General features: G+C 70.0%; 54 protein-coding genes, 1 other RNA gene and 1 riboswitch (2 of these 56 only partly in view). Of the genes, 40 read left to right on the forward strand and 15 right to left on the reverse strand.

The genetic code is table 11. The features are described from left to right. Together panB and rpsU are read right to left on the reverse strand one after the other, a co-directional pair. Positions 1-263 carry the 5' end (the start) of a 3-methyl-2-oxobutanoate hydroxymethyltransferase gene (panB, locus tag ABVN73_RS03655; RefSeq protein WP_353858975.1) on the reverse strand. The gene continues 562 nt to the left of window position 1, outside the view, so the window shows 263 of its 825 coding nt (coding positions 1-263); its start codon is at positions 261-263; the stop codon falls past the left edge of the window. A 194-nt stretch (positions 264-457) separates the two neighbouring features. Continuing rightward, a complete protein-coding gene (gene rpsU, locus ABVN73_RS03660; RefSeq protein WP_012974546.1) occupies positions 458-661 on the reverse strand; it encodes a 30S ribosomal protein S21 in 204 nt (67 codons plus the stop codon). A gap of 216 nt (positions 662-877) precedes the next feature. On the opposite strand from rpsU, the gene def reads away from it, so the two are divergent. Both def and ABVN73_RS03670 read left to right on the forward strand, forming a co-directional pair. Then, positions 878-1,420 (forward strand): peptide deformylase, encoded by a 543-nt coding sequence (gene def / locus ABVN73_RS03665; protein ID WP_353858976.1) that lies wholly within the window; start codon positions 878-880, stop codon positions 1,418-1,420. Between the two features lies 1 nt (position 1,421). Beyond that, positions 1,422-2,129, forward strand: a complete 708-nt coding sequence (locus tag ABVN73_RS03670; protein WP_353858977.1) for a COQ9 family protein — start codon at positions 1,422-1,424, stop codon at positions 2,127-2,129. 12 nt (positions 2,130-2,141) lie between these two features. Here the strand turns inward: ABVN73_RS03670 and ABVN73_RS03675 are convergent, their stop codons facing one another. From ABVN73_RS03675 to ssrA, 3 genes are all read right to left on the reverse strand, one after another. After that, on the reverse strand, positions 2,142-2,510 hold the full coding sequence (locus tag ABVN73_RS03675; protein ID WP_353858978.1) for a TfoX/Sxy family protein: 369 nt from the start codon (positions 2,508-2,510) through the stop codon (positions 2,142-2,144). 10 nt (positions 2,511-2,520) lie between these two features. Next, on the reverse strand, positions 2,521-3,096 hold the full coding sequence (locus tag ABVN73_RS03680) for a ClpXP protease specificity-enhancing factor SspB (protein ID WP_353858979.1): 576 nt from the start codon (positions 3,094-3,096) through the stop codon (positions 2,521-2,523). A 31-nt stretch (positions 3,097-3,127) separates the two neighbouring features. Further along, positions 3,128-3,504: a transfer-messenger RNA gene (gene ssrA, locus ABVN73_RS03685) on the reverse strand. Between the two features lie 95 nt (positions 3,505-3,599). Here ssrA and thyX point away from each other — a divergent pair. After that, entirely contained in the window at positions 3,600-4,538 is a 939-nt protein-coding gene (gene thyX / locus ABVN73_RS03690) for an FAD-dependent thymidylate synthase (RefSeq protein WP_137140274.1), read from the forward strand. Positions 4,539-4,570: 32 nt separating this feature from the next. Continuing rightward, positions 4,571-6,481, forward strand: coding sequence for a tetratricopeptide repeat protein (locus ABVN73_RS03695; RefSeq protein WP_353858980.1), 1,911 nt, complete (start codon positions 4,571-4,573; stop codon positions 6,479-6,481). Between the two features lie 18 nt (positions 6,482-6,499). Here ABVN73_RS03695 and ABVN73_RS03700 read toward each other — a convergent pair whose 3' ends face one another. Both ABVN73_RS03700 and ABVN73_RS03705 read right to left on the reverse strand, forming a co-directional pair. After that, positions 6,500-6,901 carry a DUF983 domain-containing protein gene (locus tag ABVN73_RS03700; RefSeq protein WP_353858981.1) on the reverse strand — a complete coding sequence of 134 codons (402 nt, stop codon included), beginning with the start codon at positions 6,899-6,901 and terminating at the stop codon, positions 6,500-6,502. 60 nt (positions 6,902-6,961) lie between these two features. Next, the gene (locus ABVN73_RS03705) at positions 6,962-7,165 is read right to left on the reverse strand and encodes a hypothetical protein (protein WP_353858982.1); all 204 of its coding nucleotides are present in this window, start codon (positions 7,163-7,165) and stop codon (positions 6,962-6,964) included. A gap of 80 nt (positions 7,166-7,245) precedes the next feature. Between ABVN73_RS03705 and ABVN73_RS03710 the strand changes: the two genes are divergently transcribed. The 3 genes from ABVN73_RS03710 (at position 7,246) to ABVN73_RS03720 (ending at position 10,049) form a co-directional block, all read left to right on the forward strand. Beyond that, positions 7,246-8,214, forward strand: a complete 969-nt coding sequence (locus ABVN73_RS03710) for an ABC transporter substrate-binding protein (protein WP_353858983.1) — start codon at positions 7,246-7,248, stop codon at positions 8,212-8,214. A gap of 141 nt (positions 8,215-8,355) precedes the next feature. Further along, on the forward strand, positions 8,356-9,255 hold the full coding sequence (locus tag ABVN73_RS03715) for an ABC transporter permease (RefSeq protein ID WP_353858984.1): 900 nt from the start codon (positions 8,356-8,358) through the stop codon (positions 9,253-9,255). Then, entirely contained in the window at positions 9,252-10,049 is a 798-nt protein-coding gene (locus ABVN73_RS03720; protein ID WP_353858985.1) for an ABC transporter ATP-binding protein, read from the forward strand. Before ABVN73_RS03715 ends, ABVN73_RS03720 begins: the two co-directional genes overlap by 4 nt. A gap of 31 nt (positions 10,050-10,080) precedes the next feature. Here the strand turns inward: ABVN73_RS03720 and ABVN73_RS03725 are convergent, their stop codons facing one another. Together ABVN73_RS03725 and apbC are read right to left on the reverse strand one after the other, a co-directional pair. Continuing rightward, on the reverse strand, positions 10,081-11,889 hold the full coding sequence (locus ABVN73_RS03725) for a monovalent cation:proton antiporter-2 (CPA2) family protein (protein ID WP_353858986.1): 1,809 nt from the start codon (positions 11,887-11,889) through the stop codon (positions 10,081-10,083). Positions 11,890-12,145: 256 nt separating this feature from the next. Continuing rightward, complete coding sequence (gene apbC, locus ABVN73_RS03730; protein WP_353858987.1) at positions 12,146-13,306, reverse strand: iron-sulfur cluster carrier protein ApbC; 1,161 nt, start codon at positions 13,304-13,306, stop codon at positions 12,146-12,148. Positions 13,307-13,490: 184 nt separating this feature from the next. Between apbC and hflK the strand changes: the two genes are divergently transcribed. From hflK to ABVN73_RS03750, 4 genes are all read left to right on the forward strand, one after another. Beyond that, positions 13,491-14,681, forward strand: coding sequence for an FtsH protease activity modulator HflK (gene hflK, locus ABVN73_RS03735; protein WP_353858988.1), 1,191 nt, complete (start codon positions 13,491-13,493; stop codon positions 14,679-14,681). An 11-nt stretch (positions 14,682-14,692) separates the two neighbouring features. Continuing rightward, positions 14,693-15,640, forward strand: coding sequence for a protease modulator HflC (gene hflC, locus ABVN73_RS03740; RefSeq protein WP_353858989.1), 948 nt, complete (start codon positions 14,693-14,695; stop codon positions 15,638-15,640). A gap of 127 nt (positions 15,641-15,767) precedes the next feature. Continuing rightward, positions 15,768-15,956, forward strand: coding sequence for a DUF2065 domain-containing protein (locus ABVN73_RS03745; RefSeq protein WP_353858990.1), 189 nt, complete (start codon positions 15,768-15,770; stop codon positions 15,954-15,956). Positions 15,957-16,210: 254 nt separating this feature from the next. Further along, positions 16,211-17,740, forward strand: coding sequence for a DegQ family serine endoprotease (locus ABVN73_RS03750; protein ID WP_353858991.1), 1,530 nt, complete (start codon positions 16,211-16,213; stop codon positions 17,738-17,740). Positions 17,741-17,823: 83 nt separating this feature from the next. Here the strand turns inward: ABVN73_RS03750 and serB are convergent, their stop codons facing one another. After that, positions 17,824-18,720 (reverse strand): phosphoserine phosphatase SerB, encoded by an 897-nt coding sequence (gene serB, locus ABVN73_RS03755; protein ID WP_353858992.1) that lies wholly within the window; start codon positions 18,718-18,720, stop codon positions 17,824-17,826. A gap of 160 nt (positions 18,721-18,880) precedes the next feature. Between serB and ABVN73_RS03760 the strand changes: the two genes are divergently transcribed. The 6 genes from ABVN73_RS03760 (at position 18,881) to ilvC (ending at position 25,484) form a co-directional block, all read left to right on the forward strand. Continuing rightward, positions 18,881-19,369 carry a cupredoxin domain-containing protein gene (locus ABVN73_RS03760; protein WP_353858993.1) on the forward strand — a complete coding sequence of 163 codons (489 nt, stop codon included), beginning with the start codon at positions 18,881-18,883 and terminating at the stop codon, positions 19,367-19,369. A gap of 79 nt (positions 19,370-19,448) precedes the next feature. Continuing rightward, complete coding sequence (gene miaA / locus ABVN73_RS03765) at positions 19,449-20,441, forward strand: tRNA (adenosine(37)-N6)-dimethylallyltransferase MiaA (RefSeq protein WP_353858994.1); 993 nt, start codon at positions 19,449-19,451, stop codon at positions 20,439-20,441. An 18-nt stretch (positions 20,442-20,459) separates the two neighbouring features. After that, the gene (locus ABVN73_RS03770; RefSeq protein WP_353858995.1) at positions 20,460-21,674 is read left to right on the forward strand and encodes a PLP-dependent aminotransferase family protein; all 1,215 of its coding nucleotides are present in this window, start codon (positions 20,460-20,462) and stop codon (positions 21,672-21,674) included. A gap of 306 nt (positions 21,675-21,980) precedes the next feature. Further along, positions 21,981-23,744, forward strand: a complete 1,764-nt coding sequence (locus ABVN73_RS03775; protein WP_014239994.1) for an acetolactate synthase 3 large subunit — start codon at positions 21,981-21,983, stop codon at positions 23,742-23,744. Positions 23,745-23,794: 50 nt separating this feature from the next. Next, positions 23,795-24,301, forward strand: a complete 507-nt coding sequence (gene ilvN / locus ABVN73_RS03780) for an acetolactate synthase small subunit (protein ID WP_174440724.1) — start codon at positions 23,795-23,797, stop codon at positions 24,299-24,301. A 163-nt stretch (positions 24,302-24,464) separates the two neighbouring features. Then, the gene (ilvC, locus tag ABVN73_RS03785; protein ID WP_035672698.1) at positions 24,465-25,484 is read left to right on the forward strand and encodes a ketol-acid reductoisomerase; all 1,020 of its coding nucleotides are present in this window, start codon (positions 24,465-24,467) and stop codon (positions 25,482-25,484) included. A 182-nt stretch (positions 25,485-25,666) separates the two neighbouring features. On the opposite strand, the gene phoU is transcribed toward ilvC, so the two are convergent. After that, on the reverse strand, positions 25,667-26,371 hold the full coding sequence (phoU, locus tag ABVN73_RS03790; protein WP_014239997.1) for a phosphate signaling complex protein PhoU: 705 nt from the start codon (positions 26,369-26,371) through the stop codon (positions 25,667-25,669). Between the two features lie 186 nt (positions 26,372-26,557). On the opposite strand from phoU, the gene ABVN73_RS03795 reads away from it, so the two are divergent. From ABVN73_RS03795 to mrdA, 5 genes are all read left to right on the forward strand, one after another. After that, positions 26,558-27,097 carry a TIGR00645 family protein gene (locus ABVN73_RS03795; protein WP_353859456.1) on the forward strand — a complete coding sequence of 180 codons (540 nt, stop codon included), beginning with the start codon at positions 26,558-26,560 and terminating at the stop codon, positions 27,095-27,097. Between the two features lie 465 nt (positions 27,098-27,562). Then, positions 27,563-28,603, forward strand: coding sequence for a rod shape-determining protein (locus ABVN73_RS03800; protein ID WP_014240000.1), 1,041 nt, complete (start codon positions 27,563-27,565; stop codon positions 28,601-28,603). A gap of 90 nt (positions 28,604-28,693) precedes the next feature. After that, positions 28,694-29,563 (forward strand): rod shape-determining protein MreC, encoded by an 870-nt coding sequence (gene mreC, locus ABVN73_RS03805; protein WP_353858996.1) that lies wholly within the window; start codon positions 28,694-28,696, stop codon positions 29,561-29,563. Next, positions 29,560-30,072, forward strand: a complete 513-nt coding sequence (gene mreD, locus ABVN73_RS03810; RefSeq protein WP_353858997.1) for a rod shape-determining protein MreD — start codon at positions 29,560-29,562, stop codon at positions 30,070-30,072. Before mreC ends, mreD begins: the two co-directional genes overlap by 4 nt. A gap of 56 nt (positions 30,073-30,128) precedes the next feature. Further along, positions 30,129-32,006: a penicillin-binding protein 2 gene (mrdA, locus tag ABVN73_RS03815; RefSeq protein WP_353858998.1), complete on the forward strand. Its 1,878-nt coding sequence runs from the start codon at positions 30,129-30,131 to the stop codon at positions 32,004-32,006. A gap of 135 nt (positions 32,007-32,141) precedes the next feature. On the opposite strand, the gene ABVN73_RS03820 is transcribed toward mrdA, so the two are convergent. Next, positions 32,142-33,842, reverse strand: a complete 1,701-nt coding sequence (locus tag ABVN73_RS03820) for a methyl-accepting chemotaxis protein (protein WP_353858999.1) — start codon at positions 33,840-33,842, stop codon at positions 32,142-32,144. A gap of 222 nt (positions 33,843-34,064) precedes the next feature. Between ABVN73_RS03820 and ABVN73_RS03825 the strand changes: the two genes are divergently transcribed. Beyond that, entirely contained in the window at positions 34,065-34,733 is a 669-nt protein-coding gene (locus tag ABVN73_RS03825; RefSeq protein ID WP_353859000.1) for a DedA family protein, read from the forward strand. Positions 34,734-34,788: 55 nt separating this feature from the next. On the opposite strand, the gene ABVN73_RS03830 is transcribed toward ABVN73_RS03825, so the two are convergent. Then, positions 34,789-35,451, reverse strand: a complete 663-nt coding sequence (locus ABVN73_RS03830; protein ID WP_247883303.1) for a LysE family transporter — start codon at positions 35,449-35,451, stop codon at positions 34,789-34,791. Between the two features lie 230 nt (positions 35,452-35,681). Here ABVN73_RS03830 and ABVN73_RS03835 point away from each other — a divergent pair, with 230 nt between their 5' ends. The 8 genes from ABVN73_RS03835 to deoA all read left to right on the forward strand — a co-directional run bounded on the left by ABVN73_RS03835 (position 35,682) and on the right by deoA (position 44,143). Continuing rightward, positions 35,682-36,680, forward strand: coding sequence for a BMP family ABC transporter substrate-binding protein (locus ABVN73_RS03835; protein WP_353859001.1), 999 nt, complete (start codon positions 35,682-35,684; stop codon positions 36,678-36,680). 160 nt (positions 36,681-36,840) lie between these two features. Beyond that, positions 36,841-38,376 (forward strand): ABC transporter ATP-binding protein, encoded by a 1,536-nt coding sequence (locus ABVN73_RS03840; protein WP_353859002.1) that lies wholly within the window; start codon positions 36,841-36,843, stop codon positions 38,374-38,376. Positions 38,377-38,491: 115 nt separating this feature from the next. Then, positions 38,492-39,652, forward strand: a complete 1,161-nt coding sequence (locus ABVN73_RS03845; protein ID WP_353859003.1) for an ABC transporter permease — start codon at positions 38,492-38,494, stop codon at positions 39,650-39,652. After that, entirely contained in the window at positions 39,645-40,619 is a 975-nt protein-coding gene (locus ABVN73_RS03850) for an ABC transporter permease (RefSeq protein ID WP_353859004.1), read from the forward strand. The genes ABVN73_RS03845 and ABVN73_RS03850 overlap by 8 nt, the downstream gene beginning before the upstream one ends. Beyond that, the gene (cdd, locus tag ABVN73_RS03855) at positions 40,619-41,047 is read left to right on the forward strand and encodes a cytidine deaminase (protein ID WP_353859005.1); all 429 of its coding nucleotides are present in this window, start codon (positions 40,619-40,621) and stop codon (positions 41,045-41,047) included. Before ABVN73_RS03850 ends, cdd begins: the two co-directional genes overlap by 1 nt. A gap of 15 nt (positions 41,048-41,062) precedes the next feature. After that, a complete protein-coding gene (locus tag ABVN73_RS03860; RefSeq protein WP_353859006.1) occupies positions 41,063-41,896 on the forward strand; it encodes a purine-nucleoside phosphorylase in 834 nt (277 codons plus the stop codon). After that, positions 41,893-42,783 (forward strand): deoxyribose-phosphate aldolase, encoded by an 891-nt coding sequence (deoC, locus tag ABVN73_RS03865; protein ID WP_353859007.1) that lies wholly within the window; start codon positions 41,893-41,895, stop codon positions 42,781-42,783. Before ABVN73_RS03860 ends, deoC begins: the two co-directional genes overlap by 4 nt. 37 nt (positions 42,784-42,820) lie before the next feature. Further along, positions 42,821-44,143, forward strand: coding sequence for a thymidine phosphorylase (deoA, locus tag ABVN73_RS03870; protein ID WP_353859008.1), 1,323 nt, complete (start codon positions 42,821-42,823; stop codon positions 44,141-44,143). 12 nt (positions 44,144-44,155) lie between these two features. On the opposite strand, the gene ABVN73_RS03875 is transcribed toward deoA, so the two are convergent. Beyond that, a complete protein-coding gene (locus ABVN73_RS03875) occupies positions 44,156-46,219 on the reverse strand; it encodes an NAD(P)/FAD-dependent oxidoreductase (RefSeq protein ID WP_353859009.1) in 2,064 nt (687 codons plus the stop codon). 124 nt (positions 46,220-46,343) lie between these two features. Here ABVN73_RS03875 and ABVN73_RS03880 point away from each other — a divergent pair, with 124 nt between their 5' ends. From ABVN73_RS03880 to ABVN73_RS03890, 3 genes are all read left to right on the forward strand, one after another. Then, positions 46,344-46,703, forward strand: coding sequence for an IS630 transposase-related protein (locus ABVN73_RS03880; protein ID WP_353857512.1), 360 nt, complete (start codon positions 46,344-46,346; stop codon positions 46,701-46,703). Next, complete coding sequence (locus ABVN73_RS03885; RefSeq protein WP_353857768.1) at positions 46,655-47,308, forward strand: IS630 family transposase; 654 nt, start codon at positions 46,655-46,657, stop codon at positions 47,306-47,308. Before ABVN73_RS03880 ends, ABVN73_RS03885 begins: the two co-directional genes overlap by 49 nt. Positions 47,309-47,498: 190 nt before the next feature. After that, a complete protein-coding gene (locus tag ABVN73_RS03890; protein ID WP_353859010.1) occupies positions 47,499-48,392 on the forward strand; it encodes a DMT family transporter in 894 nt (297 codons plus the stop codon). 4 nt (positions 48,393-48,396) lie between these two features. Here the strand turns inward: ABVN73_RS03890 and ABVN73_RS03895 are convergent, their stop codons facing one another. Continuing rightward, a complete protein-coding gene (locus ABVN73_RS03895; RefSeq protein ID WP_353859011.1) occupies positions 48,397-48,774 on the reverse strand; it encodes an STAS domain-containing protein in 378 nt (125 codons plus the stop codon). Positions 48,775-48,935: 161 nt separating this feature from the next. Further along, positions 48,936-49,033: riboswitch (TPP riboswitch) on the forward strand. A gap of 69 nt (positions 49,034-49,102) precedes the next feature. On the opposite strand from ABVN73_RS03895, the gene ABVN73_RS03900 reads away from it, so the two are divergent. From ABVN73_RS03900 to ABVN73_RS03925, 6 genes are all read left to right on the forward strand, one after another. Then, complete coding sequence (locus ABVN73_RS03900; protein WP_353859012.1) at positions 49,103-50,257, forward strand: ABC transporter substrate-binding protein; 1,155 nt, start codon at positions 49,103-49,105, stop codon at positions 50,255-50,257. Positions 50,258-50,264: 7 nt separating this feature from the next. Then, positions 50,265-51,149 carry a branched-chain amino acid ABC transporter permease gene (locus ABVN73_RS03905; protein ID WP_353859013.1) on the forward strand — a complete coding sequence of 295 codons (885 nt, stop codon included), beginning with the start codon at positions 50,265-50,267 and terminating at the stop codon, positions 51,147-51,149. Between the two features lie 61 nt (positions 51,150-51,210). Next, positions 51,211-52,878, forward strand: a complete 1,668-nt coding sequence (locus tag ABVN73_RS03910; protein ID WP_353859014.1) for an ATP-binding cassette domain-containing protein — start codon at positions 51,211-51,213, stop codon at positions 52,876-52,878. Continuing rightward, positions 52,875-53,585, forward strand: coding sequence for an ABC transporter ATP-binding protein (locus ABVN73_RS03915; RefSeq protein ID WP_353859015.1), 711 nt, complete (start codon positions 52,875-52,877; stop codon positions 53,583-53,585). The genes ABVN73_RS03910 and ABVN73_RS03915 overlap by 4 nt, the downstream gene beginning before the upstream one ends. Before the next feature lie 148 nt (positions 53,586-53,733). Then, on the forward strand, positions 53,734-54,924 hold the full coding sequence (locus ABVN73_RS03920; protein WP_353859016.1) for a hypothetical protein: 1,191 nt from the start codon (positions 53,734-53,736) through the stop codon (positions 54,922-54,924). A gap of 70 nt (positions 54,925-54,994) precedes the next feature. Next, positions 54,995-55,612, forward strand: the 5' portion of a protein-coding gene (locus tag ABVN73_RS03925) for a chloride channel protein (protein ID WP_353859017.1). The gene runs 1,212 nt beyond the window's last position; the window shows 618 of its 1,830 coding nt (coding positions 1-618); it begins with the start codon at positions 54,995-54,997; the stop codon falls past the right edge of the window.

A 55,612-nucleotide genomic window follows, 5' to 3' on the forward strand; every position in this document is an offset into this window, starting at 1 on the left:
TCGACGACCACGCAGGCGTGACGCGAGCCGCGCACCACGGCGGCGCCGTGGGCGATCATCATGTCGAGCGTGACGGGAAGCGTGCTGTCGAAGCCGTAGACCACCATGCCCAGCGAGTCGCCGACCAGCAGCAGGTCGACATGCGGGTCGAGCAGCCGGGCGACCGGAGTCGTGTAGGCGGTCAGGCAGACGATCGGCTCCCCGCTCTTGCGCGCGCGCAGCGCCGGCACGGAGACGCGCGGAGTGTCCTTGGATGCGCTCATTGGCGACCCTCCCTATTCTTTTCTTGGCAGATCTTCCTTTGTGCGGCGAAGCGGACCGCAGATGCACCAAAACCGCCCACGCGCAGACGCGGGGCGGCAGGTGCAAGACACAAGAGGGGCAAGCGCGCGAACGCGCATGGATGCCCGGCGCGCCGGAGCGCGCCTGTCAATCCGGCGCGAAACGCGCCTGAGGATTAATAGCCCTCGCGCTCCATGCGCTTGCGGAGCAGCTTGCGGGTGCGACGCACCGCTTCAGCCTTCTCACGCGCGCGCTTCTCCGAGGGCTTCTCGTAGTTCCGGCGCAGCTTCATTTCCCGGAAAATGCCCTCGCGCTGCATCTTCTTCTTCAGCGCGCGGAGGGCCTGATCGACGTTGTTGTCTCGGACCAGAACTTGCACGTTAACCGTCACCTTTATCAAGTGAGCCGAGTTGCCATGAGGCAACAAACAGGCATGCGACAGGCATGCGCTTTCGGGCGCACCCCTTGTGTGGACCTTTATGTAGCACGGACGGGGCCGCCTGTGAAGCGGAGTCTTCCAACCCTGGGGGCCCCAAGGCGACAATGCGTGGGCAAAACGGTTGTCCGGCGCCCCGCGGCGCCCAGATAATAGGGCATGGCCCTGTTGAAGATTGCCCGCATGGGGCACCCGGTGCTGCGCAAGGTCGCAGACCCCGTGCCCGACCCGACGGCCCCGGAGATCCGGCGGCTGGCGTCCGACATGATCGACACCATGCTGGACGCGCCCGGAGTCGGGCTGGCGGCCCCGCAGGTGCACGAATCGCTGCGCATGATCGTGTTCCGTGTTCCCGCCCTGCGCTCCGGCGGCGAATCGGTGGAGCCGACGGTGCTCATCAACCCGGTGATCGAGCCGCTGGACGGCGGACTGGAACACGGGATGGAGGGTTGCCTGTCGATTCCCGAGCTGCGCGGCGTCGTTCCGCGATTCGCCCGCATCCGCTACCGCGGCGTCGGGCTGGACGGCGAACCCTTTGAGCGCGAGGCGTCGGGGTTCCACGCCCGGGTCATCCAGCACGAGTGCGATCATCTGGACGGCGTGCTTTACATCGACCGGATGACCGATCTGCGCTATCTGGCCTTCACCGACGAGGCGCATCACATCACCGAGGCGCTGGAACAGCAGGAGGGGAGAGACTGACATGGACGCTGCGCTGGACATGGACGCGGTGCGGGACGACATCCTGCTCTCCACGCTTCCCAACATCGTGTTCGACGGCTGGAGCCAGCAGGCGCTGCGCGACGGCGCGCAGATGGCCGGCTACGACACGGCGACCATGCACCGCGCCTTCCCCGGCGGCGTGCCGGAGCTGGTCGAGCATTTCGGCGCCTGGACCGACCGCCGCATGCTGGCCGAGATGGACAAGCATCCGCTCGACGAGATGAAGGTGCGCGAGAAGATCGCGCTCGCCATCCGCACCCATTTCGAGGTGCTGGAACCGCATATGGAGGCGAAGCGCCGCCTGCTCGCCTACCTCGCCATGCCGCAGAATCTCGGCATGGGGCTGACCATGCTCTACCGCACGGTGGACGCCATGTGGTTCGCGGCGGGCGACACCGCCACCGACTTCAACCATTACACCAAGCGCGCCACGCTGGCCGCGGTGCTCAGCTCCGCCACCTTCTACTGGCTGGATGACCGGTCGGAGGGCCATGCGGAGACCTGGGCCTTCGTGGACCGCCGTCTCGGCGACGTGATGAGCATGGGCAAGGCGATGTCCGCCATGGGCCGCGCCGGGCGCCTCCTCAGCCATCTGCCGAGCCCGGCGCGCTTCGCCCGTCAGGTCCGCCAGCGCGCCGGAAACGCCCCGGTGGACACCGCCTCCGCCCACATGGCGGAAAACATCTGAGGGCTCAGGCCTTCACTTGCCCGCGGGCACTTTTCTGCGGGCGGGCTTTTTGGCGGCGGCGGTGCGGATCGCCGCCGCCAGGGCCGGGCGGGCCCAGAACAGAAGCTCGTCGGGATCGTCCAGCGCCGAGTCGGGCGGCGGGAAGTAGGGCAGCACCGTCGGCTTGTCGTCGAACGGCTTGAAGGGGCGCAGGCCCAGCGCCTCGTAGTCCGGGCGGTTGCCGTCGTCGGCCTTGAAATACAGGATGTTGCGGGCGACCAGGGCGAACACGACGCCGTCGCAATAGACCGCGTAGCCACCGAACATGCGGCGGGCGGTGATGGCCCCCAGGGGCGTCAGCGACTCGCACAGGAAACGGACGAGTTCGCTGACCGTGGCCATGGCGGAAAACTTATTTTTTGCGGAAGGCGTCGAGCGCCACGACCTCGCCGCGCTTCGGCTCCTCGCCGGAGCGGTCGGAGTCGGGCTTGCCGGCGTCGGCCCTGGCCGAATCGGGTTTGGCCGAGTCGGATTTGGCGAGCTTCGCGATGGACGGCTTCGTGCCGTCCGAAGCCTTCCGCTCGGGCGCCTCGCGTCCGGGGATGGTAGCGACGTCCGCCGATTCGGCGGGCTCCACCGGCTGGAACTGCAGGGCGAAATTCTCCGACGGATCGGCGAAGGTGGTGATGGCGGCATAGGGAATGACCAGCCGCTCATGCACGTTGTTGAAGCTCAGCGTCACCTCGAAATGATCGTCGAGCGCCTCCAGCCCATAGAACTGGTACTGGATCACGATGGTCATTTCGTTGGGATACTGGGACGACAGATATTCTGGGATGTCGACGCCCGGGTAGCCCGTCCGGAAGGTCAGGTAGAAGTGATGATCGCCGGGGAGCCCGCGGTCCGTCACCTGGCGGAGCGCGTCACGGACGACACCGCGCAGGGCGGCCTCGACCATGCGGTCATAACGCAACTGCTCTCTCGGCATTCTTGGGCGGGTCCTTAACGCCAGACGGGTAAGTGTGGGCCTTCTGTTGCTAGGCGGCCCACGGCCCCACCCTCAGGTGCTACCCATCGGGGATTGATTTCGGTCAGTTACCGCTGTTAGGCGGCAACGGCGACCGGAGCAACGTTGTCGTTGGCAACTATTGCAATGGCCCGATAACGGCGGAACCATGCCGGGCGAAGACCATGCCTTTACCACGCGTGTCGATCCTATTTCGCCCCCAACGAACCCGCTCCCCACGGCAACGCCCGGGAGACCGGTGGTTTGTTTGGTGGAGGCGCCGGGTACCGCCCCCGGGTCCACAACGCTTATTCCGCAAGGCGTTTATCGCCATAGTCGGCTGCTGCCGACGGACCCAATATAGGCCCTTCGTCCGGAGATGGAAAGGGGGTGCCGCGGATTCTGACCGGAGGCCGCCGCGAAGGGGGTGACTGGCCGGGTCCGGGGACGTAGAGTGCCGCCCGAATTCAGTCCCCGGAGTACCCATGCCGATCACGCCCGAGCAGCGCGCCGAGATCGACCGCCTGCGCGCCGTCACCGCCACCACCCGCCGCGCCACCGTTCCGGCCCTGGAGGAGATCCTCTACGAGCCGCTGGAGGTCCTGGACCACGGCTTCGTGCGCGTCGTCGACTACATGGGCGACGATTCGGCCGTCGTCCAGGCGGCGCGCGTGTCCTACGGCAAGGGCACCAAGAAGGTCACCGAGGACGCCGGCCTCATCAAGTATCTGATGCGCCATCGCCACTCGACCCCGTTCGAGATGTGCGAGATCAAGTTCCACGTCAAGCTGCCGATCTTCGTCGCCCGCCAGTGGATCCGTCACCGCACGGCGAACGTGAACGAATACTCCGCGCGCTACTCCATCCTCGACCGTGAGTTCTACATCCCGACGCCCGAGAATCTGGGCGCCCAGGCCGTCGTCAACCGGCAGGGCCGCGGCGATGTCCTGCAGGGCGACGAGGCGGCGGCGGTGATGAAGCTGCTGCGCGACGATTCGGAGACGGTCTACGCCCACTACGAGGAGATGCTGAACCAGCGCGAGGACGGCACCACCATCGAGGAGGGCCGCCAGGGTCTGGCGCGTGAGCTGGCGCGCATGAACCTGACGCTGAATTACTACACCCAGTGGTACTGGAAGGTCGATCTCCACAATCTCCTGCATTTCCTCAGCCTGCGCGCCGACCCGCACGCCCAGTACGAGATCCGCGTCTACGCCGAGGCCATGCTGGACGTGGTGAAGCGCTGGGTCCCCGCCGTGTTCGACGCCTTCAGCGAGTACCGGCTGGGCGGCACCCACATGTCGAGGACCGGGCTGGAGGTCGTGAAGCGCCTGCTGTCCGGCGAGGCGGTGACCCAGGAGGCCAGCGGCCTGTCCAAGCGCGAGTGGCGGGAGCTGATGGACCAGCTCGGCCGCGCCGAGTAACGCCCGCTTCACCTGTGTAAGGACCAGCCGCCATGACACCGCCCCCGATGACTCCGCACGAGGCCGATGGACTTCACCGCCAAGGCCTCGTCGCGGCGCAGGCCGGGCGGTTCGACGAGGCGCTGGACCGGATCGGGCGGGCCATCGCCGCCTATCCCTCGGTCCCCATCTGGTGGGCGAATTACGGGCTGGTGATGGAAAGCCTGGGCGACGTCGCCGGGGCGGCCAACGCCTACGCCGGGGCGCTGAACCTCGACCCGTCGCTGGAGATGGCGATGGACGGGCTGCTCACCATGGCGGAGGCGGTGCGCCGGGCCGGCGATTCGGCGCGCGCGGAGGCCTTCTTCCGCCGCGCCATCGCCCTGAACCCGAAGACGCTGGCCGCCGTCGCCAATCTGGGCGTGCTGCTGCGCGCCCAGGCCCGGCGGGCGGAGGCGGTGACGCTCTACGGGCGCGCCGGACAGCTCGACCCGGCCAACTGGGCGCACCCCTACAACCTCGGCAACGCGCTGGCCGAGATGAACCGGCTGGGCGAGGCCGACGACGCCTATGGGGCGGCGCTCGCCCTCGCGCCGGGCCGGGCGGAGGTGCGGGCCAACCGCGCCACCCGCGTGCTCGCCATGCAGGGGCGGGCGGACGAGGCCCTCGCAGAGATCGAGGCCGTGGTGGCGCAGCACGGCGGCGTCGATTCGCTGCACGCCTCGCGCCTCTATCTGATGCAGTTCGTGCCGGGGCTGACCATGCCGGCCATCGCCCAGGCCCACGCGGACTGGGGCGCCCGCTACCCCGACCGTCCGGTGCCCGCGGTGGCCGCTCCGGTGCCGAAGATGCGCATCGGCTATGTCTCGCCGGACTTCCGCGCCCATCCCGTGGGCTTTTTCCTGGAACCGGTGCTGGCGAATCACGACCGCTCGGCCTTCGAGGTCGTCTGCTACGCCAACACCGCCAACCCGGACTGGAAGACGGAGCGGCTGATGGCCCAGGCCGACCACTGGGTCTGGACCACCGGCCTGGACGACGCGGCCCTGGCCCAGCGCATCCAGGCGGACGGCATCCACATCCTGGTCGATCTGGCGGGCCACACCTTCGGCAACCGCCTGCCGGTCTTCGCGCGGCGCGCGGCGCCGGTGCAGGCGACCTGGGCGGGCTATGTCGGCACCACCGGCCTGCCGGCCATGGATTACCTGATTTCCGATTCGCGGCAGAGCCCGCCGGGATCGGACGGCTGGTGCATCGAGGGCGTGGTGCGCATGCCCGACGCCTACGTCCCCTGGGCGCCGCCCGAGGACGCGCCGCCGGTCGGGCCGCTGCCGCTGGCGGCGCGCGGTCACGCCACCTTCGGCTCCTTCAACGCGCTGCCCAAGCTGAACGCCGAGGTCGCGGCGCTGTGGGCGCGCGTGCTGGATGCCGTGCCCGGCTCCCGCCTGCTGCTGCGCACGCCGGGGCTGGACGACGCCGGCACCGCCGCGCGCACGCTGGCCCTGTTCGAGCGGGCCGGGCTGGACCCGGCGCGTGTGGACCTGCGGGGCGGGGCGCCGCACCGGGAGTTCCTGGCCGGTTACGGCGAGGTCGACGTTGCGCTCGATCCCTTCCCCTATTCGGGCGGGCTGACGACGCTGGAGGCGCTGTGGATGGGCGTGCCGGTGGTGACGCTGGGCGGCGATCGCTTCTGCGCCCGCCATTCGGTAACGCACCTCGCCTCGGCGGGGTTGTCCGATCTGGTGGCCGACGGGCCGGACGGCTACGTCGCCAAGGCGGCGGCGCTGGCGGCCGACCCGGCGGGGCTGGCGGCCATGCGCGGCGGCCTGCGGGACCGGTTGGCGGCGTCCCCGGCGCTGGACGGCGTGCGCTTCACCCGCGCGCTGGAGGCCGCCTTCGGCGTGATGTGGCAGCGCTTCCAGGCCGGGCAGGGGCGGGCGAGCTTCGCCCTCAGTTTCGATTGAGCCAGTTTCGATTGAGGCTCAGGCGCGCTCCGACCCCGGCGCGCCGGTGCTCCACAGCAGCCCCAGCACCACGCCCTTGCAGCGCGGCAGCAGCAGGCCGGTCAGCAACAGGGTCAGCAGCGGCCAGATGGTGAGATGCACCCAGGTCGCCGGCTCGTAGCTCTGCTCGACCGACAGGACCGCCGGGATGATGATGTGGCCGACGATCAGGATGGTCATCCAGGGCGGAGCATCGTCGGCGCGCAGATGGCCGAACGCCTCGCCGCAATGGGAGCAGTGGTCCACCGGCTTCAGGTAGTTCCGCAGCAGGCGCCCGCGTCCGCAGGCCGGGCATTGCCCCATCAGCCCGCGCAGCGCCGCCGTCGTCTTCGACCGCGTCCCGTCTTCCGCTCCGACCGCCGCCCTGTCTTCCGCCGTCATGACCGTACCCCTGCGTTCCGCTCCCCGAAGGGCCTCATATGGGGAGGGAGCGACCGATCGTCACGCCGTTCCGTCGCCCGCACCCCGGGGTTGCGCCGCGCGCAGGGCCTCCACGCGGCGGGCGATGTTCTCCAGCCGCATCTGAAGCTCATGGGCGCACAGGGCGTGGGCGGCGGCGCGGGCCTCCGCCTCGATGTCGGCGATGGCGGATTCCAGGGCGTGGAGTCGGGCATTGAGTCGGGCGTCGCGCGGGTCTTCGCTCATCGGATTCATTCTCCGGCAGTTGACGGACCGGCCCCTGGGCGTCTACGGGATGCACAAACCCCCTCCGGGAGCCTGGAGCCATGATGATCACCCGCCTGTTCCTCGCCGCAGCCACGGCCGCCGTCGCGCTGTCCGGTCCGGCCGCGTTCGCGCAGACCAAGACCGTCGCCATCACCGCCATCGTCGAGCATCCGGCGCTGGACGCCACGCGCGACGGCGTGGTCGAGGCGTTGAAGGCCGCGGGCTACACGCCGGGTGACACCCTGAAGGTCGAGTATCAGAGCGCCCAGGGCAACCCCGCCACCGCCGCTCAGATCGCGCGCCAGTTCGCCGGCGCCCGTCCGGACGTGATCGTTCCGATCTCCACCCCCTCCGCCCAGGCCGTCGTCGCCTCGACCCGCGACATCCCGGTGGTCTTCACCGCCGTGACCGACCCGGTCGGCGCGCAGCTCGTCCGCAGCCTGGACAAGCCGGGCGCCAACGTCACCGGCGTGTCGGATATGGCCCCGGTGGCCGAGCATGTCGCGCTGATCCGCGAGATCGTGCCGTCGGTCAAGCGTCTGGGCGTCCTCTACAACGCCGGCGAGCCGAACTCCGTCTCGCTGGTCAAGGCGCTGAAGGACGAGGCGCAGAAGGCCGGGCTGACCGTGGTCGAGGCGACCGCCACCAAGTCCGCCGACGCCCAGCCCGCCGCCCGCAGCCTCGTCGGCAAGGTCGACGCGCTCTACGTGCCGCTGGACAACACGGTCGTCTCGGCGCTGGAGAGCGTCGTGGCGGTGGGCCAGCAGGCCAAGCTGCCGGTCTTCTCCGCCGACACCGACAGCGTGGCGCGCGGCACGGTGGCCTCCATCGGCTTCGATTACCGGCAGGTCGGCCGCCAGACCGGCGAGGCGGTCGTGCGCATCCTCAAGGGCGAGAAGCCGGGCGACGTTCCGGTGACCTTCGCCAAGGGCACCGACCTGTTCGTGAATCCGAAATCCGCGGCGGCGATGGGCGTGACCATTCCCGAGGCGGTGACCAAGCGCGCGACCAAGGTGGTCGGGCAGTAAGTTGTTTTGTTGAGGGGGAGTGGTTGCGGAGGGCCCCCTCCCGACCTCCCCCCGCTTCTCAGGGGGAGGAGAAAGCCCTCCCCTGCGGAGCGGGGGAGGGTTTGGGAGGGGGCCCGCCTCGACACGCCCCAAGGACCGATCATGAGTGAAATCGCCTTCTTCGGGGCCGTCGAGATCGGGCTGGTGTACGCGCTGGTCGCCCTCGGCGTGTACCTGTCCTTCCGCGTGCTCGATTTTCCGGACCTGACGGTGGACGGCAGCTTCCCGTTGGGGGCGGCGGTCTGCGCCACGCTGCTGGTCGCCGGGGTCAATCCGTGGATCGCCAGCCTCGTCGCGGCGCTGGCCGGGTCGATGGCCGGGCTGGTCACGGCGACGCTGAACGTCCGCTTCAAGATCCTGCACCTGCTGGCCAGCATCCTGACCATGATCGCGCTGTTCTCGATCAATCTGCGCGTGATGGGCCGCCCCAACGTGGCGCTGCTGATGCAGGACACGGTGCTGACGCCCTTCTACGGGTTGGGGCTGCCCGACCATGTGGTGCGGCCGCTGGTCGTGCTGGTCGTGGTGGCCGCGGTCGTCCTGCTGCTGGCCCGCTTCCTGAACAGCGAGTTCGGCCTCGCCATGCGGGCGACCGGCGTCAACGCCCGGATGGCCCGCGCTCAGGGCGTGCAGACGGACTTCCACATCTACGCCGGCATGGCGCTGTCGAACGGACTGTGCGCCCTGGCCGGCGCGCTGTTCGCCCAGACCAACGGCTTCGCCGACGTGACCACCGGCATCGGCACCATCGTGGTCGGGCTGGCCGCGGTGATCGTCGGCGAGACGGTGCTGCCCGCCCGCGCGATGCTGTGGGCGTTGGTCGGCTGCGTCGTCGGCTCCATCCTCTATCGTCTGGCGGTCCAGCTGGCCCTGTCGGCGGACGCCATCGGGCTCCAGGCCTCCGACCTCAACCTCGTCACCGCCGTCCTGGTCGCGGTGGCGCTGATCCTGCCGCGAATGCGGCTGAAAGCCGCGTCGAAGAAGAGGGAGGCCGCCCGATGATCACGGTCAACGGCATCCACGTCACCTTCGGGCGCGGCACCCCGCTGGAGAAGCACGCCCTGCGCGGCGTCGACCTGACGATCCCGGAAGGGCAGTTCGTCACCGTCATCGGCTCCAACGGCGCCGGCAAGTCCACCTTCCTGGGCGCGCTGGCCGGCGACGTCATCGCCGAGGAGGGCAGCATCGCCATCGACGGGGTGGACGTCACCCGCTGGGCGACGCCGAAGCGCGCCGCGCTGGTCGCCCGCGTCTTCCAGGACCCGATGGTCGGCAGCTGCACCGCGCTGACCATCGAGGAGAACATGGCGCTGGCCGCCGCCCGCGGGCGCCGCCGCGGCCTGGGCTTGGCCCTGCGCGGCGACCGCCGCCGGCATTTCCGCGAACGCATCGCGGAGCTGGGGCTGGGGCTGGAGAACCGGCTGCACGACCGCATGGGCCTGCTGTCCGGCGGGCAGCGGCAGGCGGTCAGCCTGCTGATGGCGACGCTCGCCGGGTCGAAGATCCTGTTGCTCGACGAGCACACGGCGGCGCTCGACCCGGGAACGGCGGAGTTCGTGCTCGGCCTGACCCGCCGCATCGTCGAGGAGAACCGGCTGACCACGCTGATGGTCACCCACTCCATGCGGCAGGCGCTGGATTACGGCGACCGCACGGTGATGCTGCACGAGGGCCGGATCGTGCTCGACGTGTCGGGCGAGCAGCGCGCCGGGCTGGACGTGCCGCATCTGCTGGCGCTGTTCGCCAAGCAGCGCGGCGGCGAGGACATCACCGACGACAGCCTGCTGATCGGGTGAGGTCTGATCGGCTGAGGCGGGGGAAGGAGCGTCAGACGGTCTTGCGGTCGCGCTCCTTCTCCGGGTCCTCGCGGTCGGCCTCGAAGAGTGCCTGAAGCTCGGCGGCGGCCTGCCGGGAGGTCTGGATCAGGCGGTTCTCGTCGTGGTGCACGGCGTGCTGGCGGATCAGCGTGCGCTCGTCATGCTCGCGGAAGGTCTCCAGCGTGCGGCGGGTCTCCTCGGGCGGCAGGCCCAGCGACTCCAGCACGCCGCCGGTCAGCCGCAGGCTCGAATCGTAGGTCTCGCGCACGAAATGCGTGACCCCGCGGTCCATCAGGAAATGGGCGTGGCGGCGGTTGCGGGCGCGGGCGTGGATGACGAGGTGGGGAAAGTGGCGCGTCGCCATCTCCACCACGCGCAGCGACTGTTCCATGTCCTCCAGCGCCACCACCAGCACCTTGGCCTTGTCGGCCCCGGCGGCGCGCAGCAGGTCGAGCCGCGACGGGTCGCCGTAATAGACCTTGTTGCCGAACCGGCGCACGACGTCGACCTGCTCGGCGCTCTGCTCCAGCGCGGTGAAGGGGATGCCGCGCAGCCGCAGCACGCGGCCGACGATCTGCCCGACCCGGCCGAAGCCGCAGATCAGCACCGGAGGCTCTCCGTCCGGCGCGATGGTGTCGTAGGGGCGGAGCGGCTTCACGATCAGCCGCGGCGCCAGCCAGCGCTCCTCCGCCGCGAAGACGAAGGGGGTGGCGATCATCGACAGCGTGACCACCAGCATGGCCGTCGCCGCCTGCCCCCCGGTCATCGCCCCGACGCCGACGGCCAGCCCGAACAGCACGAAGCCGAACTCGCCGCCCTGGCTCAGGACGGTGGACAGCCGCGTCGAACCGCCGGGGCGCAGCCCGGACAGGCGGGCCAGCCCGAACAGCGCCGCCGCCTTCAGCGCCATCAGCCCGAGCGCCAGCGAGAGGTAGCGCACCGGCTCGGCCATCAGCGCCGCCACGTCGGCGCCCATGCCCACCGACACGAAGAACAGGCCGAGCAGCAATCCCTCGAACGGCGCGATGTCGGCCTGCACCTCGTGCCGGTACTCCGAATCGGACAGCAGCACCCCGGCCATGAAGGCGCCGAGCGACATGGACAGGCCGGCCCAGGCGGCGAACAGGGCGCTGCCCAGAACGATCAGCAGGGCGGTGGCGGTGAAGATCTCCGGCGTCCGGGCGCCGTCCACGATGCGCAGCACCGGGCGCAGCAGGTAGCGCCCGCCGGCCAGGATCACCGCGATCGCTCCGCCGGCCTTCAGCACGGCCAGCCACGCCGTTCCGGCGTCCGGCACCTCCCCGGCGCCATGGCCGAGCAGGGGCAGCAGCGCCACCGCCGGGATGATGGCGAGGTCCTGGAAGAGCAGGATCGAGAAGGCGCTGCGCCCGGCGTTGGTGGTCAGCAACTCCCGCTCCGCCAGCATCGGCAGCACCATGGCGGTGGAGGACAGCGACAGGCCGAATCCGGTCACCGCGGCGGCGGCGGGGGTGAAGCCCAGCAGGAGGATGGTGGCGGCGGCGATCAGGACGGCGGTCACCGCGACCTGGGCGCCGCCGAGCCCTAGGACCGATCGCCGCATCACCCAGAGGCGGGCGGGGCGCAGCTCCAGCCCGATCAGGAACAGCAGCATGATGACGCCGAGTTCCGAGACGTGCCGGATCGCCTCGACGTCCGTCACCAGCCCGAGCCCGCCCGGCCCGATGGCCAGCCCCGCGGCGAGGTAGCCGAGCGGCCCGCCGAAGCCGATCCGCTTGGCCACCGGAACCGCCAGGACCACGGCGGCCAGCAGCACCACCAACGTCACGAAATCCGGCATCGGGCCCGTCCGCGCTGTGTCGAGGGACGGAATATGGGGGGCGTGGGGCGGGGTGCCTATGTGGCAGCCGTTGCCCCCCTCCCTGACCCTCCCCCGCTCTCGGCGGACCAAAGGTCCGCCTGCCGCGTCAGCGCAAACCTTTGGTTTGCGCGAGAGCTTCGCAGGGGAGGGGACAAAACTCCCTCTTCTGCGTCAGCGGGGGAGGGAAGGGGCCCGCGGCGCAAGCCGTGGGAAGGGTGGGGCAAGCAAGCCCTCCTTACGACACCACGATCCGCGGCGCCGCCCGCGCCGGGCCCTGCTCGCCGGCAATCTTCTCCCACAGGCGCTTGGCGATTCCGCGGTAGACCTTCGCGTGTTCCGACTCGGGCTGGGACACCACGATGGGCTGGCCCTGGTCGGAGGTCTCGCGGATGTCGAGGTGCAGCGGGACCTCGCCCAGGAACTCCATGCCCAGGTCGGAGGCCTCCTTGCGGGCGCCGCCGTGGCTGAAGATGTCCGTGCGGTGGCCGCAGTTCGGGCAGCAGAAGTAGCTCATGTTCTCGATGATGCCGAGGACGGGCACGTCCACGCGGCGGAACATGTTCAACCCCTTGCGGGCGTCCAGCAGGGCGATGTCCTGCGGGGTCGAGACGATGACCGCCCCGGCCAGCGGCACCTGCTGCGCCATGGTGAGCTGGGCGTCGCCGGTGCCCGGCGGCATGTCCACCACCAGAACGTCGAGGGTGCCCCAGTTCACGTCGCGCAGCATCTGCTGCAGGGCGCTCATCACCATCGGGCCGCGCCAGATCATCGGCGTGTCCTCGGCGACGAGGAAGCCCATCGACATCACCTTGATGCCGTAGTTCTCCATCGGCTCCAGGATGCGGCCGTCGCGGCTAGTCGGACGGCCGGAGATGCCCAGCATGCGCGGCATGGACGGGCCGTAGATGTCGGCGTCCAGCAGCCCGACCTTCAACCCGTTCGCCGCCATGGCGAGGGCGAGGTTGCTGGCCGTGGTGGACTTGCCGACGCCGCCCTTGCCCGACGCAACGGCGACGATGGCCTTCACGCCCGGCACCAGCGGCTTCTGCTCCGACGGCTGCCCATGGGAGTGGCCGCCATGGGAATGGCCCTGGCCGCCGTGGGAATGCCCGTGGCCCTGCTGAGGGGCGGCGCCCTGGCCGGCCGGGCGGTGAGCCGTCAGCACCGCGGTGACCGACAGGACGCCCGGCAGGGCCTCCACCGCCTTCTCGGCGGCGTGGCGCACCGGCTCGGCTTGGGCGCCGCGCTTGGGGTCCACTTCGATGGAAAAGGCGACGTGCCCGTCACGCACGACAAGGCCGGAAAGCATGCCGAGGCTGACGACGTCCTTGCCCCGTTCCGGATCGACAACCGTCCTCAGAGCTTCAAGGACTTGAGCTTCGCTGACCTGCGCCATGGTTGAAAACTCCGCTTCCTTCCCGATATTGGCGGATATCCGTCGGTGAAATCCTTCCCCGAATGGGATGGGCACTATAGGGCCGGCGGACAATAATGGTAAAGGGATCGGACGGTCCGGAAACGATTTGTTTTCCGGAATTTCCGTCCCAAGAATTGAGAGAGCGCGAAGGGGAACGAACGGAATGCCGTGGAGCAATCAGGGAGGGGGCGGCGGTGGCGGCCCCTGGGGTCCTCCGCCGGGTGGCGGCGGTCAGAATCCGTGGGGCCGTCCGCCGGGTGGCGGTGGCGGCGGTGGTGGCGGCGGCGGAGGGCCGCAGCCGCCGGACCTGGAGGATCTGCTGCGCCGCGGCCAGGACCGCCTGAAGCGGGTGATGCCGGGCGGCGTCGGCAGCGGCCGGGGCATCGCGCTCGTCGTCGGCCTGCTGGCCGTGGTCTGGCTGGCCAGCGGCATCTACCGCGTCGAGGCGGACGAGCAGGGCGTCGTGCTGCGCTTCGGCCAGTGGGTGCGCACCGAACAGCCCGGCCTGCGCTACCACCTGCCGTCGCCCATCGAAACGGTGCTGATGCCCAAGGTGACGCGCGTCAACCGGATCGAGGTCGGCTACCGCTCGGCCGGCGACGGCCGCCGCGGCGACCGCGATGTTCCCGACGAGTCGCTGATGCTGACCGGCGACGAGAACATCATCGACATCGACTTCACCGTCTTCTGGGTCATCAAGGACGCGGGCGAGTATCTGTTCAAGATCCGCGACCCCGAGGCCACCGTGAAGAAGGCGGCCGAAAGCGCGATGCGCGAGGTCATCGGCCGCACCGACCTGCAGCCGGCCCTGACCGAGGCCCGCCAGCAGATCGAAACCTCCACCCGCCAGCTCCTCCAGGCCATGCTGGACGACTATGAGGCGGGCATCGAGGTGACGCAGGTGCAGCTGCAGAAGGCCGACCCGCCGGCTCCCGTCATCGACGCCTTCAACGACGTGCAGCGCGCCCGCGCCGACCGCGAACGCGCCCGCAACGAGGCCGAGGCCTACCGGAACGACGTGATCCCGCGCGCCCGAGGCGATGCGGAACGGCTGATCCAGGAAGCCTCCGCCTACCGCGAGCAGGTCGTGAACCTGGCCCAGGGTGACGCCGACCGCTTCCGCAAGGTCTTCGACGCCTACTCGACCGCCAAGGACGTGACCGCCAAGCGCATGTATCTGGAGACCATGGAAGAGATCCTGCGCGGCGCGAACAAGGTCATCATCGACGGCAACGCGCAGGGCGCGCAGGGCGTGGTTCCCTATCTGCCGCTCAACCAGCTTCAGCCGGCCCCGGCTGGCGCGCAGTCGCCGAACGGCGCGGCGCGGCCCGCCGGCCAGCCGCCGGCCCGTTGAGGAGGGATGCCATGAACCGCACTTTGTTGGTCGCCGGCATCGGCATCCTCGCCGCGGGCGTGCTCGCCTCGGCCTCGCTGTTCACGGTGAACGAGGCGCAGCAGGCGCTCGTCCTCCAGTTCGGCGAGCCGATGCGCGTCATCCGCGAACCCGGCCTGAAGGCCAAGGTCCCCTTCATCCAGGAAGTCCGCATCCTCGACCGCCGCGTGCTCGACCTCGATCCGCCGGTGGAGCAGGTCATCCTGGCCGACCAGAAGCGCCTGGACGTGGACGCCTTCGCGCGCTACCGCATCCTGGACCCGCTGCGCTTCTACCAGACCGCCGGCAACGAGGCGGTGGCCGAGACGCGGATGAACGCCATCGTGAACTCGGCGCTTCGCCGCGTTCTCGGCAGCGTGACGCTGCTCGCCATCCTGTCGGACGAGCGTCCGCGCGTGATGAACGACATCCGCGGGCAGGTGAACGACGAGGCCAAGCGATTCGGCATCGAGATCGTCGACGTCCGCATCCGCCGCGCCGACCTGCCGGAGGAGACCAGCCAGTCGATCTTCGCCCGCATGCGGTCGGAGCGTGAGCGCGAAGCCGCCGAGGCCCGCGCCCAGGGTCAGGAGCAGTCGCAGCAGATCCGCTCCCGCGCGGACCGCGAGCGCACCGTCATCCTGGCCGAAGCGCAGCGCGATTCGCAGATCCTGCGCGGTGAAGGCGACAACCAGGCGCTCAAGCTGATCGCCGAGGCGACGTCGCAGGACCCGCAGTTCTACAGCTTCTACCGGACGCTCGAAGCCTACCGGAAGTCGCTGAACAAGGACGACACCACCATGGTGCTGTCCCCGACCGGCGAGTTCTTCCGCTACTTCGGCGACATCACCGGCGGCGGCAACGGCCAGCCGGCTCCGGCCTCGGGCAGCGCCCCGGCGCCGCAGCGGGCTCCGGCCCCGGCGACCGCCCAGCAGCAGTAAGATCGTCGCGCTCGACGCCCCTTCCCCGGATGCCGGGGAGGGGGTGGGGTGGGGGCTCCCGTTCTCCCACCCCGATTTTGTTCTCCCGCCCCCCTTTCGTCTCCAAGCCGGAAGCGCCGCCCGACCGATGACGGATTTCTTCACCGCGCTGGCCCTGGTCCTGGTGATCGAGGGCGTGCTCTACGCGCTGTTCCCGTCCGCGATGCGGCGTCTGATCGTCGAGGCGCTGACGATGCCGGAAAACCGGCTGCGCACCGTCGGGCTGGTGACGGCGATGGCCGGCGTCGGATTCGTCTGGCTTCTGCGGGGCGCCTGACACCCTTTTGCCGCGCGCGTCGCTGGACCGCGCCGCCATTTTCCGGCCATACTCCGACTTCTATACTCGCGCGTCCTCCGTGGCGGATGGGACCCGTGCGCCTTTGCTTGAAGCGGTGACGCGCGGGGATTACATCCGGCACACGGATCGGTGAAGCGCCCCCTCGGACCGCGACACGCAAAAGCCGCGGGCCGATTGGTACAGATGGCCGATTGGAACAAGAAGGTGCCGGACGTCCGGCAGGGAGAGCTGAGTTGAACCCGAACCACCCCATCCACCGCGCCGAATCCGGCCGCCGGCTGCGCGTCGTGCCGCTGATCGCCGCTCTCCTGTTGGGGCTGTCCGCCGCCGTCGGCACCCCCGCCATGGCCCAGTCGCGCCCGGCGCCGACCAGCTTCGCCGACCTGTCGGAAAAGCTGCTGCCCGCCGTGGTCAACATCTCGACCAGCCAGGCGGTGCCGCAGCGCCAGCAGGGCGCGCGTCCCGAGATGCCGCAGTTCCCGCCGGGCTCCCCGTTCGAGGAGTTCTTCCGCGACTTCTTCGACCGCCAGCAGCAGGACCAGCCGCAGCAGCCGCGCAAGTCGACCTCGCTCGGTTCCGGCTTCATCATCGACGCCAAGAACGGCTACGTGGTCACCAACAACCACGTCATCCAGGACGCCGACGAGATCACCGTCATCCTGCAGGACGACACCAACATCAAGGCGGAGCTGATCGGCAAGGACCCGAAGACCGACGTCGCCCTGCTGAAGATCACCACCAACCACCCGTTGGTCGCCGTTCCCTTCGGCGATTCGGACGCGATGCGCGTGGGCGACTGGGTGCTGGCCATCGGCAACCCCTTCGGCCTGGGCGGCTCGGTCACCGCCGGCATCATCTCGGCCCGCCAGCGCGACATCAACGCCGGCCCCTACGACGACTTCCTGCAGACCGACGCCTCGATCAACCGCGGCAACTCCGGCGGCCCGATGTTCAATCTGAACGGCGAGGTCATCGGCATCAACACGGCGATCTTCTCGCCGTCGGGCGGTTCGGTCGGCATCGGCTTCGCCATCCCGTCCAACCTCGCCAAGCAGGTGGTCGCCCAGCTCCGTGAGTATGGCAAGACCCGCCGCGGCTGGCTGGGCGTGCGCATCCAGGGCGTGACCCCGGAGATCGCCGAGAGCCTGGGCCTGCAGGGCCACAAGGGCGCGCTGGTCGCCTCCGTCACGCCGAACGGCCCGGCGGCCAAGGCCGGCATCCAGGCGGGTGACGTGGTCACCAAGTTCGACGGCAAGGAAATCAACGAGATGCGGCGCCTGCCGCGCGTCGTCGCCGAGACGCCGATCGACAAGGCCGTCCCGGTCGAGGTGTGGCGCAAGGGCAAGTCGCAGCAGCTCCAGGTGAAGGTGGGCGAGCTTGAGGCCGCCGAGGAATCGGGCCTTCTCGCCGCCAATCCGGACGAGCAGCGCCGCCAGCCGCAGCAGGCCCCGGCCCAGAAGCCGACCGAGACGCTGGGTCTGAAGCTGACCAACATCACGCCGGAGCTGCGCCAGCAGTTCGAGATCAAGCCCGAGCTGAAGGGCGTCGTGGTGACCGAGGTGGCCGGCAACTCCACCGCGTCGGAGAAGGGCATCCGCGCCGGCGACGTCATCATCGAGGTCGGCCAGGAAGAGGTCCGCAAGCCGGAGGATGTGACGTCCAAGATCCAGAAGGCCAAGGAGCAGGGCAAGAAGTCCATCCTGCTTCTGGTGGACCGTCACGGCGACCTGCGCTTCGTCGCCATCCCGCTCAGCCAGGGCTGATCCGAGGGCTATCCCGAAAAGAAAAGGGCACCGGCGGGAGACCGCCGGTGCCCTTTCGCTTTGTAAAATGCGCCGGTTGGCGGTCAGCCCTCCACGAACTCCCCGATCCGGTAGCCCTGGGCGAACAGCAGGGCGGTGAGGTCGCCGTGGTCCACGCGGGCGCGGGCCTGGGCGGCCACCGTCGGCTTGGCGTGGAAGGCGACGCCCAGACCGGCGGCCAGCAGCATCGGCAGGTCGTTGGCGCCGTCGCCGACGGCCATCGTCTCGACGGTCGGGACGTGGCGCTCGCCGGCGTAGGCGAGCAGGGCCTCCAGCTTGCTGTCCTTGTCGAGGATCGGCTCGACCACCGCGCCGGTCATGACGCCGTCCACCACCTCAAGCACGTTGCCGCGGTCGTCGTCGAAGCCGACCCACTGGCGCACCCGCTCCGTGAAGCAGCGGAAGCCGCCGGAGACCAGCACGCAGGTCGCCCCGTTGGCGCGCATGGTGGAGACCAGCGTCCTGGCGCCCGGCATCAGTGTGGCGCGCTGCCACACCTCGTCGACGACGCTCTCGTTCAGGCCCTTCAGCAGGGCCACCCGCTCGCGCACCGCGCCCTTGAAGTCGATCTCGCCGTTCATGGCGCGGGCGGTGATCGCGGCGATGTGGTCCTTCAGCCCGACGTAATCGCCCAGCTCGTCCAGCATCTCCTGCTCGATGATCGTCGATTCCATGTCGGCGACCAGCAAACGCTTCCTCCGGTTGCCCGGCTTCTGGGCGATCACGTCGATGGCAAGGCCGTCCAGAGCGCGGCGGACGGCGGCTTCGGCCTGTTCGGGCACCAGCCCATCTTCAGCGATGTCGCAGGCGCGGTCGGGCGCCAGCCAGTCCGGCTTGGCGGTGTCGGCTCCCAGCGCGGTCAGGGACGCGCGGGCGGCCTGCACGGCCTGCTCGTCGAGAACGGCGGAGGCGGCGGCGATCAGCGTAACGACAGCGCTCATGGCGGGGCGATCCTGGAAGAGCCGTGGGGAAGGGCGCGCGCGCTCCCTAGCACAGCCGGGACCCTCCGCCAACCCACTCCGCCAAGCGTCGTAGACATTCCGCGCCGGGAACCCGGGCGCTTCCCGCCGCGTTTCCGCTCAAATCGCCGGAGGTCCGTCCATGATCCAGCGGCCTGCCACCCTTCTTCCCCCATCCATTCTCGCTTTCACCCTGATCCTGGCCGGATGCGGCACCGGGACCGATCTGGCGCAGCGACCGCCCCCCGGCTATGTCGGCGACGTGGCGGCCCGCGTCTCGGCGGTGGACTGGGCGCAGGCCCGTCCGGTGACTGTGCAGTTGGACGAGTTCCGGTTCCAGCCCGACCGTCTGGCCTTCGACCGGGGGACGCCCTACCGCCTGACGCTGGAGAACCGCGGGAACGTCGCGCACACCTTCACCTCCGAAGGTTTCTTCAAGGCCATCGCGGTGCGGCGGGTCACCACCGCGCAGGGCGCCGTCGAGACGCCGGCCCTGGTGAATCTGGAGATCCCCGCCGGCCAGACCGACGTGGTGGACTTCATCCCGATCGAGGCCGGAACCTACGACCTGGCCTGCCACGAACCGCTGCACAGCAGCTTCGGCATGACCGGGACGATCACGGTTCGCTGAGGCGCCATCCGGTCGGCCTTGCCAAGCCGTGTCCTCCCCTGCCATACGCTGTAGCCGGAGGAACGTCAGGCAAGGCGACATGGTTCAGGACAGCCCGCGGAACCGGGATGTGCGGCACCGGCATGTGGTGGTGATCGGCGGCCCGACGGCGTCGGGCAAGTCGGGCATGGCGCTCGATATCGCGCTGGCGCGCAACGGCACGGTCATCAACGCCGACAGCATGCAGCTCTACGCCGAGCTGGACGTGCTGACCGCCCGCCCGGGAGCGGAGGATCTGGCGCTGGCGCCGCACCGGCTCTACGGCGTGCTGCCGGCGGCGGAGCGCGGGTCGGCCGCGCGCTGGCGCGACATGGCGCTGGCCGAGATCGCCGAAGCGCACGCCGCCGGGCGCCTGCCCATCGTCGTCGGGGGCACCGGCCTCTATCTGCGCACGCTGATGGAGGGGTTAAGCGCCGTCCCCGCCGTCCCGGACGAGGTCCGCAAGGCCGCCCACGCCCGACTGCGGGAGCTGGGCGGCGAGGCCTTCCGCGCGGAGCTGGTGCGCCGCGATCCCGCCTCGGCCAAGCTGAGTCCCGGCGACACCACCCGCCTGACCCGCGCCTGGGAGGTGCTGGAGGCCACCGGCCACCCGCTGTCCCACTGGCAGACCCAGCGGGCCGAGGGCGCGCCGGAGGGGCTGGCCTTCGCCGTGCTGGTGATCGACCCGCCGCGCGACGCGCTCTACGCCAACTGCGACCGCCGCTTCCGCGTGATGATGGGGCAGGGGGCGCTGGAGGAGGTGCGGCGTCTGGACGCGCTCGGCCTCGATCCCGACCTGCCGGCGATGAAGGCGCTGGGCGTGCCGGAGCTGCGCGACCATCTGCGCGGCGCGCTGACTCTCGACGAAGCCATTGCGCTGGCTCAGCAATCGACGCGCCGCTACGCGAAGCGGCAGGTCACATGGTTCCGCCACCAGCTCGCGGCCCGGCCGCCGGCCTCCGCGCTGCATGGCTGCCATACGATCAATTCGCTCTACACAAGACCACTTAGTGAAGCAATACTGACCTATCTTGAAACGACGTTGCGTCGTTGACCCTCAGGAGGATTGAAAGTGACGGTCGATTGGGGAAACGTGTTTGCCGGTCGCGTCGCCGGCATGGGGGCTTCGGAAATCCGGGAGCTGCTGAAGCTGCTCGAGCGGCCGGAAATCATCTCCTTCGCCGGGGGCATCCCGGACCCCGATTTCTTCCCGACCGCGGCCATCGCCCGCGCCTATGAGAAGATCTTCCAGTCCAACGGCGGGGCCGGCGGCGCGCTTCAATACACCATCAGCGAAGGCTACACGCCGCTGCGCGAGTGGATCTGCGCCTATCTGGGCCGCCGCGGCATCCAGGCCGGGCTGGACGGGGTGTTGGTGACCAACGGCTCGCAGCAGGCGCTGGAGTTCGTCGGCAAGCTGCTGATCGGGCCGGGCGAGAAGATCCTGGTGACGCGCCCGACCTATCTCGGCGCGCTCCAGGCTTTTTCGCCCTACGAGCCGCAGTACCTCTCCGTTCCCGGAGACGCCGAGGGGCCGGACCTCGCCGCGGTGGAAGCGGCGCTGGAGCAGAAGCCGAAGTTCTTCTACCTCGTCCCCGACTTCCAGAACCCCAACGGCACGACGATCTCGCTGGCCCGCCGCGAGGCGCTGCTGGACCTCTGCGCCAGGCACGGCGTGCCGATCGTGGAGGACGCCGCCTACACCGAGCTGCGCTACGAGGGTGAGCCGATCCCGTCGATGGTCGCGCTGGACGCCGCCCGCAACGGGGGCAAGATCACCAACGTGCTCTTCTGCGGCTCCTTCTCCAAGACGATGGTGCCGGCGCTGCGCGTGGGCTGGATCAACGGCCCGGCCGAGGTGATCAACCGTCTGGTTCTGATGAAGCAGGCCGGCGACCTGCACACCAGCACCATCAACCAGATCGTGCTGCACGACGTGGTGTCGGAGAACTTCGACAGCCACATCCGCCGCCTGCGCGCCAGCTACAAGGAGCGCCGTGACGCCATGCTGACCGCGCTGGCCGAGTTCGCCCCGGCTGGGGTGGCCTGGACCAGGCCGGAAGGCGGCATGTTCGTCTGGATCGAGCTGCCGGAGGGCACCGACGGGGTGGACCTGCTGGCCCGTGCGATCAGGGACGCCAACGTCGCCTTCGTCCCCGGCTCGGCCTTCCACGCCGACCGCTCGGGGAAGAACACGCTGCGCCTCAGCTTCTCCAACAACAACCCGGAGCGCATCCGCGAAGGCATCCGCCGCCTCTGCGGCCTGCTCCAGACCGTCGCCGCGTAAGCGCCGCCGGTCCCCCGCGCAACGGCCTGCCTCCGCACCCGCGGGGCAGGCCGTTCGCGTTTCCGGGCGGCTTTGCGGGGAGGGCGGTCTTTCCAGCTTGCGAAATATTTGGAAAAACTGCGGCAAAAAATCTTTTCGATCATTCGCAAAATGGGTTGACCAAAGACGGACGGATTGTCTAGTTTGCCGGTCCCGGCCTTCGCCTTTGGGGATAACCCCTTGTTTTCCCAGCAGGCCATCGCCGGGGTTTGAGAAGGAACAGGGCCGCCCGTGAAAAGAGGGGCCCCCATTGGAAGGTCGTGAGCTATGCCCGAACAGAAGCTGACCGGCGCGCAGATCGTCATCAAGGCCCTGAAGGACCAGGGCGTCGACATCATCTTCGGTTATCCGGGCGGCGCGGTACTTCCGATCTACGACGCCATCTTCCAGCAGAACGACATCAAGCACATCCTGGTCCGGCACGAGCAGGCCGCCGTGCACGCCGCCGAAGGCTACGCCCGTTCCACCGGCAAGGTGGGCTGCGTGCTGGTGACCTCCGGCCCCGGCGCCACCAACGCCGTGACGGGCCTGCTCGACGCGCTGTGCGACAGCATTCCGCTGGTCTGCCTGTCCGGGCAGGTGCCGACCCATCTGATCGGCAACGACGCCTTCCAGGAGGCCGACACCACCGGCATCACGCGCCCCTGCACCAAGCACAATTACCTGGTGAAGGACGTCAACCAGCTGGCCCGCACCATGCACGAGGCCTTCTACGTGGCGCGCAGCGGCCGTCCCGGCCCGGTGCTGGTCGACATCCCGAAGGACGTGCAGTTCGCCGACGGCACCTACATTCCGCCGACCGAAGTGAAGCACAAGACCTACCGCCCGCAGGTGAAGCCCGAGATCGCCCGCGTGGAGGAGGCCATCGAGCTGATCGCCACCGCCAAGCGCCCGATCTTCTACACCGGCGGCGGCGTGGTGAACGCCGGCCCGATCGCGGCCAAGCTGCTGACCCAGTTCGTGAAGATGACGGGCTTCCCGATCACCTCGACCCTGATGGGGCTGGGCGCCTTCCCGGCGTCGGACCCGCAGTGGCTGGGCATGCTGGGCATGCACGGCACGTACGAGGCGAACCTCGCCATGTACAACTGCGACGTCATGATCAACATCGGCGCCCGCTTCGACGACCGCGTGACCGGCAAGCTGTCGGAGTTCGCGCCGGGCTCGAAGAAGATCCACGTCGACATCGACCCCAGCTCGATCAACAAGAACGTCGCGGTGGACATCCCCATCGTCGGTGACGCCGGCGCCGTTCTGGAGGACATGATCCGCATCTGGAAGGCCCGCCAGAAGCGCGCCGACCAGACCGCGCTGAAGGAGTGGTGGGGCCAGGTCGAGGGCTGGCGCGCCCGCAACTGCCTGAACTACAACCGCACCGAGGCGGTCATCAAGCCGCAGTACGCGCTGGAGCGGCTGCGCGAGGCGTTGCGCGGCAAGAACCATTACGTGACGACCGAGGTCGGCCAGCACCAGATGTGGGCCGCCCAGTTCCTGCCCTTCGACGAGCCGAACCGCTGGATGACCTCCGGCGGCCTGGGCACCATGGGCTACGGCCTGCCGGCGGCCATCGGCGCCCAGCTCGCCCACCCCGACGCCATCGTGGTGGACGTGTCGGGCGAGGCGTCCTTCCTGATGAACATGCAGGAGATCGGCACGGCGGTGCAGTACCGCGCCCCGGTCAAGATCTTCATCCTGAACAACAAGTACATGGGCATGGTGCGCCAGTGGCAGGAGCTGCTGCACGGCTCCCGCTACTCCAACAGCTACTCCGAGGCGCTGCCCGACTTCGTGAAGCTGGCGGAAAGCTGGGGCTGCGTCGGCCTGCGCGCGACCACGGTGGCCGAGGTGGACGAGGTCATCGAGAAGATGCTGGCCGTCACCGACCGCCCCTGCATCATCGACATCGCCGTGGACCCGAAGGAGAACTGCTTCCCGATGATCCCCGGCGGCAAGGCCCACAACGAAATCCTGTTCGGTCCGGAGGACAGCCCGTCCGACGCCACGCCGGAAGACGGCATGGTGCTGGTCTGATCGCGGCGACCAAGACGAACGGTTGAAGGCCCTCTGGCGGAGTACGGATCGTGGAAGAGAAGATCGAGAAGCACACCATCGCCGTGCTGGTGGACAACGAGCCGGGCGTGCTGGCCCGCGTCATCGGCCTGTTCTCGGGCCGCGGCTACAACATCGAAAGCCTGACGGTGGCGGAGGTGAACAACGCTGACCACCTGTCGCGCATCACCCTGGTCACCTCCGGCACCCGCATGGTGGTGGAGCAGATCAAGGCCCAGCTCGACCGGCTCGTGCCGGTGCACAAGGTGCACGACCTGACGGACGAGGGGCCGTCGGTGGAGCGCGAGCTGGCGCTGGTCAAGGTCGCCGGCACCGGCGAGCGCCGCATCGAGGCGCTGCGCCTGGCCGACATCTTCAAGGCCAAGGTGGTGGACGCCACCCTGACCTCCTTCGTGTTCGAACTGACGGGCACGACGGCGGAGGTCGACGACTTCGTCGGGCTGATGGCCCAGCTCGGCCTCGTCGAGGCCAGCCGGACCGGCGTCGTCGCCATGTCCAAGGGGCCCACCGGGTTCTGATCCCGGCCTCATGACGGCCAGGAATGACGGTGGGACAACCCAGCCCGCCGTCCTTTATCAGCCCATCGAACAGTGTTCTGCTTGACGCGGCCCTTTCGCCGGTGGAGTAATTCCGCTGCGCAAAACCCGCACCACCAGATCGAAAAATCCAAGGAAGACCACCATGCGCGTCTATTATGATCGTGATGCCGACGTGAACCTGATCAAGGGGAAGAAGGTCGTCATCGTCGGCTACGGCAGCCAGGGCCACGCCCACGCCAACAACCTGCGTGACAGCGGCGTGAAGGACGTGCGCATCGCCCTCCGCCCCGGCTCGGCCACCATCAAGAAGGCTGAGAACGCCGGCTTCACGGTCATGTCCCCGGCCGAGGCCGCCGCCTGGGCCGACGTGGTGATGATCCTCACCCCTGACGAGCTGCAGGCCGACCTCTACCGCGACGACCTCGCCAAGAACCTGAAGGAAGGCGCCGCGCTGGCCTTCGCGCACGGCCTGAACGTGCACTTCAACCTGATCGAGCCGCGCGCCGACCTCGACGTGTTCATGATCGCGCCGAAGGGCCCCGGCCACACCGTCCGCGGCGAGTACCAGCGCGGCGGCGGCGTGCCCTGCCTCGTGGCCGTGCACCAGAACGCCTCGGGCAACGCGCTGGACATCGCCCTGTCCTACGCCTCGGCCATCGGCGGCGGCCGCGCCGGCATCATCGAGACGACCTTCAAGGAAGAGTGCGAGACCGACCTGTTCGGCGAGCAGGCCGTGCTCTGCGGCGGCCTGACCGAGCTGATCAAGGCCGGCTACGAGACGCTGACCGAGGCCGGCTACGCCCCGGAGATGGCCTATTTCGAGTGCCTGCACGAGGTGAAGCTGATCGTCGACCTCATGTATGAGGGCGGCATGGCCAACATGCGCTACTCGATCTCCAACACCGCCGAATACGGCGACTACAAGACCGGCCCGCGCATTATCACCCCGGAGACCAAGGCCGAGATGAAGCGCGTTCTGGAGGACATCCAGACCGGCCGCTTCGTCCGCGACTGGATGCTGGAGTGCAAGGCCGGCCAGCCGTCCTTCAAGGCGACCCGCCGCCGCAACGCCGAGCATTCGATTGAGCAGGTCGGCGAGAAGCTGCGCGCCATGATGCCGTGGATCGCCGAGCGCCGTCTGGTGGACAAGTCCAAGAACTGATCGGTTCCTGGATCGAGAAACGGGAAAGCGCGCCGCGAGGCGCGCTTTTTTGTTTTTGGGGTGCAGGAATGGGAAACTTTGGCCCCCTCCCTAACCCTCCCCCGCTGCGCGAGGGAGGGGACATACCTCCCTCCACCGCAAAGCGGGGGAGGGTCGGGGAGGGGGCAAGCGCTCGCTTTCCCTCACACATCCCCCCGCGACCGGTCCGCCTTCGGCCGCTCGTCGAGCAGCGGCCGGCCGGTGTGCACGAAATGCACCACCTCGGCGATGTTGGTCGCGTGGTCGCCGATGCGCTCCAGGCTCTTGGCGATGAACAGCAGGTGCATGTGGGCGGTGAACATCTCCGGCAGGCGGGCGGCCGACTGGTTGATGCTCTCGCACAGGCTGGTGTAGAGCGCGTCGACCTCGTCGTCGGTGCGCCAGACGCGCAGCGCCAGCTCGACGTCGCCGTCCACATAGGCGTCCACCGCGGTGGTCAGGCGCTGGCGCACCAGCCGGCCCAGGTTGGGCAGGGTGCTCATCGCCGGGGATTCGGGGAATTCGGCCACGGCGACGGCGCGGCGGGCGGTGTTGGCGGCGTGGTCGCCGACGCGCTCCAGGTTGCCGGCGATCTTCAGCGCGGCGATCACCTCGCGCAGGTCGTCGGCCACCGGCTGGCGCAGCACCAGCATGCGCATGCAGTTGGCCTCGATCTCATGCTCGTAGCTGTCGAGCCGCGCGTCGGACTCGACGATGGCGCGGGCCTGCTCCGGGTTGCGCTGGGTCAGGCAGGTCAGCGCGCCGTCCAGCTGGGTTTCCGCGGCGCCCGCCATCTGCACGATGCTGGCCTTCAGCCGCTTCATGGCGTCTTCGAACGCGGTGACGATGTGCGGGGCGGGGTGCTTCATGGGGCTGGCCTTATCGGTGCGGCGGACGGCCGGGAACGTTACCGTTTCGCAGCCTCGCAGGCCAGTGCTCTTGCCACGGGGCGACACGGCGGGGGCGGCATGGGAAAGGTTGATTTCGCATGTGCGAAATGGCAAGAGTCCGGCCTTCCTACCCCTTATGACCAAGCGCGGACGCCGACCGTCATGATCGAACGCCGTTTCGAACAGATCATCTTTGCCAGCCGCTGGCTGCTCGCCCCCTTCTATCTGGGGCTCGTCGTGTCGCTGGTGCTCCTGCTGGCGAAGTTCACCCAGGAGATCTTCCACATCGTCCCGCACGTGCTGGAGATGCAGGAAAAGGATGTGCTGCTGGCCGTGCTCACGCTGATCGACCTGTCGCTGGCCGGCAACCTTCTGCTGATGGTGATCTTTTCGGGATACGAGAACTTCGTGTCCAAGATCGACGTGGCCGACCACAAGGACCGTCCGGACTGGATGGGCAAGGTCGACTTCGGCGGGCTGAAGCTGAAACTCATCGCCTCCATCGTGGCGATCTCGGGCATCCACCTGCTGAAAAGCTTCATGAGCATCGACACCACCAGCAAGGAGAACCTGATGTGGATGGTCATCGTCCACATGACCTTCGTGGTGTCGGGCGTGCTGCTGGCCCTGATGGACCGCCTGGAAGGGAGCCATCACGGAGCGCACGGAAAGGCTGCGGCCGCGACGACATCCGGCCATCCTTGAGGCCGCCGGAAGGGGCCGGCACCGGGGCGCCGGAGCGGTTTCAAACGCGACACAAAGCCGTTGCGGCGGGTGGGGAATCAGCCTAAGGATAGCCTCCGGCGCGAGCGGGGCGGTGGCCCGGATGCCGGAGGCTTCCGCCTCCCGTTGACGGAAAATTAACCCTGACGCGGCAGTGTGGCGAACACCGGAGGACGGCGTTCCGCCAAGACTTCGGGGAATGGATATTCCGCCGGGACCGGCCTTGCCTCAAGGACCGCCTCCCATCGACCAGAGCGCCGGACCGGCGCCGGCACCCGCCCCACGGGCGCCGGGAACAGGGTTCGGCAAGGCGTGCCGGTTGCACTCTCCGCTTGAGCGCGAAGGGGCATTCGTCTATGGAACCGTTGGCGGGCGTGGCCCTCCGCACCGGAGCGGGCACATCGCCGGCAAGGCCGTCTCAACCGCATTGAAGAGTTAGTCGGGTCCATGCTTTCCAAACTCCTCGGCGTGCTTTCCGCCGACATGGCGATCGATTTGGGGACGGCCAACACCCTGGTCTATGTCAAGGGCCGCGGCATCGTTCTGAACGAACCCTCGGTCGTGGCCATCGCCAACGTCCGCGGCAAGAAGCAGGTGCTGGCCGTCGGCGACGAGGCGAAGATGATGCTGGGCCGCACGCCCGGCAACATCCAGGCCATCCGCCCCCTTCGCGACGGCGTCATCGCCGACTTCGAAGTCGCCGAGGAGATGATCAAGCACTTCATCCGCAAGGTGCACAACCGGCGCAGCTTCGCCAGCCCGCAGGTCATCATCTGCGTGCCGTCGGGCTCCACCGCCGTGGAGCGCCGGGCGATCCAGGAATCGGCGGAGGCCGCCGGCGCCCGCCGCGTCTTCCTGATCGAGGAGCCGATGGCCGCCGCGATCGGCGCCGGGCTTCCGGTGACGGAGCCGACCGGTTCCATGGTCGTGGACATCGGCGGCGGCACCACCGAGGTGGCCGTGCTGTCGCTGGGCGGCATCGTCTATTCGCGCTCCGTGCGCGTGGGCGGCGACAAGATGGACGAGGCCATCATCGGCTACATCCGCCGCACCCACAACCTGCTGGTCGGCGAAGGCTCGGCGGAGCGGATCAAGAAGGAAATCGGCTCGGCCTGCCCGCCGGAAGACGGCGAGGGCCGCATCCTGGAGATCAAGGGCCGCGACCTGATGAACGGCGTGCCCAAGGAACTCATCATCTCCGAGCGGCAGATCGCCGAGTCCCTGGCGGAGCCGGTGTCGGCCATCGTCGAGGCGGTGAAGGTCGCACTGGAGCACACGGCGCCGGAACTGGCCGCGGACATCGTGGACAAGGGCATCGTGCTGACCGGCGGCGGCGCGCTGCTGGGCAACCTGGACTTCGTCCTGCGCCACGCCACCGGCCTGCCGGTGTCGATCGCCGACGACCCTCTGTCCTGCGTCGCGCTGGGCACCGGGCGGGCGCTGGAAGAGATGAAGACGCTGCGAAACGTCTTGGTCAGCGCCTACTGATTGGTGTATTGCTCGGTTGGGTTCCCCCGGTGGTTCGTCCATTCGCCGGCGTAGCCGGGGGCGGATCGCGTACCTGGACGGGATGATCCTGTGAAGCCTCGCAATTCCGGTTCCGTCGTGCGCCTTGCGGCCCCGCTGCGGGCGCTCGCCCAGCGCTTCTCCTTCCTGCTGCTGGTGCTCGCCTCCATTGCCCTGATGATGGTGGGCCGGATCGACGCGCTGTCGGTGGACAGCGCGCGCGCCCGGGTGACCGACGCCTTCGCCCCGATCCTTGATGCGATTTCGCGCCCCGCCGCCACCGCCGCCCACGTTGTGGAGTCGGTGGTCGAGGTGCAGAACGCCTTCGAGGAGAACCAGCGGCTGAAGGCGGAGAACGCGCGGCTGCTGCAGTGGAAGCAGGCGGCGCTGCGGCTTGAGGCGGAGAACATCAGTCTCCGCTCTCTGCTGAAGGCCACGCCGGAGCCGTCCTCCTCCTTCATCACGGCGCGGGTCATCGCCGCTCCGGGCAGTTCCTTCCTGCGCACGCTGGTGGTCACCGCCGGCCGCCGCGACGGGGTGCGCAAGGGGCAGGCGGCCATCGCCGGCAGCGGGCTGGTCGGCCGGGTGGTCGAGGTCGGGGAGTGGTCGGCCCGCGTCCTCCTGCTGACCGACATCAACACGCGCATCCCCGTCGTTCTGGAGCGCTCGCGCCAGCGGGCGGTGATGGCGGGCGACAATTCCGACCAGACCCGGCTTCTCTACCTGCCGCCGGAAGCGCCGGTGCAGGTGGGCGAGCGGGTGGTCACTTCCGGTCACGGCGGGCAGCTCCCGCCGGGCCTGCCGGTGGGCGTGGTGTCCTCGGCGGGTGAACGTGGCGTCCGGGTGCAGCCGAACGTCGATCTGTCGCGGGTGGAGCACCTGCAGCTGGTCGAGTTCACCCTGCCGGGAAGCGAGGCGGAACCGTCATCCGAGTCGAAATGACGCTGACCTGGTGGCAGCGGCTGGACAAGACGGGGCGGAATCTCGCCCCGTTCGCGGTGACGGTCATGCTGGCTCTGGCCGGGATGATCCCTGTGCCGCTGCCCGGCTATGCGTCGGTGGCGCCTTTCCTGACCGCCATCGCCGTCTATTATTGGGCGATCCACCGGCCCGACCTGATGGGGCCGGGCACCGCCTTCCTGATCGGTTTGCTGCAGGATCTGCTGACCGGCGGGCCGCTGGGGGTGAACGCGTTGGTGCTGGTGCTGGTCCATTGGGCGGTGTCCAGCCAGCGGCGGGTGCTGGCGTCGAGCACCTTCGCCCTGATGTGGTTCGGCTTCGGGCTGGTCATGATGGGCGTGGCCTGCATCCAGTGGCTGGCCTTCTCGGCGCTTCAGGCGACGGTGCTGCCGTTCCGGCCGGCGCTGTTCCAGGCGCTGCTGACCATGGCCTTCTTCCCGGCGATCGCCTGGATGCTGATCCGCGTCCACCGGGCGTTCCTTCAAGGGTGATGGCCGGGGGGAGCCGGCAGGGATGATCTGGCAGGGGATGTGAGCCTTTGACTGCGATGGACCGCGACACCGACCGCTACCGCCTGCTGACCCGCCGCGCCGCCGTGCTGGGCGGGCTGAAGCTCGCCGGTCTGTCCGCTCTGGTCGGGCGGCTCTATTACCTGCAGGTGGTGGAATCCGCGCGCTACACCATGCTGGCGGAGGAGAACCGCATCAGCCTTCGGCTGGTCGCCCCCTCGCGCGGCACCATCGTCGACCGCTTCGGCGTGCCGCTGGCGGTGAACCAGCAGAACTACCGCGTCGTCGTGGTGTCTGAGCGCACGCGCAACATCCAGGACACGCTGGACAAGATCTCAAAGATCGTCCCTCTGACCGACGGCGACCGCCGCCGCGTGATGCGCGAGCTGCACCGCAAGCGCCGCTTCGTGCCGGTCACCGTGCGCGAGAACCTGACCTGGGAGCAGGTCGCCACCATCGAGATGAACACGCCGGACCTGCCCGGCGTCGCCATCGAGGTCGGCGAGATCCGCCACTACCCGGAGGCGGAGGCGACCGCCCATATCCTGGGCTATGTCGGCGCCGTGTCGGAGGCCGAACTCAACGGCGACCCCGTGCTGTCGCTGCCCGGCTTCCGCATCGGCAAGGCCGGGATGGAGAAGTACCACGAGAAGGCGCTGCGTGGCACGGCGGGCACCAGCCAGCTCGAGGTCAACGCCGTCGGGCGCGTCATCCGCGAGCTGTCGCGCGACGAGGGGCAGCCGGGCCGCGAGGTCCAGCTGACCATCGACATCGGTCTTCAGAAGTTCGTGCAGCAGCGGCTGGCGAAGGAGATCAGCGCCTCCTGTGTGGTGATGGACGTGCACACCGGCGGCATCTACGCCCTCTGCTCCCACCCCAGCTACGACCCCAACCAGTTCACCATGGGCATCAGCGCCGAGCTGTGGGAGGAGCTGCTGTCCAACCAGGCGACCCCGCTGAACAACAAGGCGGTGGCCGGGCAGTACCCGCCGGGCTCGACCTTCAAGCCGGTGGTGGCCCTGGCGGCTCTGGAATCCGGCTTGATCGCCCGCAACCATTCGGTGTTCTGTCCGGGCCACATGGATCTCGGCGACCACCGCTTCCACTGCTGGAAGAGGGGCGGGCACGGCACGGTGGACGTGGTCGGCGCGCTGCGCCATTCCTGCGACGTGTGGTTCTACGACGTGTCGCGGCGCATCGGCATCGACCGCATCGCCGAGATGGCCAACCGCTTCGACATGGGGCAGCTAACCGGCCTGGACCTGCCGCACGAGCGGCCGGGCCTGATTCCCTCCATCGACTGGAAGAAGGGGGCGCTCGGCAAGCCCTGGGCGCAGGGCGAGACGCTGATCGCGGCGATCGGGCAGGGCTATGTGCTGGCCACGCCGATGCAGCTCGTCGCCATGACCGCGCGGCTGGCCAACGGCGGCTTCGCGGTGAAGCCCCACCTGACCAAACAGATCAAGGCGCTGTCGGCCGAGCAGACGACCTGGCCGCCGATCGGGGTGAAGAAGGAGAACCTCGACCTCGTCCTGCGCGGCCTCTACGAGGTGACCAACGCGCCGAACGGTTCCGCCTACAAGTCGCGCATCACCGAACCCGGCTACGAGATGGCCGGCAAGACCGGCTCCGCCCAGGTCCGCCGCATCACCATGGCGGAGCGCAGCACCGGCGTGAAGAAGAACGAGGACCTGCCCTGGCGGGAGCGCGACCACGCGCTGTTCATCTCCTACGCGCCGGTCAGTTCCCCGCGCTACGCCTGCGCGGTGTTCGTGGAGCATGGCGGCGGCGGCTCCACCGCGGCGGCGCCCATCGCGCGCGACATTCTTCTGGAATGCCAGAAGCGCGATCCGGGCCGCTCCGCCGTGGCGGAGAGCGCACCGCCGCCCCCGCCGCCGGAGGGCACCCGGGGCTGAAGCGAATTTTCATTCGCTTTGGACTCCTTGGCCTTACTGGCCGGGCGGGCTTCGGCCGCATGCGCGGCCGGGACCGCCGTCGCGGTCCAAAGCGGAATGCCTTCCGCTTCAGCGGCCTTCCGAGCGTGCGCCTGTCTATGCCGCGCGCACCTCGGCCAGGAACTGGTCCACCTCGCGCTTCAGACCGGTCGCACGTTCGGCCAACCGGTCGGCGGCTCCCTTCACGCTGTGGGTGGCGGCGCTGGTCTCCGCCTCCGCCTGCTGGATGCCGACGACGTTGCGGGACACCTCGGCGGTGCCGCTGGCGGCCTGCTGGGCGTTGCGGCTGATCTCCCCCGTCGCGGCGCTCTGCTGCTCGACCGAGGCGGCCATTTCCGCGGTGGAGCGGTCGATGTCCTCGACCTGCGTGATGATCGCGCGCATGGCGTCCACCGTCCGGTTGGAGGCGCTCTTCACCGCGGCGATCTGGTTGCCGATCTGCTCGGTCATCGCGTGGGTCTGGTTGGCGAGGTTCTTGACTTCGCTCGCCACGACGGCGAAGCCCTTGCCGGCCTCGCCCGCGCGGGCGGCCTCGATGGTCGCGTTCAGAGCCAGAAGGTTGGTCTGGGAGGCGACGGAGTTGATGGCGGCGACGATCTGGTCCACCTGCTCGATGGCTCCGGACAGGGAATCGAGCTGGGTCTGCGCCAGATCGGCGCCCTCCGCCGCGGCCTTGGAGCGGGCGGCGGCGCGGGACACGCGCTCCGCCAGTTCATGGATCGAGGCGGACATTTCCTCCGACGCCGCGGCGACGGTCTGCACGTTGGCGCTGGCCTCCTCCGACGCACCGGCCACGGCGCCGCACTGGGCGCTGACTTCCTCGACCGAGGCGGAGAGCTGGGAGGCGGTGGCCTGTAGCTCCGTCGCGGCACCGCCGACGTCGTTGACGATGGCTCCCACCCGCGCTTCGAACCGGCCCGCGAGGTCGAGCATCGCCGCGCGCTTCTCCGCCTGGGATTTGGCCGCAGCCTCCTTGGCCTCGCGCTCCATCGCGCGGTTGCGGATCAGGTTGGTCTTGAACACCTCCGCGGTGGCGGCGATCTCCCCGACCTCGTCCTTGCGTCCGGTGCCGTACAGCATGGTGTCCAGGTTGCCGTCGGCAAGGCCGCGCAGGCAGCCGACGATGGCCTTCACGGGCCGGACGATGCCGAACTGGGACACCGCCCAGCCGAGCAGCAGCCCCGCCAGGATGCCGATGGCGGCGGCGATGGCGAGCTGGACCGACCGGGATTCCGCCAGGGCGGACGCATCCTGCGACAGCCGCGACGCCTTTTCGTCGGTGTAGGTGGTGTAGGCGATGGTCAGATTCTGAAGTGCCCGCGCGGCGTTCGCGCTTGCATCCACCGACGCCAGGATGTCGCGCTGATTCTGGGTTAGGTCGCTGCCGCCCTTGATTCGGCGGGCAACGGCGATCGTGTCTTCGAGCTCCTTGTAATAGAGCGCCAGAGCGCTCTCGAACGAGGACAGCACACGGCTCTGCTCCGCGTCGCTGGTTCCCTTGACCTTGGCAAGCAGCCCGCTCACGGCCTCGCGAGTCTTGCCGATGGACGGGAGAACCTGCTCCAGATCGCCGGGATTGGCGGCCAGCCGGTACTCGTCGCGGTTCAGTTCAACAACCATGCGGTTGATGCGCGCGCCAAGCTTCATCTCTTCGCCGGCCAACTTGATTTCGTCGGTCGCGCGGCTCAGAGCGTCCAGGCCGGCGATCGACGTGGCGGTGATGCCTGCGCAGATCGCAGCCAGGAAAACGATGATGGAGAGGATCTTGGTGGAAATCTTCAGATTGCCAAGCTGCATTTGGGAATTCCGCCATGAAAGCCCGGATGGCCCGTACAGACTGGGGCCTCGCAAAGGGGCCGGTATGGAAGGGATTTTTATAAAATCCAGGGCGGCACCGCTTTGATGTCGGTCAAATAGGAAAGAAAAAGGTGGTAGCCCTCTCTTTCGCCCCATTGACGCGCCAGGAACCGTCTGCCGCTGAAGCCTGTTCCAGAGGGACGAAAAATTGGATGGACTGACATGGCCGGCGGACTGACCAATTGGCTGGTGGATGTGATGCACACGATGAATTACGTGGGCATCTTCCTGCTGCTGGTTCTGGCGCGGGTCATCCCGCCGGTTCCCGCGGAATCGGTCATTCCATTGGCCGGCATCGCGGCGGCGCAGGGCGAGTACAATCTGCTCGGCGTCGCCTTGGCCGGCGGGCTGGGATCGCTGGCTGGGCAACTGGTCTGGTTCCTGCCCAGCCGCCTGATGGGGCGCGACCGGCTGGAGGCCTTTTTAAAGCGCTACGGGCACTGGCTGACGATCCATCCCAAGAAGGTCCGACGAAGCACGGAGTGGTTCGGAAAGCATGGCGGGATCGCCGTCTTCCTGACCCAGCCGGTGCCGGGGGTGCGGACGCTGATCTCGATCCCGGCGGGGGCCTGCCGGATGTCGATCCCGCTCTACTGCCTCTATTCGGGGGCCGGCTCGATCCTGTGGACGCTGCTGCTCGCCTGGACCGGCTACATGCTGTCCCGCTGGCCCTTCGCGCACAGCTTGGTGGGCTACTTCACCGTGGGTCTGCTGGTGGTCCTGGTCGGCCTCTATCTGTACCGGCTGGTCAGCCATTTCCACGGCATCCGCCGCGCCCAGAAATCGTCGGGCGGCGATCCGCCGGTGGCGGGGGCCCCGCTCAGCCCTTAAATTCAGTCCTTGAACTCGGCCCTTCGACCGGACTCTTAGGTCCGGCCCGCAGGGATCAGCCCATGGCCCAGCCGGCCATGCCGGTGAAGGCCATGCCGAGCGCCCACAGGCCGAAGGCCGCGAGCGCCACCCCCGTGCAATGGTTCAGCCGGGTCAGGCCGCGGTCGGAGATGCGGTGGCGCACCGCGGCGACGCCCATCGACAGGGCCAGCCACCACAGCGACGCGCCGATGAAGACACCGGCCACCAGCGTGGAAGCGTCCACCCGCCCCAGATTGCCGCCCAGCCCGAAGCCGGCGAAGATGGCGATGAAGGCCATGATGGTCGCCGGGTTGGTCAGGGTCAGCGACAGGCCGGTCATGAAGCCGCCGAGGAAGGACGGCGTGTCGGGCGCGCTGGCGGCCTCGCGCTCCTCGTCCTCGGGCTTTTGGCGGAAGGTGCGGATGGCCACCACGATCAGGAAGATGCCGCCGACGAGCTGGAAGGCGATCTCGTGCCCCTGCAGGAAGTCCAGGGCGGCGGAGACGCCGAAGGCGGCGATGGCGCCGTAGATCGTGTCGGCCACGGCGGCGCCGAAGCCGGTGAAGAAGCCCATCAACGGCCCGTGCTGCAGCGTGCGCCGGATGCAGAGCAGGCCGATGGGACCGACGGGGGCGGCGATGGCGATTCCGAGGACGATGCCTTGCAGCAGAACCACCAGACCATGCACGCCGATCACCTCGTCCAATCTGCGATTCCCTCCTCCGGGACCCTCCTCCGGGCAATGGCGGGCGTGATAGCGGGCCACCGCCCTCCCGTCAACCGGCGTCGCGGAGGGAGGTCCCCTGCGGGCGGTGACCTGCGGCGGAATTCCCCCCGCCATGTGCCCCCTGTCGCGGGATGGGAGGAGCGGTTATCCTGGCCGCCACGACCCGGCAAGCGGGCGCACCGGAACGGGGAAGCGGAACGATGACGATGACGCGCATTCTGACCATCCTGGCCGTGTCGCTGGCAGCGGCGACCGTTCCCGCCGCGGGCCCCGCCCTGGCGGCGGACGAGTTCATGCCGGCGGTGGTCTTCGACCAGGGCGGCAAGTTCGACAAGTCCTTCAACGAGGCGGCCTACAACGGGGCGGAGCGCTTCAAGAAGGAGACCGGGATCGTCTACCGCGAGTTCGAGGTCACCAGCGAGAGCCAGCGCGAGCAGGCGCTGCGCAACATGGCGCGGCGCGGCGCCACCGTCATCACGGCGGTCGGCTTCTCCCAGTCTGCCGCCGTGGACAAGGTGTCGCGGGAATATCCCAACACGAAATTCTGTCTGATCGACGACAAGCTGGACCTGCCCAACGTCCAATCGGTGACCTTCAAGGAGCATGAGGGCTCCTTCCTCGTCGGCATGCTGGCGGCGCTGGCCTCGCAGAGCGGGAAGGTCGGATTCGTCGGGGGCATGGACATCCCGCTGATCCGGAACTTCCTGACCGGCTACGAGCAGGGCGTGAAGCATGTGAAGCCGGACGGCGAGATCTTCACCAACATGACCGGCACCACCCCCGCCGCCTGGAACGACCCCACCCGCGGGGCGGAGCTGGCCAAGAGCCAGTTCGGGCGCGGCGCCGACGTTGTCTTCGCGGCGGCCGGGGCGACCGGGCTCGGCGTTCTGCAGGCCGCGGCGGACGCGGGGAAGCTGGGCGTCGGGGTGGACAGCAACCAGAACTGGATCCACCCGGGCAAGATCCTGACCTCGATGGTCAAGCGGGTGGACGTGACCGTCTACGACTGCATGAAGTCGGCCAAGGACGGCAGCTGGACGCCGGGGCACCGCGTCGTCGGGCTGAAGGAGGAGGGCGTCGGCTACGCGCTCGACGAGAACAACCGCAAGCTGGTCACGGCGGAGATGGAGACGGCCGTCGAGGACGCCAAGCGCAAGATCATCGCGGGCGAGCTGGTGGTGACGCCGTATCAGCCGTGAGCTGAGCTGCCGCATCGCCGAGCATTGCCCTCTCCCTGACCTTCCCCCGCTGGGCGGGGGAGGGAAATCGGCCCTCTCCCGCCCAGCGGGGGAGGGAAGGGGCCCGCGGCGAAGCCGTGGGAAGGGTGGGGGCAAGGACCTTCCAATCTTGAAAGTCACCATGCCTCAACATCCCCCCGCCCTGGAAACCCGCGGCGTCAACAAGTGGTTCGGCGCCAACCACGCCAACCGCGACGTGTCGCTGGCCGTGCCGAAGGGCACCATCCACGGCGTGATCGGCGAGAACGGCGCCGGCAAATCGACGATCATGAGCATCGTCTACGGCTACCTGCCCGCCGACGGCGGGACGATCCTGGTGGATGGCCGCCCGGTGGCGGTGCGCAGCCCGCGCGACGCCCTGGCCGCCGGGATCGGCATGGTTCACCAGCATTTCATGCTCGTCGATCCCTTCACGGTGCTGGAGAACGTCCTGCTGGGGGCTGAGGGCGGCGTCACCCTGGCCGCCGGCATGGCGCGGGCGCGGGCGGAGTTGACCCGGCTCGCCCGCGACTACGGGCTGGAGGTGGACCTCGACCGCCCGGTCGGCGAGCTGCCGGTGGGGGCGCAGCAGCGGGTGGAGATCCTCAAGGCGCTCTACCGCGGCGCCGACATCCTGATCCTCGATGAACCGACCGGCGTCCTCACCCCGCAGGAGACCGATCACCTCTTCCGCATCCTCCGCGCGCTGCGCGGGCAGGGGAAGACGGTGGTCATCATCACGCACAAGCTGCGCGAGATCATGGAGCTGACCGACAACGTGACGGTCATGCGCCGCGGGCAGGTGGTGGCGAACGTCGCCACCGCCGACACCAGCCGCGAGGCGCTGGCCGAGCTGATGGTCGGGCGCAAGGTGCTGCTGCGCGTGGAGAAGGCGCCGGCCACGCCCGGCCCGGCGATACTGGAGGTCTCCGGCCTGCGCGTGCGCGACGGCGCCGGGGTGGAGCGGGTGAAGGGCGTCGGGCTGACCGTGCGCGCCGGGGAGATCGTCGGCATCGCCGGCGTGTCCGGCAACGGCCAGTCCGAACTTCTGGAGGCGCTGGCCGGCATGCGTCCCCCGGCCGGCGGCTCCGTCCGGCTGCGCGGGGAGGAGCTGACCGCCACGCCCGGCCGCTTCACCGCGCGGGGCTTGCGCGCGCTCGGCGTCGGCCATGTGCCGGAGGACCGGCAGCGGGTCGGCCTCGTCACCGGCTTCGAGGCGCAGGAATGCGCGATCCTCGGCCATCAGGGCGATCCGGCCTTCAACGGGCGGCTCCTGATGGACCGCCGCGCGCTGTTCGACCGCTGCGCCGCCGAAATAGACGCCTACGACGTGCGCCCGCGCGATCCGCGCCTGCCCGCCGCCAACTTCTCCGGCGGCAACCAGCAGAAGATCGTGCTGGCCCGCGAGATCGAGCGGAACCCCGACCTGCTGCTGGTCGGCCAACCCACCCGCGGCGTGGACATCGGCGCCATCGAGTTCATCCACCGCCGCCTGGTGGCATTGCGCGACCAGGGCAAGGCGATTCTGCTGGTGTCCGTGGAACTGGACGAGATCCGCGCCCTGTCCGACCGCATCCTCGTCATGTTCGACGGCCGACTGGTCGGCGAGGTCGCTCCGGACGAGGCGGACGAGCGGCGCCTCGGCCTGATGATGGCCGGGGTCGTGGAGGCCGCGTAAGGTTGACTCCGAACGCTCCCGCTTGCGCTGGGCCGTGGCGCGGGGCACTTTCCTTGACGCTGGAACGTGGACGCCGTCCGGCTTGTGAGCGGAATTCACCACGCATGGAGCCGGGATGGCGCAGGACGCGGCGCAGGGAGTGACGGGCCGGCGCTTCGGCCGGCCGGGCGCGATTCCCGGCTGGGTCGGCTACGCGCTTCTGCCGCTGCTGAACCTGCTGGCCGCCCTCGTCCTGTCTGGGCTGGTCATCCTGGTGATCGGCGAGAATCCGCTGGACGTGCTGGCGCTGCTGGTGACCGAGGCGGTCGGCTATCCGGAGGCGATCGGCTACACGCTCTACTACACGACCAGCTACATCTTCACCGGTCTGGCGGTGGCCATCGCCTTCCATTGCGGGCTGTTCAACATCGGCGGGGAGGGGCAGGCCTATCTCGGCGGGCTGGGGGCCGGGCTGGTCGGGCTGGCGCTGACCGGCTGGCCCTGGCCGGTGGCGGCGCTGGGCGCGGTGGTCCTGTCGGCGCTGTTCGGGGCGGCCTGGGCGGCGATCCCCGGCTGGCTCCAGGCCAAGCGCGGCAGCCACATCGTCATCACGACGATCATGTTCAACTTCATCGCCGCCGCGATCATGACCTACCTGCTGGTGGACGTGCTGATCCGCCCCGGATCGCAGTCGCCGGAAACGCGGGAGTTCGATCCGGGAGTCTGGCTGCCGACCATGGACCGGGCGCTCGGCTGGATTGGCGTCGCCATCCCGGCCTCGCCGTTGAACCTGTCCTTCCTGTGGGCGCTGGCCTGCTGCGCGCTGTTTTACCTGTTCCTGTGGCGGACCCGCTGGGGCTACGAGATCCGCACGGTCGGGCGGAACGAGCGGGCGGCGGTCTATGCCGGCATCTCCCCGGCGCGGAACATCATTCTGGCCATGGCGATCTCCGGGGCGCTTGCCGGCTTCGTCGGCGTGAACGAGATCATGGGGGTGCAGCACCGCATCCTGCTGAACTTCACCGGCGGGGTGGGCTTCGTCGGCATCGCCGTGGCGCTGATGGGGCGCAACCACCCGGTGGGGATCGTCCTGGCGGCGCTGCTGTTCGGCGTGCTGGCGCAGGGGGGCGGGCAGGTGTCCTTCGAATACCCCACCGTGAACCGGGAGCTGGTGATGGTCATCCAGGGCCTCGTCATCCTCTTCGCCGGGGCGCTGGAGAATCTGTTCAAGCCGCGGGTCGAGGCGCTGTTCCGCCGCCGCGGCGGGGGCCATGACGGGGGGACGGCGCATGGATGACGCCCTGCTCGTCATCCTGCTGCTGGCCGACGCCACCATCCGCGTGGCGACCCCGCTGGTGCTGGCGGCCTTCGCGGCGCTCTACAGCGAGCGGGCGGGGGTGGTGGACATCGGGCTGGAGGGCAAGATGCTGGCCGGCGCCTTCTTCGCCGCCGCCGTCGCGTCGTCCACCGGCAACCCCTGGCTGGGCCTGGGCGCCGCCATCGCGGCCTCGGTGGCGCTGGCGCTGGTCCACGGCTTCGCCTGCATCACCCACAAGGGCAATCAGGTGGTGTCGGGCATGGCGATCAACATCCTGGTCGCCGGGCTGGCGCCGACGCTGGCCTACGCCTGGTTCCGCCAGGGCGGCCAGACCCCGCTGCTGCCGGGAGAAGCGCGCCTGCCGCAGATCCATCTGCCGGGGGTGGAGGCGCTGTCCGGGATTCCGGTCCTCGGCCCCGTCTACCGGGAACTGATCGACGACGCCAACGTGCTGATCTGGCTGACCGTCCTTCTGGTGGTGGCGACCCACTGGGTGTTCACCCGCTCGCGCTTCGGGCTGCGGCTGCGCGCGGTGGGGGAGAACCCCTCGGCGGTGGACACGGCGGGCCTGTCGGTCACGCGGCTGCGCTATCAGGCGGTGATCATCACCGGGGTGCTGACCGGAATCGCCGGCGCCTATCTGTCCACCGCCCACGGCGCCGGCTTCGTGCGCGACATGACGGCGGGCAAGGGCTATCTGGCGCTGGCCGCGCTGATTTTCGGGAAATGGCGGCCCTGGCCGACGCTGTTCGCCTGCCTGCTCTTCGCCTTCACCGACGCGGTGCAGGTGCGCCTGCAGGGCGTGCCGCTGCCGGTGGTGGGGGTGATTCCGGTGCAGTTCATCCAGATGCTGCCCTATGTGCTGACCGTGCTCCTGCTCGCCGGCTTCGTCGGCCGGGCGGTGGCGCCCAGGGCCAACGGCATCCCCTACGTGAAGGAACGGTGATGAGCGACCCGCTGGATTCCCAGATCGCCGACTCCCTGATTGCCGCCGCCCGCGACGCGATGGCGCAGGCCTACGCCCCCTATTCCCATTTTTCGGTCGGCGCGGCCATTTTGGGCGAATCCGGGCGCATCCACGCCGGGGCGAATGTGGAGAACGCCGCCTACCCGCAGGGCCAATGCGCCGAGGCCTCGGCCATCGGGGCGATGATCCTGGCCGGGGACCGCAGCGTCCGGGCAATCGTCGTGATGGGCGGCCAGCCCGGCGACGGCCGGCTGTGCACGCCCTGCGGCGGCTGCCGCCAGCGGCTGCGCGAGTTCGCCCGCCCCGACACGCCGATTCATGTCTGTGGACCGGAAGGGCTTCGGCGAACGTTTAGGTTGGACGAGTTGCTGCCGCACTCCTTCGGCCCCGACAATCTCGACTTCTGAGGGGAACTGACCGCCATGACCGCCGCACGCGCCGCCGCGGAAATCCTGCACCGGGTCCCCGGCTTCCGCCCGCGGGTGGGGATCGTGCTCGGCTCCGGCCTGGGCGGGGTCGCCGACCGGATCGAGGGGGCGACCGTCATGCCCTACGGCGATCTGCCCGGCTTCCCGCTGCCCAGCGTGGAGGGGCACATGGGCCGGCTGGTGCTGGGCCATCTCGGCGGCCAGCCCGTCGCCTGCATGCAGGGCCGCGTGCACGCCTACGAGGGCAACGGCTTCGACGCGCTGAAGACGGCGGTCCGCGCGCTGAAGCTGGCCGGCTGCGACACGCTGGTGCTGACCTGCGCGGCCGGCTCGCTGCGGGTGGAGGTCGGGCCGGGGCGGCTGATGGCGATTTCCGACCACATCAACATGCTGGGCGCCAACCCGCTGACCGGTCCCAACGAGGACAGTTTCGGCCCGCGCTTTCCCAGCATGACCGACGCCTGGGACCCGACCTTGCGCGCGCTGATGCGGCGCCGGGCGCTGGAATTGAACATCGATCTGGTCGAGGGCGTGTACGCCGCCTATCCCGGCCCCTCCTTCGAGACGCCGGCCGAGGTCCGGATGTTGAAGGTCCTGGGGGCGGACGCGGTCGGCATGTCCACGGTGCCCGAATGCATCGTCGCGCGGCATTGCGGCCTTCGGGTCGTGGGCTGCGCGGTCATCACCAACCTGGGCGTGGGACTCGGCGACGGGCCGGTGGACCACGACCAGACCCTGCGCGCCGCCTCGGCCGCCGCCTCCGACCTGGAGCGGCTGCTGACCGGCTTTCTCGACGGGCTGAACGTAGACGAAGGACGCCGGTCATGAAACTTCCCGCCGATCTGCAACGGGTGCTCGACACCGCGACCACCGCCAAGGCCGACGCCAAGGGGGCCGGCCGCGCCGTCGGCCTGCTCGACCTGACCAGCCTGAACGACGACGACACCGACCAGACGGTGGAGGCCCTGTGCAAGCGCGCCGTCACCCCCGCCGGCAAGGTCGCCGCGGTGTGCGTCTGGCCGCGCTTCGTCAAGACCGCGCGCAAGGCGCTGAAGGGCAGCGGCGTGAAGATCGCCACGGTCGTCAACTTCCCCTCGGGCGAGGCCGACGCGGCCACCGTGGCGGCGGAGACCAGGGCGGCCATCAAGGACGGCGCGCAGGAAATCGACGTGGTGCTTCCCTACCGCGCCTTCATCGACGGCGCCCGCACCCAGCCGATGAACGTGATCCGCGCCTGCCGCGAGGCCTGCGGGACCGACGTGACGATGAAGGTGATCCTGGAATCCGGCTGCTTCCCCGATCCGGAACTGCTGGCCTGGGCCGCCCGCGATTCCATCGCCGCCGGGGCGGATTTCCTGAAGACCTCCACCGGCAAGGTGCAGCCCGCGGCGACGCTGGAGGCGGCGGCGCTGCTGCTGCACGTCATCCACGAGTCGGGCAAGCCGGTGGGCTTCAAGGCGGCGGGCGGCATCCGCGACGCCGACGGGGCGGCGGCCTTCCTGGCGCTCGCCACCGCGATCCAGGGCAAGGGATGGGCCAAGCCGGAGACCTTCCGCTTCGGCGCGTCGGCGCTGCTGGACTCGCTGCTCGCCGCCGCCGGCCATGGTGGTGGCGGCAAGGACGGCAAGGGTGACGGCAAGGACGGCAAGAGTGAGGGCAAGGGTGACGGAAAGGGCGGCGGCGCGGTTGCCCAGCCGGCCGCCGCCGGCTATTGATCCGCGCGACGGACTCGACCACGGAACGGACGCACGGATGCTTCCCCAGGAACTGATTCGCAGGAAGCGCGACGGCGCACGCCTGGACGCGGCGGAGATCGGCGCCTTCGTGCGCGGCATCACCGACGGCTCCGTCAGCGAAGGGCAGGCGGCGGCCTTCGCCATGGCCGTGTTCTTCCGCGGCATGACGCTGGAGGAGCGGGTGGCCCTGACGCTGGCCATGCGGGATTCCGGGACGGTGATGCGCTGGGACCATCTGGACCTGTCCGGCCCGGTGGTGGACAAGCATTCGACCGGCGGCGTCGGCGACAAGGTCAGCCTGATCCTCGCGCCGGCGCTGGCCGCCTGCGGCGGCTTCGTGCCGATGGTGTCGGGGCGCGGGCTGGGCCACACCGGCGGCACGCTCGACAAGTTCGAGAGCATTCCCGGCTACCGCGCCAAGCCCGACCGGGCGACGCTGGAGCGGGTGGTCAAGGAGGTCGGCTGCGCGGTGATCGGCGCCACCGACGACATTGCGCCCGCCGACCGCCGGCTCTACGCCATCCGCGACGTGACGGCGACGGTGGAGACCATCGACCTCATCACCGCCTCCATCCTGTCGAAGAAGTTGGCGGCGGGGCTGGACGCGCTGGTGATGGACGTGAAGTTCGGCTCCGGCGCCTTCCTGCCCGACATCGCCAAGGCGCGGGAACTGGCCGGCAGCCTCGTCACAGTGGCGGAGGGGGCCGGCCTGCCCACCGTCGCCCTGCTGACCGACATGAACGAGGTGCTGGGCCGGACCGCCGGCAACGCGCTGGAAATGCGGGAGTGCATCGACATCCTGCGCGGCGGCAAGGCCGACCCGCGGCTCTACGAGGTCACCGCGGCCCAGGCCGCCGAGTTGCTGGTGCTGGCCGGGCTGGCCCCCGACGCCGCCGCCGGCCGCGCCCGCTTCGACGAGGCGATGGCGAGCGGGCGGGCGGCCGAGCGCTTCGCCCGCATGGTCCACGCGCTGGGCGGCCCGGCCGACCTGCTGGACGCGCCGGACCGCCATCTGGAGGCCGCCCCGGTCGTTCAGCCGGTCTTCGCCGAGCGGGCCGGCGTGGTGGCGGCCATCGACGTGCGGGCGGTCGGCATCGCCGTGGTGGCCCTGGGCGGCGGGCGGACCAAGACGACCGATCCCATCGATTTCGCCGTGGGGCTGGCCGACGTCGCCGGGCTGGGCGCTTCGGTGGGGCCGGCGGATCGCCCGCTCGCCGTGGTCCACGCCCGCAGCGCGGCGCAGGCGGAGGACGCGGCGGCTCTGCTCCGTCGCGCCTTCACGGTGGCCGACACCGCCCCGCCGGCCGGGCCGCTGATCGCCGACCGCATCCGGCTGTAGGAAGCGGGGCCATCACGCGGCGTGGCGTCCGGCCTCGGCGTGCCGCGCCCGCACCGGTCCGACCAGGGCCTCCGCGGCGAGGCGGCCCGAGATGACGCAGGCCTCCACCCCGGCACCGGGGAAGACGCCGCCGCCGGCCAGCAGCAGGCCGGGCACCGGCGATTTCGCGGGAAGCGCCGGATCGGTGCCGTAGATCGCGCCCTCCGTCGTGTGGGCGTAGCGGGCGAAGGTGGCGGCGCTGGCCTCCTGCCGGTGCAGGATGTGGCGCCCCAGATCCGGGATGACGGCCGAGGCCGCGGCGATCATCGCATCGCCCCGCCGCCTCTTCCGCGCGCGGTAGTCGGGAGCGGAGCGGTCCCAGGCGCCGCCCGCCGGGTCCAGCCGCATCAGCGTCAGCGCCGCGCAGCCCGGTGGCGCCAGGGTGGCGTCATGGGCGGAGGGCAGGGCCAGCGCCATCCCCGCGTCGTTCAGAAACGTCATCGCCGGCAGGTCGGGACGGATGTCCAGCGCCAGCGTGACCAGGAAGGCGGACGTCGAGGGGCGCAGCGCCCGGCCGTGCTCCACGCAGGCGGCGGGAAGGTGTTCCGCCCCCACCAGCTCAAGCAGGGTCCGCCGGGCGTCGGCGTTGGAGATCACCGCGGAGGCGGCGATGCATTCCCCGTCCATGGTTTCGACCCCGGCGGCGCGGCCGTCCTCGATCAGGATGCGGCGGACCGGGGTGCGCAGCCGAACCTCGCCGCCCCTGGCGCGGATCGCCTCGACCAGCGCGTCCGCCAGCCGCTGCGATCCGCCCTCTGGATAGGCGCCCCCGTCGAAGACATAGCCGAAGATCGGCGCCATCTGGGTGGCGCCCAGCCGCTCCGGCCGATCCGACAGGTACCCGGTCAGGCTGGACAGAAGCGCGCGGGCTCCGGCGTCCGGCACATAATGCTCCAGCATCTCCAGAAAGCCGCGGTCCTGCCAGCGGAAGGCCTGCGGGCATTCCAGCGGGTAGGCGCGCATCGCCGCGACGCTGCGCGGGATGTGGGGAAGGCCGGTCTCGGCGCAGCCGCGGTAGAGGTCGCGGTAAACCCCGCGCATCTCCTCCAGGAAGGCGGCGGCTCCGGCGGCGCTGCCGGGGTGCTCCCGCGCGATCAGGGCGGCCAGACCCTCGGCGTCGCCGGGCAGGGGCTGAAGGACGCCGTTCCGGACGATGCCGCGGTTGACCGGCTGCCAGCGCACGCGCTCCGCTACGCCGACCGTGCGCAGCAGATGCCCGACCGGCCCCTCCGGACGGGTGCCGCTGACGTCGTGCACACCGGCGTCGAAGATGAAGCGCCCGGCCGTCCCGTCGCGCAGCCGCACCTTGCGCTCCCAGGATGAGCAGTGGCCGCCCGGACGGTCGTGCGCCTCCAGGACGGTGACGCGGACCCCGGCCTCCGCCAGCAAGGCCGCCGCCGCCATCCCGCCGATGCCGGCCCCGACGACAACCACGCCGTCCTTTGCCGATCCCTGTCCAAGAACGGCGGGCGCGGGCCAGGGGTGGGGCTCCCGCTCGGCCAGCCGGCGGGCGACGGCCCGGTTGACCAGCCAGTCCGGCAGACGGCGGTTCGCCAGCAGGCCGGCCAGCGTGGCGAGGGCGGAGGTGGCGACGCCGACCTCCGTCGCGACGGCGAAGCCGGCGGCGCCGGCCAGGAAGACCGCCCCCCACAGCGCGGTGAGCGCCTTGTTGACGGCGACGAACGGCGGCAGATGCCACAGGCCGGCCGGCGTCGTCTCGCGGGCGTAGGGCAGGGTGAAGGGGCGGCCCAGAGCGAGCGAGGCGAAGGCCATGCCGGCCAGGGCGAGATGGACGACCACGCCCGTATGCTCCAGCCGCCCGCCGAGGAGCAGCGCGGCGAAGACGGCGGCGGCGACCAGTTCCGGCGCCTTCGGCGAACCACTCCGCCAACCCTGGGCGCAGAGCGCCAGGCTGAGCAGCAGCGCCGCCAGCGCGGCGGCCGGATGACCCGCCGGTTGAAGAAGGCCGAAGGCGATCCAGGGCGCGACGCCGGCAAGGATGCGGATCGGTTGGGGGATCGGTTTGGACGGGAGCATGGCGGACCCTTGCGGTGATGGGGACGTCCGCCAGACTGTCCTAAAGCGGATTGTCGCTGAGTATAGACGGAATTTTGGCTGGCCTGAGCGGTTGGAGGAAGACACAGCTGAAGGACCGCGCGCCATGGGCCAGCCATATTCCTCCGATCTGCGCGAACGGGTTCTGCTGGCTTATGAGCGCCACGAGGGCGGCCCCGAGTTGCTGGCGCGGCGCTTCCAGATCAGCCGAGCCTGCGCGTACAACTGGGTGCGGGCCGCACGCCTTGAGGGGCGGCGGGTCGCCAAGCCGCATGCCGGCGGCGTACCAGCCAAACTGGACGCGGAGGGCGTGAGCGTGCTGCGGGCCTTGGTGCGGGAGGATAATGACGCGACACTGGCACAGTACCGCGACCGGTTGGCCGCACGCACCGGCATCGCGCTGAGCCCGGCGGTGGTGTGCCGCACCTTGAAGCGGCTGGGGTTGGCGCGCAAAAAAAGACGCTGAGGGCCAGCGAGCAAGAGCGCGCGGATATCGCCGCGGAACGCGCGGCCTACCGGGACGATGCGGTGGTCCATGAACCGGCGCGTTTGGTTTTCCTCGATGAAACCGGCATCAACACCCAGATGACGCCCACCCAGGCCCGGGCGCCGCGCGGCCAGCGGGCGCTCGGATCCGTGCCCTGTGGGTCGTGGCACCGCGTCACGGTGCTCGGGGCGTTGAGCGCCGAAGGCATGCTGGCCGCCATGAGCATCGAGGCGTCCACCTCCTCGGCCGTGTTTCTCGCCTTTGTCGAGCAGGTGCTCTTGCCCGTGCTTCGGCGCGACAAACCCGGCGCCGTGGTCGTGATGGACAACCTTTCCGCTCACAAGCGGGCCGATATCCTCGCCGCCTTTGAGACGGCGGGGATCCGTGTCCGCTTCCTCCCGCGCTACTCGCCCGACCTCTCGCCCATCGAGCCCGGCTGGGCCAAGCTCAAAGGAATCCTGCGCGCCAAGGAAGCCCGCACCGTCGAGGCCCTCAACGAGGAACTCGGCCCAGCCCTCAATGCGATCACCGCTACCGACGCCAAAGCGTGGTTTAAGCTATGCGGCTACCCGAATCTAAACTGAACCGAAATCCGCTTTAGGCACCGGACGGGGCCAGCGCCGATCCGCGAAAGGCCGGGTCCGCTTCGCCAAACGCCCGTCCGGCGATTCACGAAGCGTGAAACGCCGGCGCTTTCCACAGGCGAAGCGGCGCGGGCCAGACCTGCGGTTGCGGCATTGGGCAGCGTCATGGTTGCTCAGATACTGTGCAATCATGACCCAAGCCGCCGCCCTGCCTTCCGCCGCCAGCGATGACACCCGCCGCGCCATCGGCTGCTTTCTGCTGGCCATCTTCCTGTTCGCTGGCATGGACACGCTCATCAAATATCTGAGCGGCGGCTATCCGGTGGCGCAGCTCATGTTCGCGCGGTCGGTGGTGGCGGTGATCCTGGTCGGCGGCATTTCCGTGGCGCGCGGCGGCTGGGGCGGGATGCGCACGCGGCGCCCGGTCGCCCATGTCTTCCGCTCGATGGCCGGGCTGCTGTCGATGGGCTGCTTCTTCTATGCCTTCAAGCATCTGCCGCTCGCCGACGTCTATGTGCTGAGCTTCGCCGGGCCGCTGTTCATCACGGCGCTGTCCATGCCTCTGTTGGGCGAGCCGGTGGGCTGGCGGCGCTGGGCGGCGGTGCTGGTCGGCTTCGGCGGCGTGGTGGTGATGGCCCGTCCGGAGGCCGACGCGCCGATCCTGCCGATCGTCGTCGGCGTGGGCGCGGCCTTCTTCTACGCGCTGGCGATGATCGCGGTGCGCGGCCTGTCGCGGACGGAGAGCAACACGGCCATCGTCGTCTATCTGCTGCTGACCACCACGGTGGTGAGCGGCGTGGCGGCGATCCCCGACTGGGTGCAGCCGGGCGGGTTCGACCTCGGGCTGATGCTTCTGGTCGGCACGCTGGGCGGCGCGGCGCAGGTGCTGATGACCCAGGCCTTCCGCCTGGGGCGCGCCGCGGTGGTGGCGCCCTTCGAGTACACGGGGATGATCTGGGCGACGCTGCTCGGCTTCCTGGTCTTCGGCGACGTGCCGACCCCCACCGTGCTGGCCGGGGCGGGGATCATCATCGCCAGTGGGCTCTACATCCTCTATCGGGAAACCCTGCGCCGCGGCGACTGACGGGTCAGGCGGCGGCGGGAAACGCCAACTCGCCGTCCGTGACGCCCGGCGGGTCCGTCAGGGCGATGAGCCGGCTGCGCTCCAGCACGCGCCGGATTCGCGGCGGGTGATTCTCGAAGGCGATGGCGCTGCCGCGGTCGAGCACCGCGTTGCGGAGCGCCAGCAGAATGCCGATGCCGCAGGAATCGAGGAACTCCACCCGCCCCAGATCGACGCGCAGGGTCAGGGACTGCGCCTCCGCGACGCGGCGGAGCAGGGGCGTCAGGACGGGCAGGGCCGCGTGGTCGACCCGTCCCGACAGCACGGCGCGCAGCCCGCATCCGCCCTCCGCCGTGGCGAAGGGGTGCAGGGTGACGGCGCTGTGCGACGGGGTGGGCCGCATGCTGGGTGGCGACTTTCCGGTTGGGGCGACGGTCCGGCGCGGGCCGGGGGCGGCGGAAGGAACCACGGGAAGCGCGACTCTCCGGTGTCTGTTGCGTTGCGAAATTGTGAAAAGGCGCCGGGCCACCGCTTGACAGCCGGGCGCCGGGCTCACACTGTGCACACGAACGGCTGGGGTGCCTGCCGCAAGGCGGGCTGAGACCACACCCATCGAACCTGATCTGGGTCATGCCAGCGAAGGGAGCCAAGCGTTCGAGGCTGTGCCGCCGCTACACCCCTGGCCTCCTCGTCCTCGCGCGGTTCTTCGCCGGGCAGGAGGAGACACAACCATGCGGCGCTTCCTTTCCATCCTCTCGGCAACGGCTTTTTCGGCGGTCTGCTCGGCGTCGCTATTTCCGGGCGCGGCGCTGGCGGGCGAGGCCTCGGTCCCCGTGCTGGTGCCGCTGACCGGCTTCCTGTCGCTGGAGGGCACGAGCCAGCGCAACGGCGCGGTCCTGGCGCTGAAGGACGCGCCCGCGGGCGTGGCGGTGCGGTCGGAGGTGATCGACACCGGCACCTCGCCGGAGGCCGCGGTCACGGCGCTGGAGCGCGCGGCGGGCGGCAAGGTCACCGCGGTGGCGGCCAGCATGCTGGGCACGCAGATGCTGGCGATGCTGCCGCTGGCCCAGGATTACGGCATTCCGCTGGTCACGGTCTCCGGCACGGCGAGCATCACCGAGCAGGGCAACCCCTGGGTCTTCCGCTTCTTCCCCGGCGACGCCGTGACCAAGGAGGCCCACGCCCGCTACGTGACGGAGGAGCTGGGCAAGAAGCGCCCGGCGGTGATCTACCAGACGACGGCCTACGGGCAAAGCGGCAAGGCCCATCTGGAGCAGGCCTTCAGGACGCTCGGCGTCGAGCCGGTGTTCGAGGAAGGGGTGGACCCCGCCGCCAAGGACCTGCTGCCCGTCCTGACCAAGGCGCTGGCCGCCAAGCCCGACGTGCTGGTGCTGCACCTGCATTCCGGCCCGACCGCCCTGTTCATCCGGCAGGCGGCGGCCAACGGGGTGGCGGTGCCGATCGTCGCCGGCTCCGCCATGCACCAGCCGAGCACGGCAGCGCTTCTGGAACCGGCCGAGCTGAAGGGCGTCTGCGCCGAGACGGCGGCTTCGCCGATCTCCGGCGGCAGCCCGGAGGTGGAGGCTTTCACCGCCGCCTACCGCGCCGCCTTCAACGCGGAGCCCGACGCCTTCGCGCTCGGCCAGTATGACGGCATCCGCATGGTGCTGGCGGCGGTGCAGGGCGGCGCGGACAGCGCGGAAGCCGTCCGCAAGGCCCTGTCCTCCGGGACCCATCAGGGCCTCACCATGACCTACAAGTCGGACGGCAAGGGCAACATGGCGCATTCCGCGGTGATCGTCTGCTACGACGGCGCCTCGCGCGTGCCGGCGATCGCCAAGCGGTACGACAACGTGACCGGCGTGGTGACCGGCATGGTGAAGTGAGCCAGCCTTGATCACCCTGCAGCTTCTCGTCAATGGACTGGCCCTGGGCGCCGCCTACGCGCTGGTCGCGCTGGGCTTCGTGCTGGTGCTGAACGCCACCGCGGCGGTGAATTTCGCGCAGGGCGATCTCGTGATGGCCGGTGGGATGCTCGGGGTGGCGCTGGCGCCGCATCTGCCGGATCACCTGCCGTTGCCCGGGCTGCTCCTGCTGCCGGTGGTGCTGACGCTGATGGCCGGGCTGGGGCTGCTGCTGGCGGCGGCGGCCTATCTGCCGCTGCGCCGCCGCCCGCCGGTGGCGGTCTTCATCAGCACCATCGCGGCGGGGATCATCCTGCAGAACGGCGCCTCTGTCCTGTTCGGGCCGGAACCGCGGGCGGCACCGCCGCTGCTGGGCGGCGGGACGCTCGACCTCGGCGGGCTGGTGGTGGCGGAGCAGTCCCTGGCCATCATCGCCGTCGCCGCCCTGCTGATCGCCGGGCAGCAATGGCTGTTCGGGCGGACCCAGCTCGGCCGCCGCCTGCGCGCCACGGCGCAGGATCCGGAGATGGCGCGGGCCTGCGGCGTGCCGGTGACGGCGATGATCCTGATCACCTTCGCGCTGGGCACCGCCTTCGCCGGGGCGGCGGGGCTGCTGCTCGCCAACCGCTACTTCGTCACGCCCACGGCGGGCGGCGACCTGATCCTGAAGGCCTACATCGCCGTGACCATCGGCGGCTGGGGCTCGGTTCCCGGAGCGGTGGCCGGCGCGCTGCTGATCGCGCTGTTCGAGGTGGGGGTGTCGTCGGTGCTCTCCTATCCGGTGGCGCTCGGGCTGCTCTACGCCACGCTGCTGGTCATTCTGGTCGCCCGCCCGCAGGGGCTGTTCGGCGAGGCGGCGCGGCGCCGTGCGTAAGCTGCGGAAAGGAGTGGCTTTTGCCCCCACCCTGACCCTCCCCCGCTGGGCGGGGGAGGGGATGATGCTTGCGGTGCTGGTGGCGTACGCGCTGCTGTACGCGTCGCCTTACGGGCTGCGCGTGTTGACCGTTGCGGGGGTGTACGCGTTGGCCGCCGTCGGGTTCCAGATCGTGTTCGGGCTGGGCGGTGCGCTGTCGCTGGCTCATGGCGCCTTCTTCGGGCTGGGGGCCTACGCCACCGGCATCCTGGGCAGCCAGTGGGGGTGGGGCTTCGCCGCGACCTTCCCGGTGTCGCTGCTGGTGCCGCTGCTGCTGGCCCTGCTCGTCGGACTGCCGGTGCTGCGGCTGGAATCCCATTACTTCGCGCTGGCGACGCTGGGCATCGCGCAGGTCGTCCATCTGCTGGCGGTCAACAGCCCCGGCCTGACCGGCGGCGCCAACGGTCTGCCGGGCGTTCCGGGCATCGTCCTGTTCGGCTGGGCGGTGCCGCGCGGCCTGCCCCTGGCGGCGGTGGTCTGGGGCTTCGTGGCGCTGGGCGGGTTGCTCGCCTGGAGCCTGGCGCGCGGGCGCTGGGGGCGGGCGCTGACGCTGGTGCGCGACGACCCGCTGGCGGCGGGCACGCTGGGGCTGGACGTCGGCGGGCTGCGGCTGGCCGCCTTCGCGCTGAGCGCCGTCTACGCCGGGGCGGCGGGCGCCTTGGCCGTGCACACCCAGCGCGTCGTCTCGCCGGAGGTGCTGGAGTTCCCCGTCATGGTCTCCGTCCTGACCATCGCCGTGGTCGGCGGGCGCGGGCGGGTGGCGGGGGCGATTCTGGGGGCGGTGCTGCTGCTCCACCTGCCGGAATGGTTCCGCTTCCTGGAGCGCAGCTATCTGATCGTCTACGGCGTGGCCCTGCTCGCCACCATCGTGCTGGCGCCGCACGGGTTGACCGGCCTGCTCGACCGGCTGTTTCCGGCCCGCCCGGCGCCGTTGCCCATGCCCGCGGCGCCACCGGACATCGCCGTTCCGAATGGGCCCCTGCTGCGGGTGGAGGGGCTGACCAAGGGCTTCGGCGGGGTGCGCGCGGTGGACGGCGTGTCGCTGACGCTGGAGGCCGGGACCATCACCGGGCTGATCGGCCCCAACGGCTCCGGCAAGACGACGCTGGTCAACCTGATCTCCGGCCTGGAGACCCCGGACGGCGGGCGGGTGCTGATGGGCGGAGCGGATCTGGCCGGGCGGCGGCCCGACCGGATCGCCCGCGCCGGGATCGCCCGCACCTTCCAGGCGGTCAGCTTGCCCGACGCCGCCAGCGTCCTGGCCGCCGTGGCCGCGGCGCGGCTGGAGCGCGACGGCTCGATCGCCCAGGCCGAGGCGCATGCCCTGTGGGCGCTGGAGCGGCTGGGCGCGGCGGACCTCGCCGCGAAGCCCTGCGCCGGCCTGCCCGCGGCGCTGCGCCGCCGGGTGGAACTGGCCCGCGCGCTGGCCCGCCAGCCCGCCGTCCTTCTGCTCGACGAGCCGGCGGCGGGGTTGACCGACGGGGAGAAGGCGGAATTGGCCGGTCACCTACGCGCCATCGCCGCCACCGGCACCGCGCTGCTGGTGGTGGAGCACGACATGGGCTTCCTGCTGCCGCTCGCCGGCCATGTGCTGTGCCTGGACCAGGGACGCCCGCTCTACGCCGGCCCGCCGGAGGGGGTGCGCAGCGATCCGGCCGTGGTCGCCGCCTATCTGGGGGAGGGCGCATGATGAGCGAGCCCCTGTTGCAGGTCGAGGGTCTGACCGCCGGCTATGGCGGGGCGGTCGCCGTGGACCGCCTGTCGCTGTCCGTGGCGGCCGGGGAGGCGGTGGCCCTGCTGGGCGCCAACGGGGCGGGCAAGTCGACGCTGCTCAAGGCCGTTCTCGGCCTCGTCCCGGCGACCGGCGGGCGCGTCCGGCTGGCGGGGGAGGAGATCGGCGCCTTGGTTCCGGAGCGGCGGGTGCGCCGCGGCCTGGGCTATGTGCCGGAGGGGCGGCGCGTCTTCCCCGGCATGAGCGTGCGCGACAATCTGGAGGTGGCGAGCCGGCTCGACCGTGCCGGGCGGGCCGCCGATCTGGAGCGCGTCTTCGCCCTGTTCCCGGCGCTGGAAGGCAAAGCGGAGGAGCGCGCGTGGCGCCTGTCCGGCGGGCAGCAGCAGATGCTGGCGGTTGGCCGCGCGCTGATGGGCCGTCCGCGCGTCCTGCTGCTCGACGAGCCGTCGCTCGGCCTGTCGCCCAAGCTGGCCGGGGAGGTCTTCGCCGCCGTCCGCGCCATCGCCGCCGCCGGGACGGCGGTCCTGGTCGCCGAGCAGAGCGCGGCCCGCGCCCTGTCCGCCGCCGGGCGCGTCGTGCTGCTGCGCCTCGGCCGGGCGGTTCATGACGGGCCGGTGGAAAGCCTTCCCGCCGACGCGCTGCGGGACGCCTTTCTGGGCCCCTGATCGGCCATCGCAGGGCGGCGCCGGACGCAATTCGGCATTGCGGCAACAGGCCGGGATCTTTGTCGTGACTTTCTCGTCTTGCGCTTGCCGATCCCATACGGCGGGGCTAGCTTCCGGCGTCGCCCAGCCCGTAAGGATTACCTCTGCCATGTTGGACAAAGCCGTCGCTGCTGCACTCTCCTCCCTTCTTCTGCTGGGCGCCGCCGCCGCCCACGCCGATGGGGCGCAGGTGGCGGAGCTGGTCCCCGTCAACCCGCCGACCATGTATTACCCGGCCCCGTCCTCCGGCCCGGCGCCGGCGCCCCGCACCGTCGCTCCGTCGGCGCCGTCGGCCGCCGCCGATCCGGCCGAGAAGACCGGGCCGGCCGAGCTTGAGGATGGCTGGGAAGGCGGCCCGTCGCGCGACCGGGACGGCAAGTTCGCCTATTGCGCCATCGAGGGCCGCTTCGACACCGGCCATGTCCTGATGATCGCGCGCAACGTCAAGGGCGAGGTCAATCTCGGCATGGGCATCCCGGGCGCCGAGCTGCCGGGCGGCGAGCAGTGGAAGGTCAAGGTGGTGGTGGACGGCAAGCTGACGCGCGAGCGCCGCGCGCTGGCGCCCAAGCCGGACATGCTGGTCATCCCCAACGGCAAGGACGAGGAACTCTACACCGCCCTGATGAACGGCAAGGAGGTGGTGTTCTCCTCCGACGCCGACCGCATGGCCTTCGCGCTGAAGGGCACCAAGAAGGTGCTCACCGACCTGAAAACCTGCGTGGACAAGGCCGGCGCCGTTCCGCCCATCGATACCCGCACCAAGAAGGGCGTGACCCGCCCCGACGAGCTGCCGGAAGGGCTGGCCGACCTGCTGAAGGCGGCCGGCGTGCGCGACGTCAAGCGCGTGTCGCTGGAGAATGTGCCGAAGGGCGAGCGTCCCGCCGACATGGCTTGGCGCATCGGCCCGATCGTCGGCGGCATCCGCGAGCGGATGGTCGAGGAGGGCTCCAAGCTGGAGGACTTGTCCGCCGGCTACGTCGACGCCATGAAGAAGCGCTGCGAGGGCGGCACGCCGACCGCGTCGCTGAGCGCCGTCGAGGACCTGCCCGGCCTGATGCTGCGCACCGGCTCGGTCGATTGCGCGCTGAAGGAGGGCAAGATGCACGTCTCGCTGACCTTCTTCCTGTCGCCGGGCCGCCTCTTCACGATCCTGTTCCACGAGGCGCAGGAGGCCGACACCGGGCTGGCCGACAAGGTGCGCGACAATCTGGCGGAGGTGCTGCGCCGCCTCGCCGTGAACCCGCCGTCGACTCAGCCGTCCGGCGCCTCCCCGGCGCCGGCCCAGACGGGCAAGCCCTAAGGGGGTAGGCCCGCGCCTTGCGGTTGACGGCGCGGAGGCCGGGTACACATTGTCCGGCATGCCGGACGACATGACGGGAATCCGGGGCGCCGCCGGGGATGCGGCGGGCGCCCTGACCAGAGCACGAAACCCCGGCCGGCGGTTCCTCAGGGTGCTGACGCGGCGGAGCCTGCGCGACAGCGTCCTCGGCGTGCTGATGCTCGCCGGGGCCATCGGCGCCGGGGTCGGGCTCGCCGTGGCCCTACTCCACGAACTCGTGGTCTGGACGCAGTCCCTCGTCTTCTCGGTGGCCCACGGGCAGGAGCTGGGCGAGGCTGCGCTGGCCGACCCCTGGCGGACCCTGCTGGTGCCCGCCATCGGCGGCCTCCTGCTCGGCGTGATGGTGAAGCTGGTGCGGCGCTGGCGGCCCAACGACATCGTCGACCCCGTCGAAGCGAACGCCCTCTACGGCGGCAAGATGTCCCTGGTCGACAGCCTGCGCCTGACCCTGGCGACCCTGCTGTCCAACGGTTCCGGCGCGTCGGTGGGGATGGAGGCGGCCTACACCCAGGCGGGGGCGGGCATCGCCTCCACGCTCGGGCAGAGGCTCCATCTGCGGCGGGCGGATTTGCGCATGCTGGTCGGCTGCGGGGCGGCCGCGGCCATCTCCGCCGCTTACGGCGCGCCGCTGGCCGGCGCCTTCTACGCC

Origin of the sequence: Azospirillum formosense, assembly GCF_040500525.1 — a bacterium.
In the GTDB taxonomy this organism is placed as follows: domain Bacteria; phylum Pseudomonadota; class Alphaproteobacteria; order Azospirillales; family Azospirillaceae; genus Azospirillum; species Azospirillum formosense_A.

Excerpts from the sequence above, each read along its gene's own strand:
- def (WP_353858976.1), top strand. The coding sequence starts at position 878 with ATGGCCCTGTTGAAGATTGCCCGCATGGGGCACCCGGTGCTGCGCAAG.
- ABVN73_RS03670 (WP_353858977.1), top strand. The coding sequence starts at position 1,422 with ATGGACGCTGCGCTGGACATGGACGCGGTGCGGGACGACATCCTGCTC.
- ABVN73_RS03675 (WP_353858978.1), bottom strand. The coding sequence starts at position 2,510 with ATGGCCACGGTCAGCGAACTCGTCCGTTTCCTGTGCGAGTCGCTGACG.
- ABVN73_RS03680 (WP_353858979.1), bottom strand. The coding sequence starts at position 3,096 with ATGCCGAGAGAGCAGTTGCGTTATGACCGCATGGTCGAGGCCGCCCTG.
- thyX (WP_137140274.1), top strand. The coding sequence starts at position 3,600 with ATGCCGATCACGCCCGAGCAGCGCGCCGAGATCGACCGCCTGCGCGCC.
- ABVN73_RS03695 (WP_353858980.1), top strand. The coding sequence starts at position 4,571 with ATGACACCGCCCCCGATGACTCCGCACGAGGCCGATGGACTTCACCGC.
- ABVN73_RS03700 (WP_353858981.1), bottom strand. The coding sequence starts at position 6,901 with ATGACGGCGGAAGACAGGGCGGCGGTCGGAGCGGAAGACGGGACGCGG.
- ABVN73_RS03705 (WP_353858982.1), bottom strand. The coding sequence starts at position 7,165 with ATGAGCGAAGACCCGCGCGACGCCCGACTCAATGCCCGACTCCACGCC.
- ABVN73_RS03710 (WP_353858983.1), top strand. The coding sequence starts at position 7,246 with ATGATGATCACCCGCCTGTTCCTCGCCGCAGCCACGGCCGCCGTCGCG.
- ABVN73_RS03715 (WP_353858984.1), top strand. The coding sequence starts at position 8,356 with ATGAGTGAAATCGCCTTCTTCGGGGCCGTCGAGATCGGGCTGGTGTAC.
- ABVN73_RS03720 (WP_353858985.1), top strand. The coding sequence starts at position 9,252 with ATGATCACGGTCAACGGCATCCACGTCACCTTCGGGCGCGGCACCCCG.
- ABVN73_RS03725 (WP_353858986.1), bottom strand. The coding sequence starts at position 11,889 with ATGCCGGATTTCGTGACGTTGGTGGTGCTGCTGGCCGCCGTGGTCCTG.
- apbC (WP_353858987.1), bottom strand. The coding sequence starts at position 13,306 with ATGGCGCAGGTCAGCGAAGCTCAAGTCCTTGAAGCTCTGAGGACGGTT.
- hflK (WP_353858988.1), top strand. The coding sequence starts at position 13,491 with ATGCCGTGGAGCAATCAGGGAGGGGGCGGCGGTGGCGGCCCCTGGGGT.
- hflC (WP_353858989.1), top strand. The coding sequence starts at position 14,693 with ATGAACCGCACTTTGTTGGTCGCCGGCATCGGCATCCTCGCCGCGGGC.
- ABVN73_RS03745 (WP_353858990.1), top strand. The coding sequence starts at position 15,768 with ATGACGGATTTCTTCACCGCGCTGGCCCTGGTCCTGGTGATCGAGGGC.
- serB (WP_353858992.1), bottom strand. The coding sequence starts at position 18,720 with ATGAGCGCTGTCGTTACGCTGATCGCCGCCGCCTCCGCCGTTCTCGAC.
- ABVN73_RS03760 (WP_353858993.1), top strand. The coding sequence starts at position 18,881 with ATGATCCAGCGGCCTGCCACCCTTCTTCCCCCATCCATTCTCGCTTTC.
- miaA (WP_353858994.1), top strand. The coding sequence starts at position 19,449 with ATGGTTCAGGACAGCCCGCGGAACCGGGATGTGCGGCACCGGCATGTG.
- ABVN73_RS03775 (WP_014239994.1), top strand. The coding sequence starts at position 21,981 with ATGCCCGAACAGAAGCTGACCGGCGCGCAGATCGTCATCAAGGCCCTG.
- ilvC (WP_035672698.1), top strand. The coding sequence starts at position 24,465 with ATGCGCGTCTATTATGATCGTGATGCCGACGTGAACCTGATCAAGGGG.
- phoU (WP_014239997.1), bottom strand. The coding sequence starts at position 26,371 with ATGAAGCACCCCGCCCCGCACATCGTCACCGCGTTCGAAGACGCCATG.
- ABVN73_RS03800 (WP_014240000.1), top strand. The coding sequence starts at position 27,563 with ATGCTTTCCAAACTCCTCGGCGTGCTTTCCGCCGACATGGCGATCGAT.
- mreD (WP_353858997.1), top strand. The coding sequence starts at position 29,560 with ATGACGCTGACCTGGTGGCAGCGGCTGGACAAGACGGGGCGGAATCTC.
- mrdA (WP_353858998.1), top strand. The coding sequence starts at position 30,129 with ATGGACCGCGACACCGACCGCTACCGCCTGCTGACCCGCCGCGCCGCC.
- ABVN73_RS03820 (WP_353858999.1), bottom strand. The coding sequence starts at position 33,842 with ATGCAGCTTGGCAATCTGAAGATTTCCACCAAGATCCTCTCCATCATC.
- ABVN73_RS03825 (WP_353859000.1), top strand. The coding sequence starts at position 34,065 with ATGGCCGGCGGACTGACCAATTGGCTGGTGGATGTGATGCACACGATG.
- ABVN73_RS03835 (WP_353859001.1), top strand. The coding sequence starts at position 35,682 with ATGACGATGACGCGCATTCTGACCATCCTGGCCGTGTCGCTGGCAGCG.
- ABVN73_RS03840 (WP_353859002.1), top strand. The coding sequence starts at position 36,841 with ATGCCTCAACATCCCCCCGCCCTGGAAACCCGCGGCGTCAACAAGTGG.
- ABVN73_RS03845 (WP_353859003.1), top strand. The coding sequence starts at position 38,492 with ATGGCGCAGGACGCGGCGCAGGGAGTGACGGGCCGGCGCTTCGGCCGG.
- ABVN73_RS03850 (WP_353859004.1), top strand. The coding sequence starts at position 39,645 with ATGGATGACGCCCTGCTCGTCATCCTGCTGCTGGCCGACGCCACCATC.
- cdd (WP_353859005.1), top strand. The coding sequence starts at position 40,619 with ATGAGCGACCCGCTGGATTCCCAGATCGCCGACTCCCTGATTGCCGCC.
- ABVN73_RS03860 (WP_353859006.1), top strand. The coding sequence starts at position 41,063 with ATGACCGCCGCACGCGCCGCCGCGGAAATCCTGCACCGGGTCCCCGGC.
- deoC (WP_353859007.1), top strand. The coding sequence starts at position 41,893 with ATGAAACTTCCCGCCGATCTGCAACGGGTGCTCGACACCGCGACCACC.
- deoA (WP_353859008.1), top strand. The coding sequence starts at position 42,821 with ATGCTTCCCCAGGAACTGATTCGCAGGAAGCGCGACGGCGCACGCCTG.
- ABVN73_RS03875 (WP_353859009.1), bottom strand. The coding sequence starts at position 46,219 with ATGCTCCCGTCCAAACCGATCCCCCAACCGATCCGCATCCTTGCCGGC.
- ABVN73_RS03880 (WP_353857512.1), top strand. The coding sequence starts at position 46,344 with ATGGGCCAGCCATATTCCTCCGATCTGCGCGAACGGGTTCTGCTGGCT.
- ABVN73_RS03890 (WP_353859010.1), top strand. The coding sequence starts at position 47,499 with ATGACCCAAGCCGCCGCCCTGCCTTCCGCCGCCAGCGATGACACCCGC.
- ABVN73_RS03895 (WP_353859011.1), bottom strand. The coding sequence starts at position 48,774 with ATGCGGCCCACCCCGTCGCACAGCGCCGTCACCCTGCACCCCTTCGCC.
- ABVN73_RS03900 (WP_353859012.1), top strand. The coding sequence starts at position 49,103 with ATGCGGCGCTTCCTTTCCATCCTCTCGGCAACGGCTTTTTCGGCGGTC.
- ABVN73_RS03910 (WP_353859014.1), top strand. The coding sequence starts at position 51,211 with ATGATGCTTGCGGTGCTGGTGGCGTACGCGCTGCTGTACGCGTCGCCT.
- ABVN73_RS03915 (WP_353859015.1), top strand. The coding sequence starts at position 52,875 with ATGATGAGCGAGCCCCTGTTGCAGGTCGAGGGTCTGACCGCCGGCTAT.
- ABVN73_RS03920 (WP_353859016.1), top strand. The coding sequence starts at position 53,734 with ATGTTGGACAAAGCCGTCGCTGCTGCACTCTCCTCCCTTCTTCTGCTG.